This is a genomic window from Dysgonomonas gadei ATCC BAA-286, assembly GCF_000213555.1.
GTDB classification, from domain to species: domain Bacteria; phylum Bacteroidota; class Bacteroidia; order Bacteroidales; family Dysgonomonadaceae; genus Dysgonomonas; species Dysgonomonas gadei.
In genome coordinates, this window is the sequence record NZ_GL891986.1 from 238,137 (window position 1) to 291,086 (window position 52,950).

General features: G+C 37.3%; 52 protein-coding genes, 1 tRNA gene and 2 pseudogenes (1 of these 55 cut by a window edge). 31 read left to right on the forward strand and 24 right to left on the reverse strand.

What is annotated here, in order from left to right; all coding sequences use genetic code 11:
- Positions 1–386 carry the 5' portion of an ABC transporter ATP-binding protein gene (locus HMPREF9455_RS14940; RefSeq protein ID WP_006800561.1) on the reverse strand. The gene continues 448 nt to the left of window position 1, outside the view, so 386 of the gene's 834 nt are visible here — the first part of the coding sequence; it begins with the start codon at positions 384–386; its stop codon lies off the left edge, out of view.
- A gap of 662 nt (positions 387–1,048) precedes the next feature.
- Here HMPREF9455_RS14940 and HMPREF9455_RS14945 point away from each other — a divergent pair.
- Together HMPREF9455_RS14945 and HMPREF9455_RS14950 are read left to right on the forward strand one after the other, a co-directional pair.
- Entirely contained in the window at positions 1,049–1,531 is a 483-nt protein-coding gene (locus HMPREF9455_RS14945) for a surface-adhesin E family protein (RefSeq protein WP_006800562.1), read from the forward strand.
- A 49-nt stretch (positions 1,532–1,580) separates the two neighbouring features.
- A complete protein-coding gene (locus tag HMPREF9455_RS14950) occupies positions 1,581–3,338 on the forward strand; it encodes an LIC_10190 family membrane protein (protein ID WP_006800563.1) in 1,758 nt (585 codons plus the stop codon).
- Between the two features lie 35 nt (positions 3,339–3,373).
- On the opposite strand, the gene HMPREF9455_RS14955 is transcribed toward HMPREF9455_RS14950, so the two are convergent.
- On the reverse strand, positions 3,374–3,742 hold the full coding sequence (locus HMPREF9455_RS14955) for a YccF domain-containing protein (protein ID WP_006800564.1): 369 nt from the start codon (positions 3,740–3,742) through the stop codon (positions 3,374–3,376).
- A 487-nt stretch (positions 3,743–4,229) separates the two neighbouring features.
- Between HMPREF9455_RS14955 and HMPREF9455_RS21415 the strand changes: the two genes are divergently transcribed.
- Positions 4,230–4,400 (forward strand): hypothetical protein, encoded by a 171-nt coding sequence (locus HMPREF9455_RS21415; protein ID WP_157256606.1) that lies wholly within the window; start codon positions 4,230–4,232, stop codon positions 4,398–4,400.
- 234 nt (positions 4,401–4,634) lie between these two features.
- Positions 4,635–5,234 (forward strand): nitroreductase family protein, encoded by a 600-nt coding sequence (locus HMPREF9455_RS14960; RefSeq protein WP_006800566.1) that lies wholly within the window; start codon positions 4,635–4,637, stop codon positions 5,232–5,234.
- Between the two features lie 147 nt (positions 5,235–5,381).
- On the opposite strand, the gene HMPREF9455_RS14965 is transcribed toward HMPREF9455_RS14960, so the two are convergent.
- The 3 genes from HMPREF9455_RS14965 to HMPREF9455_RS14975 all read right to left on the reverse strand — a co-directional run bounded on the left by HMPREF9455_RS14965 (position 5,382) and on the right by HMPREF9455_RS14975 (position 7,639).
- Positions 5,382–6,764 carry a tyrosine phenol-lyase gene (locus HMPREF9455_RS14965; RefSeq protein ID WP_006800567.1) on the reverse strand — a complete coding sequence of 461 codons (1,383 nt, stop codon included), beginning with the start codon at positions 6,762–6,764 and terminating at the stop codon, positions 5,382–5,384.
- A gap of 192 nt (positions 6,765–6,956) precedes the next feature.
- Positions 6,957–7,475 (reverse strand): thermonuclease family protein, encoded by a 519-nt coding sequence (locus tag HMPREF9455_RS21115; protein WP_083820973.1) that lies wholly within the window; start codon positions 7,473–7,475, stop codon positions 6,957–6,959.
- A 76-nt stretch (positions 7,476–7,551) separates the two neighbouring features.
- Positions 7,552–7,639: transfer RNA gene (locus tag HMPREF9455_RS14975), tRNA-Ser, on the reverse strand.
- Positions 7,640–7,751: 112 nt separating this feature from the next.
- On the opposite strand from HMPREF9455_RS14975, the gene HMPREF9455_RS14980 reads away from it, so the two are divergent.
- On the forward strand, positions 7,752–8,867 hold the full coding sequence (locus HMPREF9455_RS14980; protein WP_006800568.1) for a site-specific integrase: 1,116 nt from the start codon (positions 7,752–7,754) through the stop codon (positions 8,865–8,867).
- Between the two features lie 704 nt (positions 8,868–9,571).
- On the opposite strand, the gene HMPREF9455_RS14990 is transcribed toward HMPREF9455_RS14980, so the two are convergent.
- The 3 genes from HMPREF9455_RS14990 to HMPREF9455_RS15000 form a co-directional block, all read right to left on the reverse strand.
- The gene (locus HMPREF9455_RS14990) at positions 9,572–10,765 is read right to left on the reverse strand and encodes an MFS transporter (protein ID WP_148401909.1); all 1,194 of its coding nucleotides are present in this window, start codon (positions 10,763–10,765) and stop codon (positions 9,572–9,574) included.
- A 67-nt stretch (positions 10,766–10,832) separates the two neighbouring features.
- Positions 10,833–11,798 (reverse strand): helix-turn-helix domain-containing protein, encoded by a 966-nt coding sequence (locus HMPREF9455_RS14995; RefSeq protein WP_221408053.1) that lies wholly within the window; start codon positions 11,796–11,798, stop codon positions 10,833–10,835.
- Between the two features lie 469 nt (positions 11,799–12,267).
- Positions 12,268–13,041 carry an SDR family NAD(P)-dependent oxidoreductase gene (locus tag HMPREF9455_RS15000; protein WP_006800572.1) on the reverse strand — a complete coding sequence of 258 codons (774 nt, stop codon included), beginning with the start codon at positions 13,039–13,041 and terminating at the stop codon, positions 12,268–12,270.
- 126 nt (positions 13,042–13,167) lie between these two features.
- On the opposite strand from HMPREF9455_RS15000, the gene HMPREF9455_RS15005 reads away from it, so the two are divergent.
- The 4 genes from HMPREF9455_RS15005 to HMPREF9455_RS15020 all read left to right on the forward strand — a co-directional run bounded on the left by HMPREF9455_RS15005 (position 13,168) and on the right by HMPREF9455_RS15020 (position 16,978).
- Positions 13,168–13,491 carry a MerR family transcriptional regulator gene (locus HMPREF9455_RS15005; RefSeq protein ID WP_006800573.1) on the forward strand — a complete coding sequence of 108 codons (324 nt, stop codon included), beginning with the start codon at positions 13,168–13,170 and terminating at the stop codon, positions 13,489–13,491.
- Between the two features lie 182 nt (positions 13,492–13,673).
- The gene (locus HMPREF9455_RS15010) at positions 13,674–14,243 is read left to right on the forward strand and encodes a Crp/Fnr family transcriptional regulator (RefSeq protein WP_006800574.1); all 570 of its coding nucleotides are present in this window, start codon (positions 13,674–13,676) and stop codon (positions 14,241–14,243) included.
- Between the two features lie 78 nt (positions 14,244–14,321).
- A complete protein-coding gene (locus tag HMPREF9455_RS15015) occupies positions 14,322–15,059 on the forward strand; it encodes an SDR family oxidoreductase (protein WP_006800575.1) in 738 nt (245 codons plus the stop codon).
- 557 nt (positions 15,060–15,616) lie between these two features.
- Positions 15,617–16,978 (forward strand): site-specific integrase, encoded by a 1,362-nt coding sequence (locus HMPREF9455_RS15020; RefSeq protein WP_006800576.1) that lies wholly within the window; start codon positions 15,617–15,619, stop codon positions 16,976–16,978.
- Between the two features lie 312 nt (positions 16,979–17,290).
- On the opposite strand, the gene HMPREF9455_RS15025 is transcribed toward HMPREF9455_RS15020, so the two are convergent.
- The 4 genes from HMPREF9455_RS15025 to HMPREF9455_RS15040 all read right to left on the reverse strand — a co-directional run bounded on the left by HMPREF9455_RS15025 (position 17,291) and on the right by HMPREF9455_RS15040 (position 19,664).
- Positions 17,291–17,590, reverse strand: coding sequence for a helix-turn-helix domain-containing protein (locus HMPREF9455_RS15025; protein WP_006800577.1), 300 nt, complete (start codon positions 17,588–17,590; stop codon positions 17,291–17,293).
- A 3-nt stretch (positions 17,591–17,593) separates the two neighbouring features.
- On the reverse strand, positions 17,594–17,761 hold the full coding sequence (locus HMPREF9455_RS21125; RefSeq protein ID WP_083820975.1) for a helix-turn-helix domain-containing protein: 168 nt from the start codon (positions 17,759–17,761) through the stop codon (positions 17,594–17,596).
- A 151-nt stretch (positions 17,762–17,912) separates the two neighbouring features.
- Entirely contained in the window at positions 17,913–18,215 is a 303-nt protein-coding gene (locus tag HMPREF9455_RS15030) for a DUF3408 domain-containing protein (RefSeq protein ID WP_006800580.1), read from the reverse strand.
- 501 nt (positions 18,216–18,716) lie between these two features.
- On the reverse strand, positions 18,717–19,664 hold the full coding sequence (locus tag HMPREF9455_RS15040) for a hypothetical protein (protein WP_006800582.1): 948 nt from the start codon (positions 19,662–19,664) through the stop codon (positions 18,717–18,719).
- Between the two features lie 643 nt (positions 19,665–20,307).
- On the opposite strand from HMPREF9455_RS15040, the gene HMPREF9455_RS15045 reads away from it, so the two are divergent.
- Positions 20,308–20,646: a plasmid mobilization protein gene (locus tag HMPREF9455_RS15045; protein WP_044216445.1), complete on the forward strand. Its 339-nt coding sequence runs from the start codon at positions 20,308–20,310 to the stop codon at positions 20,644–20,646.
- A complete protein-coding gene (locus HMPREF9455_RS20790; protein ID WP_006800584.1) occupies positions 20,636–21,949 on the forward strand; it encodes a relaxase/mobilization nuclease domain-containing protein in 1,314 nt (437 codons plus the stop codon). Before HMPREF9455_RS15045 ends, HMPREF9455_RS20790 begins: the two co-directional genes overlap by 11 nt.
- Before the next feature lie 175 nt (positions 21,950–22,124).
- Here the strand turns inward: HMPREF9455_RS20790 and HMPREF9455_RS21420 are convergent, their stop codons facing one another.
- From HMPREF9455_RS21420 to HMPREF9455_RS15095, 10 genes are all read right to left on the reverse strand, one after another.
- Positions 22,125–22,301, reverse strand: coding sequence for a hypothetical protein (locus tag HMPREF9455_RS21420; protein ID WP_157256607.1), 177 nt, complete (start codon positions 22,299–22,301; stop codon positions 22,125–22,127).
- A gap of 89 nt (positions 22,302–22,390) precedes the next feature.
- Positions 22,391–22,582 (reverse strand): hypothetical protein, encoded by a 192-nt coding sequence (locus tag HMPREF9455_RS21255; protein ID WP_006800585.1) that lies wholly within the window; start codon positions 22,580–22,582, stop codon positions 22,391–22,393.
- 80 nt (positions 22,583–22,662) lie between these two features.
- Positions 22,663–23,199, reverse strand: a complete 537-nt coding sequence (locus HMPREF9455_RS15060) for a Crp/Fnr family transcriptional regulator (protein WP_006800586.1) — start codon at positions 23,197–23,199, stop codon at positions 22,663–22,665.
- 251 nt (positions 23,200–23,450) lie between these two features.
- Positions 23,451–23,786 (reverse strand): hypothetical protein, encoded by a 336-nt coding sequence (locus tag HMPREF9455_RS15065; protein WP_148401910.1) that lies wholly within the window; start codon positions 23,784–23,786, stop codon positions 23,451–23,453.
- 71 nt (positions 23,787–23,857) lie between these two features.
- Complete coding sequence (locus HMPREF9455_RS15070) at positions 23,858–24,994, reverse strand: efflux RND transporter periplasmic adaptor subunit (RefSeq protein ID WP_221408054.1); 1,137 nt, start codon at positions 24,992–24,994, stop codon at positions 23,858–23,860.
- The gene (locus HMPREF9455_RS21665) at positions 24,991–26,196 is read right to left on the reverse strand and encodes a TolC family protein (protein ID WP_006800590.1); all 1,206 of its coding nucleotides are present in this window, start codon (positions 26,194–26,196) and stop codon (positions 24,991–24,993) included. Before HMPREF9455_RS21665 ends, HMPREF9455_RS15070 begins: the two co-directional genes overlap by 4 nt.
- Positions 26,180–29,323 carry an efflux RND transporter permease subunit gene (locus HMPREF9455_RS15080; RefSeq protein WP_006800591.1) on the reverse strand — a complete coding sequence of 1,048 codons (3,144 nt, stop codon included), beginning with the start codon at positions 29,321–29,323 and terminating at the stop codon, positions 26,180–26,182. Before HMPREF9455_RS15080 ends, HMPREF9455_RS21665 begins: the two co-directional genes overlap by 17 nt.
- 154 nt (positions 29,324–29,477) lie before the next feature.
- Positions 29,478–30,863 carry a HAMP domain-containing sensor histidine kinase gene (locus HMPREF9455_RS15085; RefSeq protein ID WP_006800592.1) on the reverse strand — a complete coding sequence of 462 codons (1,386 nt, stop codon included), beginning with the start codon at positions 30,861–30,863 and terminating at the stop codon, positions 29,478–29,480.
- A 2-nt stretch (positions 30,864–30,865) separates the two neighbouring features.
- Positions 30,866–31,531: a response regulator transcription factor gene (locus HMPREF9455_RS15090; RefSeq protein ID WP_006800593.1), complete on the reverse strand. Its 666-nt coding sequence runs from the start codon at positions 31,529–31,531 to the stop codon at positions 30,866–30,868.
- A gap of 251 nt (positions 31,532–31,782) precedes the next feature.
- Entirely contained in the window at positions 31,783–32,472 is a 690-nt protein-coding gene (locus tag HMPREF9455_RS15095) for a VIT1/CCC1 transporter family protein (RefSeq protein ID WP_006800594.1), read from the reverse strand.
- A 126-nt stretch (positions 32,473–32,598) separates the two neighbouring features.
- On the opposite strand from HMPREF9455_RS15095, the gene HMPREF9455_RS21140 reads away from it, so the two are divergent.
- The 6 genes from HMPREF9455_RS21140 (at position 32,599) to arsM (ending at position 36,555) form a co-directional block, all read left to right on the forward strand.
- A complete protein-coding gene (locus HMPREF9455_RS21140) occupies positions 32,599–32,694 on the forward strand; it encodes an AraC family transcriptional regulator (RefSeq protein WP_395858108.1) in 96 nt (31 codons plus the stop codon).
- 722 nt (positions 32,695–33,416) lie between these two features.
- Positions 33,417–33,737 (forward strand): ArsR/SmtB family transcription factor, encoded by a 321-nt coding sequence (locus HMPREF9455_RS15100; protein ID WP_006800595.1) that lies wholly within the window; start codon positions 33,417–33,419, stop codon positions 33,735–33,737.
- 1 nt (position 33,738) lies between these two features.
- Positions 33,739–34,203: a GNAT family N-acetyltransferase gene (locus HMPREF9455_RS15105; protein WP_006800596.1), complete on the forward strand. Its 465-nt coding sequence runs from the start codon at positions 33,739–33,741 to the stop codon at positions 34,201–34,203.
- A 74-nt stretch (positions 34,204–34,277) separates the two neighbouring features.
- Complete coding sequence (locus HMPREF9455_RS15110; protein WP_044216449.1) at positions 34,278–34,703, forward strand: arsenate reductase ArsC; 426 nt, start codon at positions 34,278–34,280, stop codon at positions 34,701–34,703.
- Complete coding sequence (arsB, locus tag HMPREF9455_RS15115; protein WP_044216401.1) at positions 34,696–35,730, forward strand: ACR3 family arsenite efflux transporter; 1,035 nt, start codon at positions 34,696–34,698, stop codon at positions 35,728–35,730. The genes HMPREF9455_RS15110 and arsB overlap by 8 nt, the downstream gene beginning before the upstream one ends.
- Before the next feature lie 15 nt (positions 35,731–35,745).
- Entirely contained in the window at positions 35,746–36,555 is an 810-nt protein-coding gene (arsM, locus tag HMPREF9455_RS15120; protein WP_006800599.1) for an arsenite methyltransferase, read from the forward strand.
- Positions 36,556–36,652: 97 nt separating this feature from the next.
- Here the strand turns inward: arsM and HMPREF9455_RS15125 are convergent, their stop codons facing one another.
- Both HMPREF9455_RS15125 and HMPREF9455_RS15130 read right to left on the reverse strand, forming a co-directional pair.
- Positions 36,653–38,650 (reverse strand): BCCT family transporter, encoded by a 1,998-nt coding sequence (locus HMPREF9455_RS15125; RefSeq protein ID WP_006800600.1) that lies wholly within the window; start codon positions 38,648–38,650, stop codon positions 36,653–36,655.
- A gap of 42 nt (positions 38,651–38,692) precedes the next feature.
- The gene (locus HMPREF9455_RS15130; protein ID WP_006800601.1) at positions 38,693–39,805 is read right to left on the reverse strand and encodes a hypothetical protein; all 1,113 of its coding nucleotides are present in this window, start codon (positions 39,803–39,805) and stop codon (positions 38,693–38,695) included.
- A gap of 465 nt (positions 39,806–40,270) precedes the next feature.
- On the opposite strand from HMPREF9455_RS15130, the gene nhaA reads away from it, so the two are divergent.
- The 14 genes and pseudogenes from nhaA to HMPREF9455_RS15200 form a co-directional block, all read left to right on the forward strand.
- Positions 40,271–41,599 carry a Na+/H+ antiporter NhaA gene (gene nhaA / locus HMPREF9455_RS15135; protein WP_006800602.1) on the forward strand — a complete coding sequence of 443 codons (1,329 nt, stop codon included), beginning with the start codon at positions 40,271–40,273 and terminating at the stop codon, positions 41,597–41,599.
- Positions 41,599–42,993: a TrkH family potassium uptake protein gene (locus tag HMPREF9455_RS15140; RefSeq protein WP_006800603.1), complete on the forward strand. Its 1,395-nt coding sequence runs from the start codon at positions 41,599–41,601 to the stop codon at positions 42,991–42,993. The genes nhaA and HMPREF9455_RS15140 overlap by 1 nt, the downstream gene beginning before the upstream one ends.
- A 12-nt stretch (positions 42,994–43,005) precedes the next feature.
- The gene (locus tag HMPREF9455_RS15145) at positions 43,006–43,704 is read left to right on the forward strand and encodes a potassium channel family protein (protein ID WP_006800604.1); all 699 of its coding nucleotides are present in this window, start codon (positions 43,006–43,008) and stop codon (positions 43,702–43,704) included.
- A 99-nt stretch (positions 43,705–43,803) separates the two neighbouring features.
- Positions 43,804–45,147: a TIGR00341 family protein gene (locus tag HMPREF9455_RS15150; RefSeq protein WP_006800605.1), complete on the forward strand. Its 1,344-nt coding sequence runs from the start codon at positions 43,804–43,806 to the stop codon at positions 45,145–45,147.
- Positions 45,148–45,593: 446 nt separating this feature from the next.
- Positions 45,594–45,953 carry a MarR family winged helix-turn-helix transcriptional regulator gene (locus HMPREF9455_RS15155; RefSeq protein WP_006800607.1) on the forward strand — a complete coding sequence of 120 codons (360 nt, stop codon included), beginning with the start codon at positions 45,594–45,596 and terminating at the stop codon, positions 45,951–45,953.
- 50 nt (positions 45,954–46,003) lie between these two features.
- Positions 46,004–47,653 (forward strand): annotated as a pseudogene (locus HMPREF9455_RS15160) (CoA-disulfide reductase); the annotation flags it as partial.
- 138 nt (positions 47,654–47,791) lie between these two features.
- On the forward strand, positions 47,792–47,995 hold the full coding sequence (locus HMPREF9455_RS15165; protein WP_006800610.1) for a DUF6132 family protein: 204 nt from the start codon (positions 47,792–47,794) through the stop codon (positions 47,993–47,995).
- A gap of 13 nt (positions 47,996–48,008) precedes the next feature.
- Positions 48,009–48,314 (forward strand): rhodanese-like domain-containing protein, encoded by a 306-nt coding sequence (locus tag HMPREF9455_RS15170; protein WP_006800611.1) that lies wholly within the window; start codon positions 48,009–48,011, stop codon positions 48,312–48,314.
- A 4-nt stretch (positions 48,315–48,318) separates the two neighbouring features.
- A complete protein-coding gene (locus tag HMPREF9455_RS15175; protein WP_006800612.1) occupies positions 48,319–48,555 on the forward strand; it encodes a hypothetical protein in 237 nt (78 codons plus the stop codon).
- Between the two features lie 2 nt (positions 48,556–48,557).
- Positions 48,558–49,028, forward strand: coding sequence for a thioredoxin (trxA, locus tag HMPREF9455_RS15180; RefSeq protein ID WP_006800613.1), 471 nt, complete (start codon positions 48,558–48,560; stop codon positions 49,026–49,028).
- A gap of 24 nt (positions 49,029–49,052) precedes the next feature.
- Positions 49,053–49,430 (forward strand): MarR family transcriptional regulator, encoded by a 378-nt coding sequence (locus HMPREF9455_RS15185; RefSeq protein WP_006800614.1) that lies wholly within the window; start codon positions 49,053–49,055, stop codon positions 49,428–49,430.
- Positions 49,431–49,858: 428 nt separating this feature from the next.
- Entirely contained in the window at positions 49,859–52,024 is a 2,166-nt protein-coding gene (locus tag HMPREF9455_RS15190; protein WP_006800615.1) for a bifunctional alpha,alpha-trehalose-phosphate synthase (UDP-forming)/trehalose-phosphatase, read from the forward strand.
- A gap of 11 nt (positions 52,025–52,035) precedes the next feature.
- Positions 52,036–52,404, forward strand: a pseudogene (locus HMPREF9455_RS15195) (trehalase-like domain-containing protein); the annotation flags it as partial.
- Between the two features lie 170 nt (positions 52,405–52,574).
- On the forward strand, positions 52,575–52,950 hold a 376-nt coding region (locus HMPREF9455_RS15200), incomplete at its 3' end, for a helix-turn-helix domain-containing protein (protein WP_006800617.1).

Sequence of the window (52,950 nt, forward strand, 5' to 3'; positions counted from 1 at the left end):
AAAGATAATTCTGCCATCTTTCTGTCCTTATCCACATGAAAGTCGTTCAGATAAACATCGAACTGCGTCTCACTGAAATTGGGATAGAATGAAGAATTATACTTTATAAAATCTTTTATAAGCATATTCTGTACATGAAACTCCTCCGGCAAGAAGAAAAGCTGTTTCAACATCTCCGGGTTCCTGTATGCAGACTCATACTCAAAAACTTTACAACTACCATTCTTTGGAAAACACAATCCGCTGATTAAATGCAGCAAAGTAGTTTTACCCACCCCATTTTCACCTAACAGACCATATATCCCTCCTTGCATATCAAAAGAAACATGCTCGAATACAGGCCGTTTCTTATTATAATAGAAGCTTAAGTCATTTATCTTTATCATACATTTTAGTGTATTAGTTTATTAGTACACTGCAAATATATTGCATATTTTTATATATCCAATAGAAAATGAAAACTTTTTTTGAAAAATCTATATAGACTTTCAATAAATACGGATAAACAATTGATAAACAGAAATATGATTAACACAAACTTATTAGACACGCCTAAAAAGGTAACAAAAGTAACAGAGAAAACAATTAATAATTAAGAATGAAAAATTAATAATTAGCTTATCGTGTTGAGAAGAGCGGGGTATCCTGTTTATAAAAAACTCCGTGTTACTCCTTTTACTCTGTGTTTAAATAAAAAGTAACAAAGGTAACACATGTATCAGCTTTTAGCTGATAGCTATTAGCCGTTAGCTTAGGCTATCACACAAGAGACTTTAGGGTAAACATAAATATAGTTCTTTCAACTTTGTACTCATTACTTAAAACTTATTACTTGTTAAAAGGTTACAAAGGTTACATTATTTCACTCATTTGCTAATATGCTAATCTACAGGTTTACGAATCAATCTTTCAAAGAGCCATAAGCTAACAGCTAAAGGCTATCAGCTACATACATAGATAAACTTCCTGAAAAATATCACGACTTTAACCTATATATAATCTTTTGATAGCTTATCTTTGTTTTTAACTATAAACAATAATAGAATATATGAAACATATCTTTTTCCTCTCAAGCCTTATCCTCCTTCTATCAGGGTGTAAATCAACTACAAGTAGTGTACAAGCAAAGCCTGAAGGATGGTTCAACATCGCAGTAGCCGAAGATGTGGAAATATATACGGATACAGCCAGTATAAAACACGAAGGGGCGGTAGCCTATGCCCGTGAGAAAAGGGTCTATATAACACCTGAAAGCAAAAAGCTGTATGTAGACAAAATCAGAGCAGAATATACTAAAATGGGAAAAGCAGAGAAAGCCGATAAATGGAACGATTTCAGTTACTGTATCTACAATTGCCTGTATGAGTGTACCAACAAAAGATTCAGAATATTATCGGTCGAGGACTATGACTCTGCAGGAAAACGAATAGCCAAAACTACTCCGGCCAAAAATAATATCAGATGGCTGAACGTAGACAGTGAAACTGTTGGGGACTATACCTTCTTCTTTGTCTGTGATTATCAGCAATAAAGAATATGTGAGAGAAAATTCGTATCTTTGTAGTCAAATTTAGTCGAAGATGCTCGCTATAACCATATCATGGATTGCTATTTCGGTAGTATTCCTTTCCATGGGAGACATTCTTGTCTCCTTATACAACAGACTTTGCAAACAAAATGAACAATATGGACTTACAGATACATTCCTGCTCGGGATGTGCTTTACTCTGATCCCTCTATCCATTACTTCATTCTGGTTGCCTTCCAATCATTACGTATTATTGGCGCTTCTTGTAACATGTGTTGTATATTGGATTATAAGGAAAAACCATTTTCTGGTTATCATCCGGAAAGTCAGATCGAGCTTTACTCACCTATCCCCCTTACAATCAGCAATTTTTATTATACCTATAATCAGCCTGATGATAGCAATCATTTGGCAGGTAGGCGTATTCGACTCTTTGCTTTATCATCAACAGAATATACGATGGAATGAGGAATTCGCAGTCGTACCCGGACTCGGGAATATAGAACACAGGTATAGTTTCAATTCCAATTACCTTCTGCTATCAGCTATTTTCAGTCTGAGAGCCATATTCGGCGAAGGTGTGTATAGTTTGCAGGTACTGGTATTGATAGCTGTAATATGCTGGACAATAAAAGAGATCATACAATCGGGCTATGAGATAAAGCGCATATTACTGTTATTGATAATAACAGGATATATCTTTACATTCGGATATTCATTAGCTGCCACCTCTACTGATGCCATACCCAATATAGTATCTTTATACCTGATAGCAAAACTGCTATTATATCCGGATTCTCCGGGATACAAGAAATTATTTTTTGTTATTATCCCCATAGCCTTATTTACATTCAAACTTACCATAATTCCGCTTGGCCTTATCTCCTTATATATACTTGTCCGGTTGGTTCGAAACAAAGAATACAGGACAGCTTTATTGCTTGCTTTCATCCCTGCGGTAATACTGGGGCTTTGGTTTATCAGGAATGTTATTACTTCGGGCTATCTGATTTTCCCAGTTCACGAAATAGATATTTTTACTGTCGACTGGAAACTTCCTGCCTTTGTAGCCATAGAAGAAAAAGATTTCATTTTTTCGTGCGGAATACGTGCTCTGAATGATGTTATCTGGCAAATTGTCCATCCTGAATTAAACAGCTTCGATGGGATATACCGGTGGGGTATGAATCTTATTTTCATTGCTCCTACCCTACTTTCTCCTCTTGTAGTCGTTTATTCCCTGATAAAGAAGAAGTATTTACATAAGAACATATACTTCGTGTATATCATATTGTTAGCAGTGATAGGGTTATGGTATTGGGGAGGCCCTGATCCCCGTTTTATAGGAGGGATATTGTTTGCTGTTATATACTATATCTGCTATCTTTTATTCTCTACCAGAGAAGAAAAGATATATCCTAAAACGGGTACGATACTTACTGCCGCCTTTGCCCTTCTTATGGGATACTGGGCTGTAAGCCGTTCCATTAAGTTTTACAATATGTTTGATTTAAAAACGCCAAAAACAAATAGCAGACCTGTATCCGACATCCTCATAAGACAATACCCTTACAGGGAGTTGCTCAAATCACTCACTCTATATACTGATGAATTTCTTCCTTACAAATTGGATAATGGGGCAACCATTTACATAAGTAAGTCTCCGGAAATACCTGACGGACGCTTTGTATGCTTCGAAAGTCCTTTTCCGTGCACAGTATTACAGGCCGATGCTCCGGGAAAGTATCAGGATATAAGCTCTGTTACCACACGGGGGAAAAGTTTACAAGACGGATTCAGACCGAAATAAGAGTAAACTGATTTTTGATCAAGTCTTTTAGATACCTATTCTATCTTTTTCCCGAAAGGAAACAGTGCCAGATGAATCAGCTTGAAGTGTTGTTTTCCAAAAGGAATTCCGATTATTGTAATACAGAATATAATTCCCCAAAACAAATGGGTAAGGGCAATCCAGAACCCTCCGATAATAATCCAGATAATATTCATTACCAAACTAAGGCAACCGATAGAACTTTCATCATCTACAACTTTGCTGCCAAAAGGCCATAGGGCAAGAATCCCCAACTTGAAAGACTGTATGCCGAATGGGATGCCTATAATTGTAATCATCATCAGAAAGCTCGCAATAAAGTATTCGAGAGCTATCATAAAACCGCCAAATAATACCCAGATAATATTTCCTATCGTTTTCATATCAATTATACATTATGTTTTAAGCAAATATAGCAGGAAAAATGACATGTTATTCATTACCCGTTTTTTTTCTATCAGATATATATAATATTAATGCCAATCAGTAGTTAAAGTAATTATTGTAGTATAATATTGTTCTATTTTTTTATGCTCCACTTCGTTCCACCTAAACGTTCATTTTGGCATTGCCCAAAACGAACCAAAAGGCTAGCGCTCCGCTCCTCGGCGACCCAAAACCGTTTTGCCGGCTGAATCAAACACACGGGCTATCGCCCCGTTTGATTCTACGCCGTCTGCAACGGATTGGGTACCCCGCCTGCGTCACTAATGCGCAAGGGCTGACGCACATGGGGCTAAAGCATGAAGAGCCTCTGTCCTGTCGCCGCATCGCGGTAACGGCCTCGTCCCACAGGCGGGGTACCCAATCCGTAAAGCGGAGGTGTAGGGCAAAATAGGGTAGCTGCTATACACGACTGATAATCCGGCTATGGATGATTCCGTATTATTTTGCCCCACCGAAGCTGCGGTTTTGGGTCGCCAAAGGGATGCAGCCTTGATTTTTTGTTTCGTTTTGCATCAAGGCAAAATGAAAAACAAGCCGATAGGCGCGTTAGATAAAATAGAATATATAAATTCAACTACTGATTCGAATTATTAATTAATAGTTGAAATCTTTCCAGTTGTATGAAAAATGACTAATAGAATAGAGTGTTTCATTTACAAACACTTCATTACCGTGATTACTGATTCTAATACAGGCTTGCATTAATTATATAAATATATATAAGAATATCTATTATTATTTTTATACTTTTAATTAAAACTTTTACGCTTACTTCAATGTTAAATAGTGAAATAAACTATAATAGTAATACACAAAAACAGACACATTATGAAAAATCTGAAAAAAGCAATCGAAGGACGCCGGACTTATTACAGTATCAGTGACAAAAGCCCTGTATCGAATGAAAAAATAAAAGAAATTATCGATTTTGCTGTATTAAATGTTCCGTCAGCATTCAACTCCCAATCGACAAGAGTAGTTCTTTTACTGAATGACAATCATAAAAAACTGTGGAATATCGTAAAGGAAGTATTGAAAAAAATGGTTCCTGCCGATGCATTTCCATCGACAGAAGCAAAAATAGACAATGCTTTTGCTGCTGGTTACGGCACAGTGCTATTCTATGAAGACCAACGTGTAGTAGAAGGCTTGCAAAAGGCATTCCCTTCATATAGCGATAACTTCCCTGTATGGTCGCAACATACATCGGCTATGCATCAGTTCACCATCTGGACAATGCTTGAAGAGGTGGGATTCGGAGCATCGCTGCAACATTACAACCCTATAATAGATGAAGAAGTAGCTAAGTCTTTTTCTATCGATGCTAAATGGAAATTGATCGCTCAAATGCCATTCGGCACTCCTACCAGCGAACCTGCACCAAAAGAATTTCAACCGCTCGAAGAAAGGGTTGTGGTTTTTAAATAAGCAGGTGATTACATATAATTCAAAAGCGGATGAATATTGATTTCATCCGCTTTTTCTGTTTAATCTCTCACTACTAATCTACAAGTAAGGTCGCAGACCTTTTGTTTGTTATAATCAAATACTATTACGTCAAATCCTTTCTGAGTCTCATAGTTCTTCGAAACGTGCCTGGAAGAAACGAAGATATTTCGGTTCATACACCATTTTCAAGCCTCTTGCTTTCTCCCTGTTTTTATACATTTCTATAATACTCCATGCTGCCACGTCGAAATGCGCCTGCGTATATACACGCCGGGGAATAGTAAGGCGTACCAGTTCCAACGCAGGATAATAATGGTCGCCTGTATCCTTATTCCTTCCAGCAGAAACGATTCCGCGTTCCATACCTCTCACTCCTGATTCTACAAATAGATCGGCCGCTAATTTCTGCGCAGGAAACTGGTCCTGTGGAATATGTGAATAAAACTTTTTAGCATCCAAAAATACCCCATGACCACCTATTGGTAAAACAATAGGAATCCCCGCATCTTTAAGCAAATTACCGAAATATTCTACCTGCCTTACACGTGAAGCGATCATATCATCCTGAACGGCTTCTATCAAACCCTGTGCCATTGCTTCCATATCGCGACCTGCTAATCCACCATAGGTAGGCATACCTTCGTAGACCACAATCAGGCTGCGGAGTTCATCAAACAGATCGGGGTCATTGCACATTACCAGCCCTCCTATATTCACATACAGGTCTTTCTTGGCACTTACTGTCGCCGCATCGCTATACGAACAAAATTCATGGTTAATATCCTCTACCGTTCTATTTTTGTATCCCTCTTCACGCTGCTGGATAAAGTAAGCATTTTCAATATTACGGGTTGCATCCAGCACAACCTTAATGCCGTGTTTATGTGCAAGTTCAGACACAGCTTTCATATTGGCCATACTTACAGGCTGCCCTCCGGCCATATTTACGGGAGCGCCTACTGTGATATACGCTATATTTTTTGCCCCTTTATCATTTATCAGTTTTTCGAACTTATCCAGATCTATATTCCCTTTGAACGGATGATCGGACTGGCTTTTGTGAGCTTCGTCTATGATCACATCCACGAATGTACCTCCGGCAATTTCCTGATGTTGACGTGTAGTGGTAAAATACATATTTCCGGCAACAAACTGTCCGGGTGTGATGGTACATTTACTCAACAGGTTTTCGGCTCCCCGTCCCTGATGGGTAGGTAAGATATATTTATATCCGTAATATTTCCGGCAAACTTCTTCCAGGTAATAATAGCTGCGGCTACCCGCATACGCTTCGTCACCTATCATCATACGCGACCATTGCATATCGCTCATAGCATTTGTACCACTGTCGGTGAGCAAGTCGATATATACGTCATCGGCATGGAGCAGAAACGTATTCCATCCGGCCTCTTTCATTGCTTTTAAACGATGTTCACGTGTTGTTGTTTTCAATGGTTCTACAACCTTGATGCGGTAGGGCTCTGCCCATGGTTTCTTAGAGAATGCCATACTGTAGTATTTTAGGGTTAAACTTCTATGTTGAGAATATACTAACCAAGGCTAACAGCTATCTATTTGACTACAAAGACAGCGACATTCAACAAATATAAGACATTTAGATGAGAAAAGAAGCGATAAATATATTTATTTTTCTATCATTTTATCACAAAGCAATTCACTTAATATATAAACTCTCCATGTTTATTTATCTTTATTCTTTTTGTTCTTTCTGAATTCGTGAGGATGAACCGGATTTTTCATACTCCATATATTTAACCTCTGACGACGGGCGAATTGCTCCAAAGCCTCAAGTTTCGGATCATTGGCATAATGGCTGTAATACCACGCCAGACCGTTGCGTACCATTTCTTCATTCAGATTCACGCCATCCGCAAATGCAATGCCCAGGGTACGGCCATATTGGTCTGTATCCTTTTTTTCTATAGTAACCATCTTCCCGTAACATAAATCATTCAGGAATTCGCGCGATTTGGTTCCGAAATCCTGTCCTCGCTCGGGCGCATCTATGGCGTATAAGCGAATTTTAACCCGTTCATTATTGTTCGTCAGCAGGGTAAACGTATCTCCATCGGCAACGCTCACAACTTTACCTGTCAATGATCCCGTTGAAGCATCACTCTCACCCTCTCCTGTATAGGCTGTATAAATAATCAGTGCTGTGCTTAGCAGAAGAGATAATATAGATAGTATTTTTTTCATCAGAAGAGTATTGTTTAAAAAGAAAAAGGACCAAAATAGGGTAATACCCCGTTTTACTCCTTTTATTTTTCCTATGCGGAGAGGAAGAGATTCGAACTCTCGATACCCTTTAGGGGTATACACGCTTTCCAGGCGTGCCTCTTCAACCACTCGAGCACCTCTCCTTTTGATTGTGGGACAAAGATACAAGATATTTTTGAATATGCAAGAGGCAGGATAAAACAGGTTAGGTAACATAAAAGAGAACACTTGGTGTTACCTAAAATGTTACCCAAAATGAGAACCTCAATCAATGTAATGTTGTACACCTACAAAGTATTATCAAATGGAGAAAGTCCTCTTGTAATAAGGCTTACACAGAACAAAAAGAGAAAATATGTAAGATTAAATATAACTCTTAGTCCAGAATATTGGGATAGTAAAAGGGATAAATTAAAATCTAGTTGCCCCAATAAAGAATATGTGGAAAACATTATCACAGAAAAGCTATCCAAATATCAAAAACAAGTCTTAGAATATCAATCTATAGGAAAAGAATACTCATTGAATCAACTTATAGAAGCAGTCGAAGGTAAACCTCAAAAAAACATTACAGTTTGTGATTACCTAAATTCAGTCATAGAGAACCTAACAAAAGAAAATAGAATAGGCAATGCAACCCATTATCAAGCATTGTATAATTCTTTAGAAAGATTTACAAAAATTAATCAACTACAATTTGTAGATATAGATGTACCCTTCCTGAATAAATATGAAACTCATTTGAGAAGCATAGGAAATAAAAACAATAGTATCAGCATAAAAATGAGGACTCTTAAAGCAGTCTATAATAAGGCTGTGAAGGATAACATTGTAAAGAAAGACTATTATCCATTTAATGAATATAATGTATCTAAACTGAAAGATTCTACGCCAAAGAGGTCTATTCTTAAAGAAGATATTCAGAAAATTATATCTCTGGATGTACAGATAATCAGCAAAAGACCTCAATCTTTATTACAGTTCAGTAAAGACTTGTTCCTATTCAGTTATTTAGGATGTGGTATAAATATGGTGGATATGGCACATTTAAAAAGGAGTAATATAGTTTCAACCAGAATAGTCTATAAAAGGCACAAGACTGGAAAGCAAATAAGTTTCTTATTACAACCTTATGCTTTAGAAATTATACAGAGATATGAGAATGGTAATAATGACTATATATTTCCTATTCTGGATGATTCTATACATACTACAGCAGAACAGCAGTTCAGAAGGATAAAGAAAGTAACTTATGTAGCTAATAAGAATCTAAAGAAGATTGGGGAAAGTATTAATCTTTCTATACCTCTGACTACATATTGTGCAAGACAGAATCTATTTTATTACAGTCTGGAATACAGTCTATTATAAGATGTTCTCATCTCATAGGTAACGATTTAGAAACGAGCGAACTTCTGTTTTTCTCTCCTTTTTGCTTATAATAAAAGAGCTACTTATTTTTTTAACGAAAATACAAAAAAATATTTATATCGAGGTAATCGCTATTGTTTATTTTATGAGTTTATCAACTATTATATTAAGATTATACTTTGTATTTCTTAAATTGTAAGTTCATAATAATAGACTATTGTAGGATCAATTTATACCCAATATCTCTTATGTTCAACATTTTAATCCGAATATCCATTGATATCCGTTTCCTTAGCTAATATATAAATACATGTAAACTATTCCTGTTATAGTAGCTATCATCATTCCACAAATTATATAATATATCTTTAATTCCAACAGCCTGATTTTGATTAATACACAAGTGTTTGAGTATTTCATTTTCCAAATAGGACAATTCTTGACTTTGTTTTTCATGAATCAGAGTTTGCGTTGTAATATTTGCATCCAATATTTCAAATGATTGATGTTCGTTCAAAGTGCCCATCCAAATACGTTTCCGCCTAAGTTGATGCGGCTTACTTTTAAATATGTGTTTTTTATTTTTATACGGTTCTTTATAAAATTTATCCATTATGCTGTAGTCATATTTATATGCTGGAATAAATAAATAGAATGCGTATATCTTAGGCATCATCAAAGGTTTTTGAACGAAGAAAGTTATATCACTTTTCTTTCCCGAAAACAAATATCGAACAAACCGCCGCCACCAACATACCAACCCCAAATAGCAGGAATGCCCTGTCCAGACCGATATTGACAATCAGGCTCAATACCAGGCTTCCGAGGCCATAGCCTGAGTAAAGGAAAAAAGCGAGAAGCCCTGTAGCAGCGCCTTTTTTGGAACTGAATGTGGAGGCAATAGCAGCAAACAAAGGATGGGACAAGTCAAACCCAAAAGACAGCAATGCTACCAAAATACAGGAAGCGGCAAGACTGAAATTTTGGCTTAACAGCAGCACGGTGATTGCGCCCAGGGATAGGCCTATAGGTATGATCTTGTTTCGTCCGTAGCGGTCGGCGAGCCTACCTAACAATGGCCCAAACAATAGCCCCGGAATACCATAACCTAATAAGGCAAGTCCGATATGAAGTTGGTTCAACCCGTAGTTACTGTAGAAGAAATAACCGAGCCAAGCGAAAATGCCACTATGGAACATACTGTTGAGCATTACATAAAAATAGGTACGCCTCGCCCGTCCGGTCGACAGGATACTACGGAAAGACACAAAAATATTATCCCCGGTTTTTGCCACAGCCTCCCTTTCTCCGAAGATTTTCTTCTGCTGCATCCATATCAGGGCAAAAATCACCAACCCGATAATGGCAACTCCTACAAATAGCCACTGCCAGCCTATCACAGAAGTAACTAATGACCCGGTGCTGGCTCCCAACGCCGTACCACCTGCCACGTTGCCGAAAAAAATACCAAGGGCGTGACCCCGCTTTTCGTAAGGATACGTATCACCGATCCAACTAATGGTTGTAGGGGCAATACCGGCAGCACCGATGCCTGTCAATAATCTTAGTAAAATCATCTGGTTAATACCGTTAACAAAAGCTGTCAACAGCGTCAACAGGGAAAACATAACGAGGCAAAAAGCAACAATCCGAAACCGCCCGATGCGGTCGCTAAGTGGTGCGTATACCAATGTGAACAACCCATACCCGAGCAGGTAGGCAGGTTCGATAAAACTGACGTGCCGGACAGTAGTACCGAATTGCTCGGAAAGCGTTGGCAGCAAGGGTGCTACCATGAATGCCTGGAACATCATAATGAAAGTCGCCAGTGATACGATATAGACTGGCCACATAGATAGTTGTACGGCCATTCCGCCGTCCTTATTTAATTTGTTCATAATGTCACAAATTTCGGGAAGGTGAAAAGAATACGGCTTATACCTATTCAGGTATTGATTGGACTTTTTATCGATTTTGGGTATCGAGCGGCCTTCGCATGAGTTGAAGCGCATCATTGCGGTAAGCTGTGGGGGTCATACTAGTCATTTTTTTAAAGAATCGGTTGAAATAAGCTGTTTCATTGAATTGCAACAGGTCAGCTATTTCATACACCTGTAGATCAGTATGTGTCAACAAGCTTTTTGCCTCCAGCAATACCTGTTCATGGATGTGGTACAAAGCAGTGTGCCCGGTATATTTCTTGACAAGAAAGTTAAAATGACTGGGCGTAAGGTGCAATTCATTTGCAATATTTTTTACAGTTGGCTTTCGTTCTTTTCTTTTGTTTGGGGCATCGATTGAATAAGTATCCAACACTTTCCTGAATCTGATCATAAGGGATGCCTGTTTTAACTGAAAATTGGTTTTAGCGTTTTTATCTTGATCATACAGGCGTCTGATTTTAATCAGCAACACCTTTAATAAAGATTGTATCATTTCAAAACTATCTGTATGACCCGATTTCATTTCGCTAAGCAATGTTTCGGCCGTATCCGCTATGGTATCCATACCATCCTGAGACAGTCGCAAAACTGGGTTTGCGCCATTAATAAAGAATGGAAAATCTTTTTCAAAATTTGGTTTCAGCGGATCTATTCCCGCAAATTCAGGTGTAAAACAAACGAGATAGCCATGTAAAGTTTCCACACGTTGCCAACTTTCGATTTTTCCTGGAAAGGTAAAGTAAATACAATTTGAACCCGTACTGACGGTTTCGCTAGGCAATAGAAGCCGAACGCCTGCTGTTTTGCAAATGACAAGTCGGAAAAAATTCCCACGAAAGAGTGGCATGAACAACTCCTTTCCCTTGGGCTGGTCTTCCAGCCTCATAGTCGTAAAAAAATCATTCTCTGCCTTTCCGATGCGGAAGGTATCGTAGAAGTCGCTGATTTTATCAAACCAAGGAATATAGACTTTCGATTTTGTCATCATATTAATAATAAGATACCGTAAATTTAAGCAATAATGTTTCTAAACATTAAATACGTTTTACCTTATTGATGTAGGATATAAATTTTTGCTACCTATCGTGTTAGGATAGTTGAATTATATTTATTAGCCCCGTTGCACCAAATGTTGCAAATTCGGATCGTTCTTAATCCGCTCCATTTTGCTTAACGTTGTTTTGCAAAAGAGCGGGTTAAGTGCATAATTCAACATTAGTAATTCTATTTCCGCTCCTTCGCAAAGCCGTTTTCCGTTGTACTTTTTTTGCCGCAAAAGCTGTTTGCATTGGCTTTTTTATTAACAAAAGCATTAGCGGTAACCCTATTTGAAAACTCGTCAAAGATTGAAAAAGTTTTCAAAACCGAAACTAAAAGCCAGACTGTTTACTAAACAAAGCGGAGTGGCTATCAAAACCACAAACCGCAATGTAACTCTAAAAACTTTATTCATAAGACTAATTCGTCGTCAACCCTCCATCAACAGCAAGTATAGTTCCGGTTATCCAATCTGCCTGATCAGATGCTAAAAATACTGAGGCTTTACCAATGCTTTCCGGACTTCCAATTTTTCCTAAAGGATAGATGTTTTTTACCATTTCGTGAAATGCCGCTTGGTTGTCATCGGTCATATTCGCCAGGTTTCTTTTGAACTGGGGAGTAATGATGCTACCCGGTGCAATTGCGTTTACCCTCACGCCTAAATGCCCGATTTCAAAAGCTAAAGATTTTGTAAAGGAATTTATAGCTCCTTTGGTGATGGAATACGCCGTAGAATCACGTCCCGACAACATTCTGTGAGCGAAATACGATGAAATATTGATAATATTCCCTTTATTTTCAATGAGGGAAGGCAACAGTTGCTGCGTTAAAAGATAAGGTGTTTTTACATTGAGGTTGAGGTGTAAATCAAACAATGCAACATCCGTTTCAGAAAAAGGACAAAACTTTCCGATCCCGGCATTATTAACCAAAACATCAATAAAGGGAAAAATGCTTAAAACTTTTCTGGACAAATCTGCAATTCTATCCGTATCTGATAAGTCTTCAGAAATAACATGGATTTGAGTTTCATACTTCGAAAGCTCAGCCTTAACCTGTTCGAGCTTTTCTAATTCACGTCCAACTAAGATAAGATTGGCCCCGTTTTCAGCAAAAGACTTTGCTATTCCCAATCCAATTCCATCACTTCCTCCGGTGATGACAGCGTTCTTGTTTACTAATAATTTCATTTTGAAAATGTTTATTTTCTTCTTTTTATGAATATAAAATATATTTATTGTAGATAAACTACAAGTTGTAAAGTAAATATATTAATTATATATTTGCAACATAAAATGTAGATAAAGTACAAAAAAATGGACGATACAAATAAAGATAAGGAACTACTGTTTGATTTTGAATTCTTGAATAAACTCGTTGTAGGCATAGGTGAAGTAGCACAGATAACAGGTATTCCCGTACGTCAAATACGCTACTGGGAAGAGAAAGGAATTATAGTAAGTCTGACCGAAGAAGAAGGTAAGAACAGACGGTACGACTACAAGAATATCAAAAAAATCTTACTTATAAAAGAACTCTTGGACGAAGGCTATACTTTAGATGCCTCTGCCAAAAAAGTTAAAACCCGTCATGAAATGATTGAGAATACTTTGAATAAATTAAAAAAGGACAACGGCTAATTTGATATTCCAATGTGCAGATGAAATTCTGAACTGCAAAGCAGAAAAATGCTTTTCAATTCTGCGAAAAGTTGTTAACTATCATAATCCCTTAATGTTCGGGCGAGAATTTAAATGATGGTCATTGAACTTTTTATCAGAACGACAAATATCTCAGAAACAACTATTTTATCTTTGTTAAGATGAACCAATTTATTAAATTTTTATTGCAATTTGGAAATCTAAGTACACAACAAACTGACCTGATTCTAAGTAAAGCAATAGATTTAGAACTTCACAAAGGAGAGTGTTTTTGGGAAGTGGGGAAAAAATCGAAATATGTTGGTTTTCTAACCAACGGAATTCTTCGTGTTTATTATTACAATGATAAGGGAGAAGAAACTACAAATTACTTTGTTGAAGAAAAGCATTGGCTTTCGGACTGGGATAATCCTGATAAAAGTGTCGTTCCGATTGCAAATTTACAGGCAATTACCGATTGTTCATTTATTGCTTTTTCCAAAAAAGATTGGAATGAATTATCGAAATCTATTGCTGGTCTAAATGACATCATTCAAAAAGTAATCATAAAACACAAATCGAAAAAACTCGAAAGAAGAAGCCCGTTAATTTCAGAAGATGCAACTGAACGGTATTTGTCTTTTCTGGAACAATATCCGAACATTGTCAATCGAATTCCTTTGTCTTATGTTGCGTCATATTTGGGTATGAAACAACAATCATTAAGCAGAGTGAGAAAAACTATTCGCTAATCACTTTTTCACAAATGTGAAAAGATTTCATTTTTTGTTGATGCAACTTTGCAACGTTAAAATTCAAATCAATAAAAAATGAAGACAGCATTAATTACAGGAGCCAATAAAGGCATTGGCTTTGAGACAGCCAAACTGCTTTTGCAAAACGGATTATTTGTTTATATCGGAAGTCGTGACCTTGAAAAAGGGAATAAAGCCGTAGAAGAATTAAATAACAAAGGTTTTCAAAATGTAAAAGCAATTGTATTGGATGTTACCAATTCAGAAACAATTTCGAGTGCGAAAAGCATCATTGAAAAAGAACAAGGTAAATTAGACATACTGATAAACAACGCAGGAATTTTAGGAAATTTTCCGCAATCGGCAACAGAAGTAGCGATCGAAACTTTCAGGGAAGTATATGAAACAAATGTTTATGGCGTAATAAGGGTTACCCACACTTTTCTTGATTTGCTGAAAAAATCTGATGAACCACGCATTGTAAACGTTAGTTCAAGTTTAGGCTCTTTGACATTGCATAGCGATCCCGCATACCAATTTTATGATGTAAAGGCCGTCGCGTACAACTCTTCAAAAACGGCATTGAATATGTTCACAATCCATTTAGCTTACGAACTACGAGAAACAGCATTCAAAGTAAATGCAGTTTGTCCCGGCTACACCAATACTGATTTTGGTAATCACATCGGAACAGGCAAAGTTGAAGATGCAGGAAAAAGAATAGTGAAATACGCTTTGATTGATAACAACAAACCCACAGGAAAATTTTTCAGCGAAGAAATCAATCCTGATACAGAAGAAATCTCTTGGTAACATACGCCATTGACAGCCAGTTTTCACCAAATAGAATATTCCATTACTGATTTCTTTTAAGTCATGTTTTCATTTACGGTTTTCAAATAATAAAGTTTTTTCTATATATTGGCATTGGTGTCGATGGTGAACGTTGGATCTTTATTAACCGTACCAAAACCGACACCAGGTCCAATATACCGATACTGCCGATTGCTTCGGCAATTTTGGAAAGATACGCCGACCACCCGCAGGTCGTCAATCGGGAGAAACTATTGCCAATATTGAGTAATCAAAAGATGAATGGATATTTGAAGGAAACAGCAGTCATTTAGAAAAGGGAGAGCAAATGACGGTAATTAAAACTTAATCAGCGGATTAAGCAAAACGGTTCTTTTGACCAAAAGAGAATAAATGCACAAAAAAGCAAAGTTGGCGGTGAGTTCAGTTACCAAATCGTTACCTGAGTAACTTTGTTGAATTGGAGTTTATTCGTCACTTATTCAATAGTTTGCGTAATTTTGCATAGCACTGGATAACTCTAAGTAAACTAAATTTGTAATTAAAAAATTAGAGTTATGGCAAGAAGTACATTTAAGGTTTTGTTCTATCTTAAAAAGAACAATTTAAAAGATGGTAAAGCCCCTGTGATGGGAAGAATCACTGTAAACAGTACCATCTCACAGTTTAGCTGTAAGCTAAACATCAAGCCCGAGCTTTGGGATACCAAAGCAAACCGAGCATCAGGCAAAAGTCTTGAAGCACAGAAAATCAATCAGAAGCTAGACAACATCAAAACCCAAATCGGCAAGCAATACCAAAGTATCTGTGACAAGGATAATTTTGTTTCTGCTGAAAAAGTTAAAAACGCATATTTGGGTTTCGGTGATGAGTTCCGAACATTCTTTTCCATTGCTGATGAGTTCTACGAAAGCTATGCTAAACGTGTAGGCAAAGATCGCACCGAAGGCTCTTACGAACAGCTGATTATCAATCGCAGGAGAGTAGAGATGTTTCTTCGGGACAGATATAATCTTTCCGATATTCCAATCAAGGAAATAGAGCCTCAATTTATTGAGGACTATTATGCCTATTTGTTGGAAGAACGCAAGCTGGCAGGCAGTACTTTGCTTACTGCTGTAACCAAGCTGAAACAAATCATGTTGATTGCTCAACGCAAGGGCTATATCCATGTCAATCCTTTTGCCAGCTTTCGATTCAAAGCCCAGACTCGGGATAGAGGTTATTTGACCGAAGATGAACTTCGAAGGTTTATGACTGTGGAACTCAGAAGATACAAGCAACGTCAGATTCGAGATATTTTCGTCTTTCAGTCATTTACGGGTTTGGCTTACGCAGATGTCAAGAAATTGACCTTTGATGATATTCAAACCTCTTTCGATGGCGAATTGTGGCTGATAGCTAAACGCAAGAAAACTAACGCTACGTTCTATGTCAAATTATTGCCAATAGCCAAACAACTCATTGAACAATATCGCCTTGTAGCTAAAAATAATTTTGTATTTCCTGTACCAAGCCACAGCGATAATATGAATCGTTGCCTTCAACGTATAGCCAAATTATGCGGTGTAAATAAGCGAGTTACGTCACATATGGGGCGCCATACAATGGCTACAACAGTGTGCCTCTCGCAAGGTGTACCCATCGAAACAGTCTCTCAGATGCTTGGGCACAGCTGCATAACTACGACTCAAATTTATGCCAAAATCACCAACGACAAGATAAGTAAAGATATGGCGGTATTGACAGATAAAATCGGGGATAAGTATAAATTGGAAACAGATCGACCTCAATCCGATTTCAGAAACATCAAACGAATCACTAAAAAGCAAAAAGAAATGTTGCCCCGAAAAAAGAGAGAAAATAACCCCGTTAATCCATCAACTTATATCATCCCCAAATGGGCTAAGGTGGAATAGAATAAGAACAATGATGGTCAGCTCAGCCCTTTTGTTGCAGGAGAAGGTCACTTCTTACAAGGCAAACAAGTCAAGCCCGAAGCCCTACGGGTCGAAAACGAAAATCTCCATCCTCTGGGATAGTATTTTCGCCCCGAGGCTTGCTTGTTTCCTTGCTCGAAGTGTATAGAAATATCCTGCAACGAAAATGACTGACCCGACGATGACGCATATCTTCAAACTAAAACAAGCATCCCTGATTAACATCAAGAATGCTTGTTTTCATTTTATGCGTAAGTGGCAACTCAACTCCCTCTCCTTAGAATCTGCATATCAAAAGGGCAATTCTGGCGATTGGTAGTTATTATGCAATACCTCTTGAAGTTCTTTCTCGGGATAAAGTATTTTCCCACCAATCGTTGTATAACAGATCATTCGCTTATCTCGCAGAGTTTGAAGCGTTCGAGGTGAGATATGGAGATACTCCATTACTTCCTCTCCACTCAGATACCGTTCGTCTGCCAATGTTGGGCGATGCTTGTCTCTAACATCCTGCACATCTTCAATGGATTGCTCTATCTGCTCCAAAAGTTCCTTGAACTCTTCAGACTCGTAATTGATAAATTTATCCATAAGTTACTTTTTGGCTGGTTTAATTTCTGTTTGGAGTAGGCAATGAGTATCCTCTTCCTTGTAATAGACCTTACCACCTAACATTGCAAATGGTATCTTACCATTATTCCGCCAAGTCTGCAAAGTACGTTTCGAGATTCCCAAAGCACGGCAGACATCTGCCGAATCCATTCATCCGTCTCTGGGATTGGAACAATAGACGGCTCTTAATGCAGCCATATCAGAGGTTAATCTACTAATCTGTCGTTTTAACAGTTCCCATGTATGTAAATCGATACAAACAATCTCCATAATGATTCTATTTAGTTGTTATTTTTTCGTTTTACTCTTTATCATTATTAAATGTACTTGCCAAAGAACGTTTTAACCCTTCATTAGCAGCACGAGTTATCAACTCTTTGTTTTGCAACAAGTGATCCGCAAGAATATTCGATAACAGCATAGTCGGAGTGATCTCGGGTACAATATGTTGCAGCGAGGCAACAAGCATCTGGAGTTTCTCTTTCATCCGAACATCTATATAGACCGGAGTATAATCCTTGATCTTTCGTGTTGTCAAAAATCGGTTGGTATATTCTTCCTCGTCTTTTTTACGAGAGGGTTTTGCCTTGGTGGAATTTGGCATTCATGTGCTATTGCCAAACATATCGGATATATTTGGTTTCTCATCTACTGTTTTATCTTTTTCAATATCTTCACTCATAAGTTATTTGTTTTAAATGTTATAACTATTCCTGATAATACTTATATCTGTATTAGGCTTGTTTGTTTAGAATAATCAAATAACTCAAACATCTCTGATACGATTGGTCTTGCCCATGATTCTACATTTTCCGAAAGAATAAGCAGTATACAACTTTGTATATCGCTGTTTCCGAACTCAGGTGCAAGTATAGCACATTCCGGGGCTCTGCGCTGTGAGCATAACAGCATTACCTAACAGGTTATGTTTGTATGGCATTGATTATAAGAATGATTCAATTAGAGTCTATACTCAGAAAGGAGTAATTTGGGAATAGTGGTCAATCGACTGTTTTATGTTAATGTTCTCTATATAAGCAGATAGTGTAAGTTTGGGGAGAAGCGTAAATATTTATAGGAAATATAGCCTGATAATGTTTTTTAACTATTCGAGGTTAGATTTGTTTAGCTCATCTATCAGGGTATCTATATTTTCAAGCCCAAATATCTGTTCCCGTTTGTTACGGTTACGGCAGTTGAGTAGTTGTTGCATACCGATATAGTGTTTATTATCACCATACCGCTCTTTGTTACCCTCTGTACGAAAAGATATAAAGTCTTTATTGCCATCGCCAACCGATACCCATTTATCTTTGATGTATTTGTGCTCACTTAGTTGGTCAAGGAGATAGACCAATGTCTTTTGGTTGGTTACCTGTAGCGGTTCGGGGAGTTTCCCCGAAAGAAGTTTCTTCAGTTCAGATATTTTTATTTTTGAGCGAAACAATTTGAGAGCTTCTATGCAATCGGCTAATAATAGATATTGTTTTTTGCTAAGTTTGGGTTGGTAAGAACGCTTGGTAGATTTAGGCTTAACAATTGCTTTGGTCTCTTTGGCAATAGTAGTTTCCTGTATAGGTGTCTTTTCTTGAATAGCCTCTACTTTAGGCTTTGGAAGAAGCTTCTCATATTTGATGCACAAGCATTCCAAACTTACGAGGTCTACCAATTCTTGGAAATAGGGCAAATCAATTTTACTTAACTCTGTAGTATAGTTGCTTGGAGTTATCGTAGCTATTGGTTTGACAAACGTGCGATACCGATGATAAACATCTTTGCTTGTCTCATCATAAAAGTCACTATACCAGAGATAATCCTCTCTGCCATTACGAAGATATTTGGGTAAGCTCGCCAAAGGAGGATTGTTGCGGATGATATCCAGCACTTTGCTTTTATAATGGAGTATCTCTGCCTCTGTGAGTTGTGGCTGTGAGACCAAGCCAAGTGCTGTTTCATAGTTGATTGCCACAAAGTCATTGAGACTCTGCTGTACAACCCGAAATACTTCGGGAACATTGCTATCATAATCTATGTCTTGCTCTCCATTATACATGTACTAAAGATAGTAATATTACCAATAGGAGCAACAAGAGTGACTCTTTTTTGTCAGGCAACATGGCAAATAAAAGCATCCCCAAGCAAAGCTATACACATCATATTGTCAGTGATATAACTATCAAATATACGTTTTATATTTGCCAAAGTATCCATGTCGGATACATCTAATTTATACAACGATATGAGAAATTTAATCCACTTTCTACCATTTATTTGCTCCGGCTACCCTTGAAGAGCAATAGGCAATACATTGACAGTATTGCAACATCGGAAGTATCCGATAATACACTCCCTTCGGAGTGAAAATGTTGCCACCGATTCAAAAAACAAAGAGACCATCGCCTCTTTATTTTTTTCTCGTTGTCAAAGGAGCAAGGTAATCTTTCGGGTAACCCAAAAAGCTCTCCGAGACTTTTTGAATTACTACCGAAAAAACCTTGCTCTGCGAGGCAGTGACCACGCGAAACATAAATCCGGCGTTCCTTGAATTTATCCTCCGCTTGAAAATACGCTCACGTTGGTCGCCTATTTTAAGGTCACTTTACAGCCCTTTCGTTTCTCTCCCGATGGTCGCAAAACTGTCGGACTGTCCTGTACTTTGAGGTACAGGGAAGTTCATAACCTCAAATATAATGGTTATGGAGAATAGGAAGAAAAAGGGAAGACCGTCTAAAGGAGAAAACAAATTGACAGTCTCAATCAATCTGAAATTGACCCAAAAAGAATATAATTCCGTGAAAGGAAAATCAGATATATTGGGAATAAAACCGACACAATATGCTCGGGAGATGACTATTAATGGAGGTATCAAATCTCGCTTTACGTTGGAGGAACTCGACCTGATGCGGAAGCTGGCTGGTATGGCAAATAACCTGAACCAAGTAGCTAAGCGAGTGAACAGAAATGAGTTTCTGCAAGTAGGTTTAGACTTGGTTATACTGGCAGGTAAGATTAAAGAATTAGTAGATGATCGCTAAAAATATTAAAGGGAAATCGTTCAAGGGCTGTGTCAATTATGTGATAAATGACACAGCGGAATTACTCGAAGTCGAAGGTGTATTTGCGGATAGTACCAAAAGTATGATCCGCAGTTTTGCTATGCAACGCTCCGGCAGAAAGGAGATAAAACAGCCTGTCGGGCATATTCCGATATCCTTTGCTCCCGAAGATAGAGCAAGAATGACCAACGGTTTTATGCTCCAATTAGCCAAAGGATATATGCAAGAAATGGGAATCAAGAATACGCAATATATTATAGTCCGGCATCACAATACCGATAATGAGCACCTGCATATTGTATATAATCGAATCGATAATAACCTGAAGTTGATCTCTGTTAATCAGGATTATAAACGGAATATCAAGGTCTGTAAGAAACTAAAGGATAAGTATAATCTGACTTACGGTAAGGGAAGAGAAAATGTAAAACGAGAGAAATTAGATAATCCCGATAGGGTAAAGTATTATATTTACGATGCGATAAAATCAGTTTTACCGACTTGTAAGAATCCGGCTGCTCTACGATTTGCCCTTCAAGATTTGGGTATTGAGCTTATCTATAAACATAAAAGGACAACTGAAAATCAGGGGATTGGAATGGGCATAAATGAGATCGAGGGTGTATCGTTCAAATACGATAATGTCTGTTTCAAAGGCTCGGAGATTGATCGAAAATTTAGCTTTGGAAATCTGCGAAAGGAATTTGATAAGAATGTTTTGGAGGCAAGAAAACGAGGTCGGGAAGAACTTCTGCAACAACAAGCAGAGCAAAAAGCGAAACAGGAAGCAGAACTGAAAGCCCAAAAAGAGGCTGAATATAAAGCAAGAAAAGAAGCCGAAGCCACTCCGAAAAACACAAAGATTGGAGGGGTCGAGCTAACTACTGAACAGTGGAAAATATTGAAAGAGGGTGGATTTATCTATCTCGAAAACATGAAAAGTTCGAACGGACAAGTAGTATCGGCTTATGTTTTTACGGATGATAAACAGGAAAAAGTCTTTGTCTCCAAAGAACAGCCCGACAGTTTCGTTAAATATGGAAAGTACGAAATGCGTGTTCAGGATAAGATTTTGGTGGAAAATGGCTATATGACAAAGGCTAAAGTTAAGTGGTATGGCATCGGAACTTTTGCATATCCGTATTTGTGGAAAGAGAATAAAGATGACGTTGAATATAAGGAGTCATTTGGTGATCCGAGAGTGCCGAAGGAGAAAAAAGAAGAAGCGAAAAGACAGATTGTGATTCCGAAAGTGAAGAAAAATAGGGGCCCGAAATGGTAAGAAAGTCCTCTTGCAATTTTATTTGATATTTTTAATATCCTATACTCTCGTAGTTAGAATAGCATATTTTAAGAGAATAGAATCAACTGTATTCTAATGATAAAGCCTACAATGGCTAATAAAGCTATCAGCCTACTAAAGAAGAAAATATATTTGGCACTGTCCATTTATATAATTAACTTATGTCTTTTTTCTTCCATCCTAATCCTTTCATCATCAATGAAAATCGGGTAGTAATATGAATCAATATAAATACTATCATTACAAGACCAAGCCTATAATGCCACATCCCGATAGAGGAATTTCCACCTTCAAGAAATAAAATAAGAATAATCCCCGTAATCGTCTCCATTAAAAATAATACAGACAAGACTATTGTAACTTTGCTTTTTTTCCCTATCCCACTTTTTATAAAGTTTCTATACCATGCCCAATGTGCCTTTATGTGGAATCCTCCGACAGTAAGCGATAAAAATCCTGTAATAATGCCCAATACTCCCAGAGATCGTGATTGCTGGTATGTCCTGCTACATGTAGTTTCACCCCACTGTATATCAAGAGTAGAAATACAGGTATTAGAATTAAATCAATAATAAATATAGATTTTCCTTTTGTTAATGATATTTTTCTCATTCAGCCGATCTTTAAGTATTATAAATACAAAGGTCGGTAAGTGAAAAGGATTAAGACGATAACAATTGTAAAGAAATGAATTAAGTTCGCCTGTTTCTGATTCTGCTTAACGAAACGGGAGTTATGCCAAGATAGGATGCAATGTAATGTTGAGGAACTCTTTGCAATATATGTGGGTATTCTTTTAACAATTCCTCATATCTCTGTTGGGGAGTATTCTTTATACGTGACAGAAAGAGTTTTTGATAGGTGTGAAATCTATCTATTATTTTGTGTTCGTACTCTTGTTTGGCTTCCGGTCTTTTATTTACCAGGTCATAGAAATCTTTCTTACTGACAGTCCGAATTGTAGTAGGTTCTATACTCTCAAGAGAAAATAAACTAGGTTGTCCTGCGTACATACTATCAAATGAAGCAACGATACTTTCTTCAAAAAAGAATTGAAAAGTAATGTCTTTTCCCTCATTATAGAAGTATAGTCGTAAGCAACCTTTCTCAATATAATAGAGATTCTTGGCAACCTCTCCTTCGTTTAATAAAACCGTTTTTGAAGGTATTGTCCGTTGCTCGAAAGAATCTTTTATTCCGCTCCAAAATGATAACGTTATATGAGGCATAGATTTATATACATCTTTAAATCAAAAGATATAAAGTTAGTAAATATTTTTGTAATTCATGCTAAAACAGGGAATTGCCTCCCTGTCTTCAATTTATGTTACAGTCACTCAAAATAAGTTTCGTCTAATCTGCCAATACTTTACAATTAAAGAAGAACTCAAAATAAAAATCTCATACACTATAAATAGCGATATGCCTCTCTAAGATATCTTACCTAAGCTCTTCTACGAGCTTTATTTATAAGCTTTCTCTATCTTCCCAACCCTTTTTGTTGTTTTGGCTCTTTGATCTTTACCCCAATACTCTGTAAAAACTTCTTTTTCTGCTCCCTGAACCAATCCACATAATATATATCGTCAATCGCCAAACACTGCTTTTTCTCCTTATCCCGAGCAATAGAAACTACCGCCTCTTTCGCTTCAACGTTTTGCTTATGTTCTGGTGAATACAACTCTCCCGAATATGCGGCTTTCTGTCCCGACAATATCTGTTTCACAATTTGAAGTGGAATTTTTATTGTTTCGCATAGGCGTACAATAAACTCAAAATCCTTTAGAGCAGGCATACTTTCAAATAATCTATCCATTTTAGTTCGCTGGCTATCATTCATTCATCATCTTCTACCGATGCTTCAGTTACTATAAGACTTCCTTCTATTTACATCACATCATACACCCCCTTAACCAAAACTTTACTGTCAGAACTTATTTTATTGTCAGAAGTAATTTCGATCCAATCCCCATTCCGTTCGCCTATTTGAACTAAGGTCTTTCGGAAAGTATAATTTCCCTCTTTTTCTGATTCCAACATTAACAAGAAATGACTCCCCTCTTCTATTGCAACCGCATCGAATGGAACGCTCAAAGCATTTCGAGAATCGGCTACAATTCGGGCTTCTACAAACATTCCCGTCATCAGCTTTTCTTTTGCGTTATCATCTAATGTGGCATATACATTTATAATCCGGTCTTTTCCTTCTATCGATTTACCTATCTGAGATATACGGGCTTCAAACTCATCTGTCGAAACCTGTGGTATTACAAACTTTATCCTTTGTCCTGTTTTCAGATTGAATATATCTTTCTCAAATACAGCCAATTCTAAGTGCATTGCTTTTGTATCCACAATTTCCATCAGTACATCGGTAGGAGATATTGCCATGCCAACATTGATATTAATCAGTGTTACATCGCCCGAAACAGGAGCATATACCGTGATTGAGGAAGCTAACTTTCCTTGCTCTACCTGTGAAGGATTGATACGGAGCATATTCAATTTCTGCCGAAGGCTTTCGTGGGTCGCTTTGGCACGTTTATATTCACTCTCTGCTTCCAGATATTTCTTTTGAGACGATATTTTTTCTTCAAACAAGGTCTTCTGCCTTTCGTATTCCGATTTTAGATAGCTCAATCGGCTGCTTATTTCCATATACGATTGCTGCATATCGATATACTCAGGACTTTCTAAGGTCAGCAGAGCTTGCCCTTTCGTTACTTTACTACCTACTAATAATGAGGTAGATTTAACGAAGCCAGCTACGAACGAAGTCACCTTTGCTCGTTTCTGAGGAGGAACATCTATTTTCCCCGATGCTCGTACTACAGCATCAAACTCATGTTCTTGCAATGGGGCTATTTCCATATTCATAGAGCTAAACTGCTCTTTTGTAATCTCTATTAAAGAATTATCTTCCGACGAAACAGACTCTTCTCCAGTCGATTTCTTTTCTCCTTCGCACGAACCTAAAATGCCAATTGCCAACGCAAATAATATATAGGAATATTTTTTCATCATTCATTAAAATTAAAATAGTGTAACTCCAGATAAGATGTATTGTAAGCAAGGACATTATTCAGATAATCGACCTCTATACTAATCGCATTTTCCATACTTTGAATGTACTGAAAAAAGTCAATCTCGCCATTTTTGTAGCTCATATTAGCGGTCTTGATGATTTCTTTCGATAGCGATTGTCCATTCTCGGTATAATATTTAATCATTTCTCGGTGTTGGTTCAATTCGGCTTGCTTTTGCATATAAAAACTCTCCATCTTTATTTCACGGTTGTTACGCATGGCTTCCCAACTTTGTTGCTCCAACTTGGCCGTTTTACGTTTCGATAGGTTTCCATTGAAAAATAAAGGGATGGCTATGCCAATCTGGAAACCATTTTGTCGGTATCCCAAATTCTTATTTGTTCCTGTAAATAATTCAATGCTCAGGTCGGGTAGCCAATTCTGGTTCTGCAACTTCAATTGTGACGAATAGGTATTGCTTGTCGTTTCCAAATATTTCTTATGCAACTCTTTCCCAATGCTTGCATTTTCGAGATACAATAAACTCAGCCGGTCGTTAACTACCTGAAAATTCTCTTCACTTTGTACCAACGATTTCAGTTGTTCATAAAATGCCTGTTTCTGGCTTTTCAACTGAATCAGAGTCGTATATATTTGCTTCGACTTAGCTTCTGCCGTAATCTTTTCCAGATAATTACTCTCTCCCAATTCGAATTTTCGGCTGCCTGCTTTCGAGAAGGCTGAATACAAACTGTCGAGTTCCGTATACATCTTTTCCTTATTCTGCGTATAAACAATTTGCTCATATACAAGAGAAATATCCAATATCAGTTTATTCTTTTGTATTTCGTACAAAGCCTTATTCTGTTCCCATTGCGATTTGTAGACGCTACGTTTTGCTCCATATACTGTAGGGAAAGAAAAGGTTTGCTCAACGCCGAATACCTTCAATGCTTTATCATTCGGAGCCATATTATTTTCATCGTATCCATAATAAACAGTCGTCTTATCTATATCGAAAGCCGTTCCGATATTGGCCTTTGACGATTCGGACTGCAACTGATACGAACTTAATTCTTTATTATTGGCAAGTGCCGTTTCAATCAGCTTATTCAACTCGGAATTATTATCTTGCGAATAAACCATTGAGCTAAATGCCAATAAGCAACCAAGCACTATATTTTTAAATATCTTCTTCATCTTTCGTCAGATTTTTGTCAAACATTTTGAAAAGAATAGGCAGGACTATCATTGTAAGTAGCGTAGCCGTAAACAATCCGCCAATAACTACCGTTGCTAACGGACGCTGTACTTCTGCCCCTGCTGAAGATGAAATAGCCATCGGGAGAAAGCCAAGTGCTGCCGCTGCTGCTGTGAGGGTAACAGGGCGAAGCCTGTCGACAGTTCCTTTTAGTATCAATTCGTCTACATTTTTCATCCCTTTGTGTTTCAGATCTTTTAAGTGTTCTACCAATACAATTCCATTGAGTACAGCTATACCGAATAGGGCAATAAAGCCAACTCCTGCCGAAATGCTGAATGGCATTCCCCTTATCCATAACAATAATATACCACCTACTACCGACAGGGGTATGGCAGTAAAGACAAGCATGGTTTCCCGCATCGATCCAAAAGCAAAATACAAAAGAACAAAGATGAGACACAAAGCCACAGGCACGGCTATCTTCAGTCGGGTAAGGGCATTCTGCATATTTTCGAACTGTCCGCCATAGGTCACGGTATATCCGGGAGGAAGATTAATCTCAGTATCAATAATTGCCGAAATATCCTTTACTACACTTTCCATATCACGATTACGCACATTGACGCCAATTACCACACGGCGTTTGGTATCGTCACGCGATATTTTGGCAGGACCTTCGGTATATTCCACTTTCGCCAGCTCTCGCAATGGAATCTGTCCACCATCAGGGAGCGGTACATACAAGTTTTTTAAGTCTTCAATATCATTACGCAGATTTTCTTCCAAACGTATTACCAAGTCGAAACGGCGTTCTCCTTCAAATACATTCCCTACGGTTGTTCCGGCAAAAGACAGGGATACAATATTGTTTATGTCCGAAATATTTAAGCCGTATTGGGCTATGCGTGTGCGGTTGTATTCTACTGTCATTTGTGGCAGACCGTCTATCTTTTCCACAATAATATCGGCAGCACCTTCTACGTTGGATATAGCTTGTTTTATCTGTTCTGCTTTTTCAGCTAGTATTCCTAAATCCTCTCCGAAAATCTTAATCGCTACATCGGAGCGTGTACCCGAAATAAGTTCATTGAAACGCATCTCGATAGGCTGTGTAAATTCGATTTCCATATTTGGGATGGTAGCTTCCAGCTCGTCTTTTATTTTATCGGCCAATTCATCTTTCGATTTGGCTGATACCCATTCGCTTTTTGGCTTCATTTTCACTATAATGTCGCTTTCTTCCATCGACATCGGGTCGGTAGGCACTTCGGCAGCACCGATACGGCTTACTATTTGGTCTACTTCGGGGAATTTATTCAGTATTGTTTTTTCTATTAAGGTAGTGGTTTCGATGGTTTTGGCAAGGGATGTCCCTGTTTTCAAGACAGGCTGAATTACAAAATCGCCCTCGTCCAACTGTGGTATAAATTCGCCACCCATGCGAGTGAATATTACAATAGCCAAAACAAGCAAGGCAACTGCTCCGGCTAACGTTTTTTTTGTATGCCTCAATGCCCAAGTAATGACGGGCAAGTAGCATCTTGTTAATAGTCTGATAATGCTAACAGATATTCCGTTTCTCTTTTGTTGTTGTGGTTTTATAAGCAGAGAAGAAGCTACCGGAACATAGGTCAAACATAACAACATAGCTCCCACAAGGGCAAAGCTAAATGTTAAAGCCATCGGTCTGAACATTTTCCCCTCTACTCCCGATAGCGAAAGAATAGGAATGAAAACAATAAGGATTATCAATTGCCCGAAGATGGCGGAATTCATCATGGTAGACGAACTCCCTAAGGTGATTCTGTCTATTTCTTTTTTTCTATCAGCTGCAGACAGATGAGCTAATTTGGAAGCGTTTGCCGTCATTTGTGCCGACACAAATTCGACTATAATAACAGCTCCATCTATGATGATACCGAAGTCGATTGCTCCCAGACTCATCAGATTAGCATCAATGCCGAATATTCGCATCAGTGAAATAGCAAATAACAGAGAGAGAGGTATAACAGATGCAACAACAAGCCCTGAACGGAAATTGCCTAATAACAGAACGACTACAAATATTACAATCAGACATCCCAAAATTAGATTTTCGGCAACTGTGAAAGTAGTTTTGGCAACAAGTTCGCTTCGTTCTAAAAAAGCATTGATGTACACGCCTTCGGGCAAGGCTTTCTGCACTTCATCCACCCGTTCTTTTATAGCATTGATGGTTTCTTTGGAGTCCGCTCCTTTGAGCATCATTATCTGACCAAGCACTTTTTCGCCCTCTCCGTTACCGGTAATAGCTCCGAAACGATTGGCACTACCAAATTGTACAGTTGCAATATCTTTTACGAGAACAGAGATTCCGTCTACATTCTTCACAACGATGTTTTCGATGTCCTCTATGGAGTTTATTTTTCCCTCTCCACGAATGAAATAACTTTGATTGACTTTTTCGATATAAGCCCCTCCCGCCACACTATTGTTTTTTTCCAATGCGGTTACTATTTCTCCTGTGGTAATATTCATTGCCTTCAATCGGGATGGATTGATAGCTACTTCGTATTGTTTGAGATAACCTCCCCATGTATTGATTTCGACTACTCCGGGAATGCCCGATAGTTGCCGCTTTACAATCCAATCCTGTATGGTACGCAAATCGGCAACCGAATATCTGTCCTTAAATTCAGGTTTTACGTCTAATACATATTGATAGACCTCTCCCAAGCCGGTGGATATGGGTCCCATTTCGGGAGAGCCAAAGCCTTCGGGAATAAGTTCGGATGCTGTCTTTATCTTTTCGGCTATCAATTGGCGGGGAAGATAAGTCCCCATGTCTTCGTTGAAAACAATAGTTACAACAGACAGACCAAACTTAGATATAGAACGTATTTCCTGCACTCCGGGCAGATTAGCCATTTCCATCTCGATGGGATAGGTAATAAACTGCTCAATATCTTCAGTCGACAGATTGGTAGAGGTGGTAATGACCTGTACCTGATTGTTTGTAATATCGGGAACGGCTCCGATGGGTATATGGAATACGGAATAAATGCCATATAGAAATATGACTGCCGTAAAAAGTAAAACAATAAGTTTGCGGTTAAGACTAAACCGTATAATTTTTTCTAACATCTACCTTTATTTTTTAAGGTCTCAGACCTATTTATTATCCACCTAAGCATAACATTCACTGCTTGTTATGACTTAAAATATGATATTAAATCCTTTCTTTTACTTATAACAAGCAAAGGTAGAGATATGTTAAAGGAGTTTCCTTAAGATTTGCTTAAGATTGAGGTATTTGTAGTTTGACAGTAGTTCCTACACCTTCTTTACTATTTATTTGGATCTTGATATTTAACAGAGAACAGAATCTTTTTACGATAGGTAATCCCAAACCAAAACCCTTGATATCGGCATGGTCTGTAGAACGATAGAATTTATCAAAAACCTTCTCCAAATCTTCTTCGGAAATACCTATTCCCTTATCTGCTATTTCGAGGAGTATGGTATTGTCTTCCGCTTGCACATTTATGTCTATCTCGCTGTCCCGGTGCGAATATTTGATGGCATTGGAAAGGATATTATGGATGATGGTAGAAAGTAAATATATATCCGTTCTGAAAGGAATATCTGTGGATGAAATATTTGTTAGAATACGCATGTTTTTTTGCTGCATATTTCTTTCAAGGTATTTCAGGCTTTCATCAACAATCATTTTAATGTCAGTGTTCTCCCATTTCAGCGATTGTTTCAGATTCTCATATCGGGTAAGGATAAGAAGTTCATCGACCAAATGGTTCAAACGATCTACTTCCTTAATGCAATAGTTCACTTTCTCTTCGTATTCTTCTTGTTGGCGTGGCTTCCTGATAAGGACTTCGAGTGTTCCTTTCAGCACAGCCAAAGGTGTCCGAAATTCGTGAGAAGCATAGGATGTAAAAGACTTTTCCCGTTCGATGGTCTTTTCTATACGGTCGAGGAGTTGGTTTATCGTATCGGAAAGGACATAAAGTTCGTCTTTGTTATGGGGTAAAGGAATACGGGAAGTGAGATTATCTTTGGTAATACGGTTCGATGTGTCAATAATTTCATTGATGGGTTTGATACTCCTACCTGCTATAAATCGAGCGACAAAGAACAAGATTATCAAAATAAAGGGATAGGTAGTGAGTAGTATACGACCTAATGTCTCCAATACAACTTCAGAGCCTTCCCGTGCCACTGCAACTAACAGATGCCCGACTCTTTCTCCTCTTTCATTCAGAATAGGAACTTGCACCTGCCTGATTCTTTTTTCAGCAAGTTCGCCATCGAAAAAAACATTATCATTTTGCTTCAGATCGTATAAGAGATGGCTTTCTTTCAGATTGGGAGATTTGTCGATCAGGTTTCCATCAATATCGAGAAACTCGATAAACACCGGATCAACGCCCACCGTATTGTGTTCGCGTTCCATCCACTCTTTGTGTCTTTTCAGAGCAATCGTTCCATTTTTCACTTCTACTTCCTGCGAGTGGCGATCGACTTCTGTTTGCAGGTCATCATTCAGATGATTGGATACACCGATTTCTACCACTATAAATATAGTAACAAATACAATCCCAATCAGTAGTGCTGTTGTGATTATATAATTGAGTGCTATCCTGTTTCTGAAAGAAAAATTCTTCATATTTATTCGTTGGCAATGTATCCTACACCTCTCACCGTCTTGATATATCCGTTGTCCTTATCCAAATTTAGTTTTTTGCGTATAGCGTTGATAAACACGTCAATTACCCCTGTGTCGTACTCGAAGTTTATTCCCCATACTTTTTCTATTATTTCATCTCTCTTGCAAACATTTCCTTTGTTCTTTATCAGAAATTCGAGTAGTTCGAACTCACGATGAGTAAGAGCAATATCAGATGCTTCTATTTGTACTTCGTAGGTTTGTGAGTTTAGAGAAATATTACCCAATGTAAGAATGCCTTGCTCTATTGAGTTACGAAAATGGATTTTTATGCGTTCCAACAGTTCTTCGAAACTAAAAGGCTTTTTGATATAATCATTTGCTCCGCATTGTAGTCCCTCGATAGTATCTTGCACCGTATCCCTTGCTGTTAAAAACAGAATAGGGATGTTTATATCTTCCTGCCGAATAGCCTTGCAAACATCTATACCATCCATCTTGGGCAATACCCAATCGAGCAGAATCAGGTCGGGCTTTTCCGTTCGGAAAAGCTCTACTCCCTGTTCTCCATCAACGGCAATGGAGATACTATACCCTTCCTCTTCTAATCCTTGTTTGAGAAAGGTATAGATTCCGGGCTCGTCTTCTATGATGAGGATATGTTGCATAATGACGTAAAGATAGAAAAAAATAGACTAAAATGACTCCATTGTATTATCTCTGGTATTGCTTGGTTATTTTAGACTCAAATACCTGCTTGTTATTTTTTATAAAATCCGAAGTAGAGACAACGAGATATTCGTTTAGAGCAATACTATCTATTGGTTATGAATTTGATACAATCTTTGGGAGCCCCCAATATTATACTATTTCATTGCGAAGAATTAATATGTAGTTATTTGTAGTACAGTTGTTAAATTCACGATGTTTGAACCCCGAAAATATAACCCACTAAAGCGGTCATAAACATTGCTACAGTTCCCCAAAAACAAATTCTCCAAATTGACTTATAGATGCTGGAACCTCCCATTTTTGCAGCTATTGCACCCGATAAAGCCAAGAACATTATAGCAAATCCATACTGATAAAAAACCATTCCTTGTATTGGGGCTAAGGCAGCAACAAGAAAAGGAAGTATCCCTCCCGAAATAAAAGAAGCTGCAGAAGCCACTGCAGCTTGCAGTGGATTTGGCTTAGTCATATCATTAATGCCCAATTCATCCCGTGCATGGGCTTCCAATGCATTATACTTCATTAATTGCTTAGCAACATCGAATGCTAAATCTTTATCTAACCCTCGTTTTTCATAAATGCCTGCCAATTCTTGCAACTCTTGTTTTGGCGTGGCTTCCAACTCCATCCTCTCCCTATTGAGATCAGCTGTCTCCACATCAGTTTGCGAACTTACGGATACATATTCTCCGGCAGCCATAGAGCAGGCTCCTGCAACCAATCCAGCTAAAGCGGCCAAAATAACAGAATGTCTCGAAGCATTAGCTGCAGCAACCCCGATAACAAGACTAGTAGTGGATAAAATGCCATCGTTTGCCCCCAGAACAGCAGCTCTTAACCAGTTGGTGCGGTTTGTATAATGACCTTCGTGATGCATTAGATTTTATTTGAATCAACATCTATAATAAACAGTTCAAATACAGATATTGTTTTGCTTAATGATTAAATCTATATATCATGTCTATAATCTCTGATATTAACTATCATAGGGAAAAGGCGGCAGATATCAGAAGAACTTAACTTTCCCAACCCCTCGTTTTTCAGACGGTTCTTCAAACAGTATGTGGGCATGACTCCTCTACAATATAAGAATAGCTGAGTTTCGGCTCAGCTATTTTCTTTTTAGTCTTTCAACAATAATGCCTGAATATGGAATGATCCAATATTCTCAGTCCCTATTTTTTGCATGAAAGATCAATTAGATATTTTTTTATACAAAAGTCTTTATTACTTTTGCAATATGAGTTATCTGACTAGTAAATGATCGCAAACCTCAGTCAGAAGAACCGTTACTAAATCGTTACCTCTATAAATTTTGCTATTTGTAATTGATTGATAAAGAGTAGATAAAATCAATAAAACTGCTATTTGAAAGAAATTACCGATTTATGAGGCATTAACAGTGAGCTGACATTTCCGTAGCAAGACATAAGGAAGTATTTTATCAGCTACTAATCAGTAGATTACATACTGAAAGTTTTGGGATGGGTAACGATTTAGAAACGAGCTTGCCTCTTCGATTTGCTTAATTTCCTAACTATATTAAAGAGCAACTTATCTTTTGTAAAGATATAAAATTTTCGTTTTAGAGAACTGAATTTCTTAGATTTTCATCTTCAAATAGAATTTATGTAGTAGTAAAAAAATGATACTATATAGTCAAAGTTAAGATACTAAAAAACTTTTCCTCTTTCGTTACTCTTTGAAAACTTTAGATTAATATCTGGATATTTCTCTCTAAGATAATTTACAAAATAAACATTCGCAATATTACGAATTTAAATTATATTCGTATATTTACGAACAATAAATATCGAGTCTATGTCAAAGAAAGAATTAACAGCGGATCAGGAACAATTAGCCCGTTTTGCGAAAGCATTGGGACATCCCATTCGTATTGCCATACTTGAAATGCTTGCCAATCAATCATGCTGCTATCATGGTGATATGTCAGAGGTGTTACCGATTGCTAAAAGCACGTTGTCACAGCATTTGAACGAATTGAAAGATGCAGGATTAATTCAGGGGACAATTACATTGCCTACTGTAAAATATTGTATCAACAGCGAAAACTGGAATAAGGCCAAAGAACTGTTTGGTGGCTTTTTTACTCAATTACAGAAAACAGACGATATTTTCTGATATGATGAACATCAGGTTTGCAACAAAAAAAGATATTCCTGCCATTAAGGAATTATTTCGTTCAACTATCCTTTCAGTCAATTTAAAAGACTATACACCTGAACAGGTCGAATGCTGGGCTGCAAGAGGAAAAGACACTAGTGTATGGGAAGAACGGATAAATGAGCAATACTTTATACTTGCTGAGGAAAACGATACAATATTAGGGTTTGCAGCCTTAAAATTGTCAGGGTATTTAAATTCTATGTTTGTTCATAAGGACTATCAGGGCAAAGGTGTTGCATCATTCTTACTTAAAAAGGTTGAAGAATATGCACGGATGAAAGATATTTCAGAAATAACTGCTGATGTCAGTATTACGGCCCAACCTTTCTTCTCAAAAAAAGGCTATGTTATTCTGGAACAACAGACCGTTTGCATTGGTATTTCCATGACAAACTATAAAATGTCAAAAGTTTTATCCTGATATTTTTTTTAAGACACATATTCGTTATTCGACGAAATAGGAACTGTTAGTGTAAATACGAAATCATGAACAATATGAGAATTTTAATTCTATGTACAGGAAATAGTTGCCGCAGCCAGATGGCTCATGGATTTTTACAATCATTCGATCCTTCATTGTCTGTTTATTCCGCAGGGACAAAAGCAAGCGGAAAAGTAAATCCAAAGGCAATAGAAGTCATGCAGGATGCAGGCGTAGATATTTCACATCATACATCCGATAGTGTAGAGCAATATATGAATGACGAATGGGATTATGTGATTACTGTTTGCGGAGGTGCAAATGAAAGCTGTCCTGCATTCTCGGGAAAAGTAAGGAACCGTCTGCATATAGGCTTTGACGACCCTTCCGGAGCTACGGGAACAGCCGAATTTATTCAATCCGAGTATATCAGGGTAAGGGATGAAATCAAAACAGCATTTTACGAACTATATACAAGCAAGATAAAAGGTCATGAGTAAAAAGAAGATGAGTTTCTTAGATAAGAACTTAACCCTTTGGATATTCCTTGCAATGGCTATCGGTATAGGGTTGGGATATTTTATACCGTCTTTCAGTGGTTATATAGATTCCATGTCGAGAGGGACAACAAATATTCCTCTGGCAATCGGACTTATTCTGATGATGTACCCGCCATTGGCAAAAGTAGATTACAAACAACTACCTAAAGTTTTCAAGAATGTCAGAATACTGACTGTCTCATTAGTCCTGAATTGGATTATCGGACCTACCCTAATGTTCTTACTTGCCATTCTCTTTTTGCATGACTATCCCGAATACATGGTTGGGGTTATTCTGATAGGTCTTGCACGGTGTATTGCAATGGTGCTTGTTTGGAACGATTTGGCAGAAGGCAATACGGAATACGGTGCGGGATTAGTTGCCCTGAATAGTATTTTTCAGGTATTTTTTTACAGTTTTTATGCGTGGATATTTGTAACTAAGTTACCGCCGTTATTTGGCTTTGAGGGTGCAATTGTGGATATCTCCATAGGAACAATTGCCGAAACAGTTGCTATCTATTTGGGAATACCTTTCCTGATGGGTATTTTAAGCCGTTTGATATTGGTAAAATTAAAAGGGGAACAATGGTATAAGGATAAGTTTATCCCTGCAATTTCACCAATTACCCTGATAGCGTTATTATTTACCATAGTGTTAATGTTTAGCTTCAAAGGGGAACTGATTGTACAAATACCGTTGGATGTCGTGCGTATAGCCATACCGTTACTAATCTATTTTGTAGTCATGTTCTTCCTCTGCTTCTTTGCAGGTAAAATGATGGGTGCATCTTATGATAAAAATGCTTCAATCGCATTTACAGCCACAGGCAATAACTTTGAACTGGCTATTGCAGTTGCAATAGGAGTCTTCGGCTTGCATAGTGGACAGGCTTTTGCAGGCGTAGTAGGCCCATTGGTTGAAGTGCCTGTACTTATCCTGTTGGTAAACATTGCCTTTTGGTCCAAAAAGAAATATTATAAATAAAATAACACTTTTAATATGAACTCGAACGAAGAAAAGAAAGCTTTAGTAAAGCAGAGATATAGCGAACTAGCATTGAATAGCGATGCTCTAAAGTCAGGTTGCTGTTGTGGAACGAGTCCTGCTACTCCTTCAAAAAAGGTCTTTACGATCATGAGCGAAGATTACAGCGGGCTTAAAGGATATGAAGCCGATGCTGATTTGGGTGTAGGCTGTGGATTGCCTACTAAGTATGCAGGTATTAAAGAAGGTAATACAGTTTTAGACTTAGGCTCAGGTGCGGGTAACGACTGTTTTATAGCCAGGGCAGAAGTCGGAGAAACAGGAAGAGTAATCGGCATCGACTTTTCGCTACAAATGATAGAAAAGGCACGAAAGAATGCGACTAAAAGAGGATATACCAATGTCGAATTTATCGAAGGAGATATTGAGAATATGCCTTTGCCCGATAGTTCCATAGATGTTGTAGTAAGTAATTGTGTGTTGAATTTATTACCCGAAAAAAATAAAATCTTTAAAGAAATATATCGGGTACTGAAAGAAGGCGGCCATTTCTGTATTTCTGATGTTGTCCTGAATGGTGTATTTCCAAAAGAATTTACGGATAATGCTTCCATGTATGCGGGTTGTATAGCCAGTGCCATACAAAGAGAGGATTATTTGGGTGAGATAGAGAAAGCTGATTTTTCCGATATTAAGATTGAACGGACAAAAACTATTGTCATTCCTGATGAAGTCTTACAGGAGCATTTGGATGAATCGACAATAGCCAAATACAAAGCAGGTAATGTCGGCATTTATTCGATTACTGTGACAGGAATAAAATAGCAAAGTTTAAAGAAAGAGATTGCAAATAAATAGATTCAGGACGATCATTCCTTCCTGAATCTATCAATTTATTCACAGCCTTCTTTTTCAGGTTTATCTACTTGTCAATAATAAGCAATTCGTTTTTATCATCAGAGATGAGACTTATAAATCTTTCATATTCTCTGAGGACATCAGCTATCACTTCCTCTTTTGTCATATACTGTATATCATTTCCTTTACGCCCATCATTAAAATAGGTAATCGGGATATAAGGCGTTTCCATATCAACATTCGGAGTATTCTCTTCTTCTATCATATACTCCGAGATCGTTTGAGGTTCAGCAACGACACCATATCGGAAATTTCGTATTTTATCATGCCTTATGAATAACTCTATGGATAGAGGAGTGTTTTTACCAGTTATTATTTCAGCTTCAATATCATTTTCGGATAACTCTTGCTGAAGTTCGCCGAATGCTTCTTTTACCGTACCATTCAAAAAGTCCTTGACATCCCTCTTATGGGAAAATGTAAGAATTCTGTTCAGCCGATCCTTCCATCTGCTCCCGTCCCATGCAATACTACCATAGGGCAGTTTGGTATTATGAAATAAATGATCGATTTGCAAAGCTTTCCATAAAGAAAAACATAAGAGTAGCATACTCAAACCAAAGGGTAATGCGGAAATGAGAGTCATCGTCTGCAGTGAGGCCAGACCTCCTGCCCGAAGCAGTGTAAGAGAGAGAATGATGAGCAGTACACCCCAAAATATATTTTGCCACTTCGGCGAGTTCTTTTTATCACCGGATGCTATACTGTTCATAACCAATATACCGGAGTCTGCCGAAGTAACAAAGAAAACCCCAATCATCAAGATTGCTATTATATTCAATAAGCCTGTAAATGGAAAATATTCAAAAAAGCGAAACAGGAGAGTATCCGGATCGTTCGCCAATAGGCTCAATTCTCCATTTGCTACGAATTTATCCAGCCAAACACCACTACTGCCAAATATAGTCATCCATAAGAAATTGAATAAGGAAGGAATCAGTAGTACAGCTATAATAAACTCACGTATGGTACGCCCTTTCGATATACGTGCAATAAACAACCCAACAAACGGAGACCATGATATCCACCAGGCCCAATACATAATTGTCCAGCCCGAGAACCAGCCCTGAGCTTCTGTTTCATAGGCAAAAGTATTGAAGGTCAGATTTGTTAAATTACTGATATAATAACCGATACCTTCACTAAAGGTGCTAAGTATATATATTGTTGGTCCTGCAATCAAAATAAATACCATCAGAATAAAAGCGAGAGACAGATTCAGTTCACTTAATCGCTTCACACCTTTATCTACGCCTGTAAAAGCTGAAAAGATAGCGATACCCATGACTACAATAACGATAATAGCCTGAAATGTAAAACTGTTCTCTGACACCAATCCTATACTTTGCAATCCTGCATTTAGCTGTACAACACCAAATCCCAAAGTTGTCGCAATTCCGAAAAATGTACTGCACAGCGCAAAAGTATCTACAATATTTCCGATTGGACCATATATTTTATCTTTCAACAAAGGATATAAACCGCTTCGTATTGCCAACGGCAATTTATAACGATAGGCAAAATAAGCCAGTACTAATCCCACCACAGCATATATGGCCCAGGCATGTATTCCCCAATGGAAAAAAGTGTATAATTGGGCTTCTTTTGCTCGTTGAAGCGTATCGTCTATAGCCGGATTTGCATAATGAGACATTGTTTCTGCCACACCGAAATACATAAGCCCGATTCCCATACCGGCTGCAAACAGCATTGCTATCCATGAAAAGAAGCTATACTTAGGCCGGGAATTATCCGAACCTAAGCGAATATTGCCAAGTTTACTTAAAGCTATAATAATAAGAAACAGAACGAACAAAGTTACCATCAATACATAAACCCAACTCAGGTTGTTAAAAAAATAGGTTTTCACAACCGACAGAGATTTATTGGCTTGTTCAGGGAAGAAGCCACAATAAAGGGATACAAAAAGTATAACAATTAGCCCTGGTAGAGCAACTGATTTGGTTAATGTCGTTCGAAAAGGTAATTTGCTTTTTATCATATTATATATTGTTTTATTTTTACTTGTTGTAATGTGTTGATTTTAAAAATAATATCCGATATTTATATTAAAACGGCTATTCCATCTGGCATTATCGCTACCTTGTGCAAGTCCTTCTCCAAAGTTGCTCGTAAGCCATGGGTGATTCTTTCCTATAGCCATATCTATGTATGTGTAAATAGGTCCCGAAGCAATGGATACTCCGGGTATTAAATGATGAGTATTGTTATATCCGGCTCTACTTTTGTCAGCTATTGAGTAATCTACATATGCTTCTATACTTTTTATGAATTTCCTTTTTATAGGAATAGTATATGATATTCCTGCCAGGTATACAAATCCTTTGCTTGCCACATCATAAGGAGAGCCATAAGCAGCCATTTGTACGGCATCTAAAAGTTCTCCTTTGTCATTTTGAGATTTATAATTATACCCAATAATTTCAGCCTTTAAATTCCATCTTCGATAATTGAATACTGAGTGTATCGCCCAGGACAAGTTCCATTTCCTTTTATTCAAGGTCTCATTATAGATACTACCCAACTGTCCGGATAAGCCAACTTCTGCGATCTCTGTCAATTGATAACATATACGCATGTTAAATTGGTCTAGTTCGCGGATGGAAGCTTTACTTCTGTTAGCTCCAGTAAGCCCTGTTGTGGGAACAACAGCATATGAAAAACGGCTGTTTCCTACAGTATTATCTTCATACTCTGAACTTAAGAAACCTTTTGGTGCAGCCTGTCTGAAATATGCCATATCAACAGATAGCTTCTCGATCTTGTATTCAGCACCTATGCCGGTTGCGTAAGTATCTTCCAGTCCCATATAATATGGAAGTTGGAACCACCAAGAATGAGATGCAGACGGCGCTATCCCAAATGGTTTTTGAAAAACTCCTAATTTTGCATACCAACTATCATTTAACCTGTATCCAACATAGGCATGATGTATAAAATGTGCTTTTGATCCGGGATAAAGCCTATATTGAAAACTTAAATCAAAATCCTCATATCCTGCATCTACTGACAAAAACCATGTATCTAATTTAATATAAGAATCTAAAGGCCTAGCAGCAGATTCATAGTTTTCTGAAGCAATATTAAACCGTACAGCTCCACCTATTTTTATAGTTTTTTTTTTGAGGCTCCCCATCCGATGCCCCAATATTAAGATTGGAAGAAAAAAAGATATAAATAATAACGGGAACAAATCTTGACATGTTTTTCTAAATAAGACTATTTAATTCATTATGGTAGAGAAATAAAAATATATGCTAAATAAAGCATCTAAAATATACCTCAATAGCAGAACTCATCATTACAAATGATATAAATAGTTCCTCGGTCATATAAGATTAAAAAAAGAGTTCAGGATATAGAAAGAAAGGTAATAGACTAATAATAAAACCACTCCTGAACAGTACCGGATTTTCCGGTATTAGGAACAAAAGTAGTAAAATTAGAGCTTGGTTAAAAGTTAATTTATGTTTAATGGCTCATTATAAGTATGCTATGCCTATTAAAATAGAGTTAATCGGTAATATTTTTTCTAGTCGAAAAAAATAAATTATTTTTGATGTTTATTAAAATATTCAACATTTCCATAAAATCCAGATAGATGACAGGAGAAAAAAAAGAAGCTATCGATAAGGTGGTTCAACCCATTCAGCGATTTATATTACAGGAAAAGGCCGGAGGTATAGTCCTCGGGCTGAGTGTTATCATTGCTATGATCTTAGCTAATTCCCCATGGTCGGAAGACTATTTTCATGTATTGGAGCATAAACTGGGATTTATATTTGATGGCATTCCATTCTTTGAATATAGCATTCATCACTGGATCAATGATGGGCTGATGGCTGTTTTCTTCTTTGTAGTGGGCTTAGAACTCAAAAGGGAGATTGTAGGAGGAGAATTATCCAATCCGCGTAAAGCCCTTTTGCCTATCGGTGCAGCAATCGGCGGTATGCTCGTACCCGCACTTATCTATATTATCCTGAATCCATCCGGAGAAGTTCATCACGGATGGGGAATACCGATGGCAACCGATATTGCTTTTGCTTTAGGTGTTTTGTACCTATTGGGGAGCAAGATACCATTATCGCTGAAAGTATTTCTTACAGCACTGGCTATTGTTGATGATCTGGGAGCTGTCTTGGTTATTGCATTTTTCTATACATCCGATATTTCATTCATGAGCCTTGCTATTGGTTTTGGCTTTGTTCTTATTATGTTCGTTGGCAATAAAATGGGTGTGCGGAGTATTGTGTTCTACGCCATATTTGGTATTCTCGGAGTGTGGACATCTTTTCTCTTATCAGGAGTACATGCTACAATAGCTTCTGTTATTGCCGCCTTTATGATTCCTGCGGATGTGAAAATAAGAGAGAATCTATTTGTGGAACGGATAAAGAACTATCTGAATAAATTCAGGGAGGTTGATCCTAAAAACGAAATTCCGACACTTACAAATGACCAGTTGCATTTGTTGGAAGAAATAAAAATAGATACCAATAAGGCGATCCCGCCATTGCAACGTTTAGAACACCGAATGCACCCTTTAGTCACATTTGTTATCATACCGATATTTGCTTTGGCTAATGCTGGAGTCTCTCTTAATATTGATTTTGATCAACTATTCAGTACGAATATAGCTTTAGGAGTAGCTTTGGGATTACTGCTAGGTAAAGTGTTAGGTGTCGTTGGTTTCACTCTTTTATTGATAAAGCTGAAAGTAGCACCCTTCCCTCAGGGAATGAATGTACGTAACCTGTTTGGTTTAGGTTTGCTGGCATCTATCGGCTTTACTATGTCGTTATTTATCACATCGCTGGCCTTTTCTCATCCCGAATATATGGTACAGGCTAAGATCGGTATTTTTGCAGCTTCTATCATTGGCGGAGTATTAGGATATATCACATTAAGCCGTTCCGTAAAGCATAAATAATGTTATCCCGAATAAAATATATAGGATTAAACCCGGCTCGCTTATTTGTTCTCAGTTTTTTAGGACTGATTCTTATCGGGACAATTCTACTGTTATTACCGGTATCCACAACAGGGAGCATCAGCCTGATAGATGCTCTTTTTACAACAACGAGTGCAGTTTGTGTAACAGGTCTGGTAGCAGTGGATACAAGTAAAGATTTTACATTGTTCGGACAAACAGTCATCATGGTCATGATTCAGGCCGGCGGTTTAGGTATATTGACTTTTGCCAGTTATTTCAGCTACTTCTTTAAGGGAGGCTCGTCTTATGAGGATCAATTAACGATGGGTAATATCTCTAACATAGAGAAGATTGATGAAATTTTTAAGACGTTAAAGCGGATATTAATTATAACAGTTGGTATTGAAGCTGTCGGGGCTTTCTTTATTTTTACTAGTTTAAACCCTGATTTAATTCCATTATTAGGTGACCGGATTTATTTTTCAGTATTCCACTCCATATCTGCTTTTTGTAATGCAGGATTTTCCACATTGCCGCATGGTATCATGGAAAACGGATATGTGGATAATTACAGATTACAATTGAGCCTGATATTTCTTTTCGTTCTCGGAGGATTAGGATTCCCTATTGTAATCAATTTGTTGAAATACCTGAAACATTTAATCCGCAGAACATTCTTACAGATTTTCAATCATAAAAAAGATGTTTACAAGCCTTGGGTGATGAAACTGGGAAGTAAGATAAATCTGGTTACAACTATCTCTTTAATTGTTATCGGAACCATCCTTATTTTTATCAACGAGTATAATAATATACTGGCTTCTCATCAAGGAATCGGAAAATTCGTTACGGCATTGTTTACAGCGACAACACCTCGTACAGCCGGATTTAATTCAATCGACTTTAATCAGTTGCATTTATCCTCCTTGATTATTATAATCATCTTGATGTGGATCGGTGCTTCTCCTGCATCAACGGGGGGAGGTATAAAAACCAGTACATTTGCAATAGCCGTTCTGAACTTTATCAGTTTAGCCAAAGGGCGAAAGAATATTGAGGTATATAGTCGGGAGGTTTCCGAAACATCCATAAGACGTGCTTTTGCGGTGATGACACTTTCTGTTGTTGTTTTAGGGATAGGCTCATTACTTATTTCATATTTTGATGAAGGCTTACGGTTATTAGATATTATATTTGAATCGGTTTCGGCGTATAGTACAGTCGGGCTGAGTCTGGGGATAACTCCCGGTTTAAGTTCTGCCAGTAAACTGGTGCTGATAATACTGATGTTTATAGGACGTGTAACAACACTCACGCTGCTTATTGCTTTCTTTAAGCAAGTGAGGATGTCTAATTATACTTATCCATCGGAGGAGATACTGATTAATTAAAAAGAAGAAAGAATGAAATATATTATTGTCGGACTCGGTGTATTCGGTTCTTCACTTGCTGAGAAGTTAGCATCACAGGGCAATGAGGTAATCGGAGTAGATACAAAGATGCAACGGGTAAATGAACTGAAAGATAAAATAACGCATGTTGCATGTTTGAATGTAACAGATGCTGCTGCAGTAGAAACATTACCCTTGAAGAATACAGATGTGGTCATTGTCTGTATAGGAGAAGATCAGGGTGCTAATATAATGGCGACAGCCATGTTTAAAAACCTGAATGTAAAACGGCTTATAGGAAGATCCCTGAATCCTTTGCAAGAGAATGTGTTACAGGCAATCGGCGTACATGAGATTGTCCGGCCGGAAGAAGAAACCGCAGAAAGATGGGCGAAGAAACTAACGCTTCGGGGCATGGTAGATTCTTTTGAGTTGAATGAGAATTACAGCATGGTAGAAATTGTAGTTCCGGATATTCTTATTGGAAAGACAATCGAAGAAATCGGTTTTCGTAAGGAATATAATATGCTCGTGTTGACTGTTATCAAAAATGTAGAAAAGAAGAGCATAATAGGGAAAACCAGAGTTGTTGCCGACGTTCAAGGTATACCAACACCCGATACCATGTTAGAAAAGAATGACATTTTAGTTGTTTATGGATCTAACAAAGATATTAAACAGTTTATAAGCAAGAACAAAAATCATAAATAGAAAAAGTGTGATTGGTAAATATATAATTGATAAAAAAGAAGTATCTTTTCCATGGTTATTCAAATCAGGTGTATAGTCTGAATACTAATAATATATAGCATGTATAACTTCATACGAAAAGTAGTCACTTACGTTAGTCTGCAAAAGCAAACCGAAGACTTTGAAGAAATCCATAATTCGATAACACAGGGTATTTCGTTCAAGGGGACGAATATATGGATATTAGTTTGCGCGATAATCATAGCATCCGTAGGGCTTAATACCAATTCAACCGCTGTGATAATAGGAGCCATGCTTATTTCTCCACTGATGGGGCCAATCAATGGAATGGGTTATAGTATTGCTATTCATGATTTTGGATTGCTTCGTCAGTCATTAAAGAACTTTGGTTTTGCGGTGCTGGCCAGCCTTATAGCATCCACTGTTTATTTTTCGATAACCCCCCTTCATACAGCCCATTCAGAGCTTTTAGCCCGAACCAGTCCGACGATTTATGATGTTTTAATTGCTCTATTTGGTGGATTTGCAGGTATTATAGCAATCAGCAGTAAGCAGAAAGGAAATGTTATTCCCGGTGTTGCTATTGCTACAGCCTTGATGCCACCTCTCTGTACAGCCGGCTACGGTTTAGCTACGCTCCAATTTTCTTTTTTCTATGGAGCATTCTATCTGTTTACCATCAACACTGTTTGTATTGCTTATGCTTCGGTTTTAATTTCTCAAATGTTGAAGTTTCCGATCAGAGATGCTAACATAAGTGAGACAAGAAAAAAACGTATCAATCAGGGGTTGTCCATCGTGCTTATTATAATCATATTGCCCAGTATATATTTGGGTTACCGGATGTCCCAGAATGAGAAATTCAGAGTAAATGCCGAAAAATATACACGTTATGTAGGCATATATAAAGGGAATTATTTATTAAACAATGAGGTTGCTGCAAACAGGAAAGAAATTAATTTGGTATACGGCGGATCTTCGCTGACAGAAGAAGACAAAGATGCAATTGTCGGTCAGGCAAGCTTATTCTCTTTAGATGATGCGAAGATAACAATAGAACAAGGGTTGGCCATAGATAATGATATAGCTAAGGATAGACTAAAAGCTCAGTCTGAAGAAGAGAAGTCTCGGCAACAAATAGCCCGCTTAAATGTAGAGGTTGCGGGTTATAAACAAAAAATAGACAGTATACAGAGCCAATACCAGATAGGGAAGCAATTACTGTCAGAGTTGACTCCTTTATACCCTCATATAGAGAGTTGTTCGTATGCTCAATCATATATCTATACCCAGAATGATACTTTGCATAGAGAGAAAACTGGTGTATTTATGATCACATCTAAACGCATTCTGCCAAAGAACGATCAGGAGAAAATAAAGAATTGGCTAATGAAAAGATTAAATGAAAAAGAAATTAGGGTCTATTTTGACAGAATTAATTGATTGATCAAGACCGAACTTGTAGAAATATTTTAATGGAATAATCAAGGGTCTTTTAAATTATTCCTCTACCTGTGTTAAATTATATTGTAGAAATGCCAAATATCAGAACGTGCTATTTCTTTTGATGCATTAGTTTTACTCCATTTATCTTATCTGAAATAAATCTCCCCCGGCTGTCTAAATAACTGTTTTAGAAATAAAGGGTGTATACTTCGTCATAATCATAGAAATTACTCTGATTAGATAAGCTCCCGAACTTCTATCCTCTGGTATTTGAGTAGTGTCTATTAGTAGTCTATATAGACGAACTAATAGAATGGTATAACCTATGTTGTAAATTTCTATTTTTCACAAAACGTATATGATCAAACATTTCATGAAAGAAAGTTTGCTAATCTTAAAATATTTATTTCCTTTGTTTATTATTTCCATTGGAATTATAATATATGTGCATAATTACAAAAATAAAGAATATACAGAAAATACTTTATAGACTCGAAAAAGTGTTTTTAGAAAACAATGGCATCACATTAAATGAAGCTATTATTATATATTCTTTGCCCGAAACAAGAAGCTCCTGTGCGGGTTATCTGTCCGGCCAGCTTGACGTATCGAACTCCCGGACATCTAAAATTCTGAGTAGCTTAGAGCAGCAGGAATATATTATAAGGACAATGGGACAAGCCGATAAAAGGCAGATGCTTTTTTCATTAACGGAAAAGGGACTGGAGAAAAAGAAAGAAATACAGAGATCTGAAGGTGAATATAGAGAACTTATTAAGTCATTGGCTAAGTTTATAGATTAACCAAAATTTTAGACAGATCTTATAAACCATTTTATTAAAAAAATAAATATATGAAAATATTAATTGTAGGAGGAGTTGCGGGGGGAGCATCTGTTGCAGCCCGTTTAAGGAGAATGGATGAACAGGCTGAAATTATTTTATTTGAAAGAGGCGAATATATTTCTTATGCCAATTGTGGATTACCATATTATATCGGAGGTACAATATCGGACAGAGATAATCTTTTCATTCAAACTGTAGATGGATTTTCTAAGCGATTCAAGATAGACATCAGGGTATTGCAGGAAGTAATCTGTATCAATAGGGAAAATAAAAGTATAACCATACAAAACCTTATCACAAATAAAGAATATACTGAATCTTATGACAAACTTATTCTATCTACCGGATCAGAACCGGTGAAACCTCCAATCAAAGGCATCGATAGCAGAAAGATATTTACACTTCGTAATGTACCTGATACCGATAAAATCAAAAACTTTCTTATAACTCATAAACCCCAAAAAGCAGTTGTCATCGGCGGAGGATTTATCGGACTGGAAATGGTAGAAAATTTACATGATGCAGGACTTGAAGTACAGTTAGTGGAGAAGGCGGATCAGGTTATGGCTCCAATTGATTTTTCCATGGCCGCAATAGTTCATCAGCAACTTAGGCAGAAAGGAGTAGAGCTTTATCTGAAAGAAGGAGTGACTTCTTTCCTCGAAGAAGAAAACGGCGTTAGAATAGTATTGGAAAGCGGTAGAGAACTTATCTCCGATATGGTTATTTTCAGTATTGGTGTTCGGCCCGATATTAAAATTGTAAAAGATGCAGGGCTGGAACTTGGAACGACAGGAGGGATTAAAGTTAATAGTTATATGCAGACGAGTGATAACAATATCTATGCCTTAGGTGATGCTGTGGAAGTACTGAATCCCATAATAACTAAGCAGATGTTGATTCCTTTGGCGGGTCCGGCCAATAAACAAGCACGTATTGTTGCAGATAACATACTGGAGGATAACAAATATATCTACCCGGGAACTATCGGCACATCTATAGCTAAGGTATTTGACCTAACCGTTGCGGCGACAGGCCTTTCATCCAAAGTGCTGAACAGGGAGTGTATCGAGCATATATCATCTTTTACTCATGGAAGTTCACACGCGGGATACTATCCCGGAGCATCTCAATTGTCAGTAAAGGTTAATTTCTCTCCTTTGACTGGAAAGCTTTTGGGAGCTCAGGTTGTAGGAAAAGAAGGAGCCGACAAAAGAATTGAGTTGTTTTCTGAGGTTATAAAAAAAGGAGGTACAATTTACGATCTGATGGATCTTGAGCATGCATATGCCCCGCCTTATTCATCGGCTAAAGACCCTGTCAATATGGCTGGTTTTGTAGCTGATAATATTCTTAAAGGAAAGATGAAAATAGCCCAATGGCGGGATATTGAAAAAATAAGTCTCGCCAAAACGACCCTTTTAGATGTCCGTACTTCAGAAGAATGCAGCGAAGGATATATCAAGGGTGCGATGAACATCCCCCTAGATGAACTGCGTTCCCGGATTAAAGAAATACCAAAAGAGAAGGACGTTTTAATCTATTGTGCTGTTGGCTTACGCGGGTATATTGCTTCCCGGATATTAGCACAATATGGATTTTCTAATGTTCTAAATCTGTCAGGAGGTTATATAACCTATGCAACAGCAATAGCAGAGTGCTCTTTATAATAGAAAAATTCAGCTATCACTCCGTATTTAAGCAAAATTAGAGTTTTAAATATATTGTTTCTCATAGAATTATATTCCTATAGAAATAATGTGTTATCTTTGTAAGAAATATAAACGCAAATAAATATGCAAATTATAAAAAACAATTGGACATATCTCTTAGGAGCACTTATCGGAGCAATAGGCGGATATATGTATTGGAGGTACATCGGATGCAGTACCGGTACTTGCCCCATAACTTCATCTCCTACAGTTAGTACTCTATACGGAGTATTGCTGGGCGGCTTATTCGGAGGTATTTTTAAAAGGAGTAAAGTTAATAAACAGTAATAAAATAAATAATATGGCGGGATTTTTTAGCAGATTATTCGGATTGGAGGATAAAATTGATTTTAAAGCTCTTTTAGAAAATGGGGCTATACTCCTGGATGTCCGCACAAAGGAGGAGTACAGGCAGGGAGCGACAACAAACTCAATCAATATTCCTTTGGATAGCTTGAATAGTAATTTATCGAAATTGAAAAAAGATAAACCGATTATTGCTGTATGCGCCAGTGGTATGCGTAGTCGCAGTGCGGTGACTCTCTTAAAGAATAAAGGTTTTCAGAAAGTATATAATGGCGGAAGCTGGTTTAATTTTAATGAGTAACAGAATGAAACGCATATTAAAGAAATGGGATGCAGCCCGGATAATTCGTTTATTGTTGGGAGTGTTGATAGCTATCTATTCAATATCTACGAAGGATTATATGTTTTTAGTTTTAGGTGGATTGCTACTTTCTCAGGCAATTATGAATATTTCCTGTTGTGGCTCCGCAGGGTGCTATACAGACAATAAGTACAAAGAAAATATTTATGGAGATCAGATAAAAAAATATAAACCGGATTAAAAATGAAGTATACAATACTATTTCCACTTGTGGCATTATTGCTTATTTCTTGTAATAACACAGCTGAGACAAAAAGTCAAACAAAAGAAACAATTAAAAAAGAAGATAAAATGACAACAATACATTTAACAAAAGCAGAATTCTTGTCAAAAGTTGCTAATTTTGAAACAAATCCTACTGAATGGAAATATTTAGGGGATAAACCGGCATTGATTGATTTCTATGCTGATTGGTGTGGCCCTTGTAAAGCTATAGCTCCGGTGCTGGATGAATTGGCCGCAGAATACGGAGGTCGTATATATATTTATAAGATAAATACGGAAACTGAACCTGAACTAGCGTCTGCGTTTGGGATAAGAAGCATACCTTCTTTACTGTTTGTTCCGATGACCGGACAACCTCAAATGGCTGCAGGAGCATTACCAAAACAGCAACTGAAGGAGGCTATTGATAATCTTTTATTAAAAGAGTAACAGTAAATATAAATTTAGACTAAAATGGCAGACAATACAAATAATTCGCAAGTAAGAACATTATGCCAGATCAGAGATGTGTATCGGGCTATTTATGACTTTGAGTTAAACTTTCAGCAATTATATGATCTTGGACTGAACGAAGGGATGCTGCTATGTTCGCTGAATGCTCAGAAATATTCATCCAATGAATTGGCTAGTGTATTGGGATTGAGCAATTCGAATACATCGAAAGTGATAAAATCGGTCGAAAAGAAAGGGCTTATCAGACGTATTGTAGGTAAGGAGGATAAGCGCCAGATGTATTTTGCTTTGACTGATCTGGGCAAGAAGAAACTTGAATCGATAAAATGTGCTGAGTTTGATATACCTCAAACACTAGAATCTATTATAAAAAGATAAAATTTTTATCTATTGACGATTTGTTCTCTCTTTTTTCTACTATAAAACAAGTTGCAAATACGCAACAAGAACCACTACGTATTAGTAAGTTAGATTTTGGATAAAAGATCTAACTTCCGTGTAATTTCATAGGTTAGGCAAATTTTATTATCTTTGTAAAAGTCTTGAATACATTGAAAACAATATTGTTTTTTCTTCTTTAAAATCTACTTATTCGGTAGATACCTTATTTAAGCGGAGTTGATCCGAAATATAGCCAATATATAATTCAGTTTTCTTAAAGGAATTTAGGTTACTCTTTTGGGCTTCATATGATAATTAATCTGAGGATAATAAAGTTTCTATAGATTCACTACATCCTTCTGTGTTCAAGCGAATTATTCTATTTTTAATAATCGGACTGCCCTGCCCGATACAAAATACGTATTATGAAGTTGATTATTATATCCAATAGATTACCACTGAAAGTAGTGGAGGAGGGAAATGAGTACAAGGTTGTTCCTAGCATAGGTGGCCTTTCAACCGGACTGAACTCATTAGAGACAAATATGGAAATGCATTGGATCGGTTGGACAGGAATGTATCTTGATGATTTGCAAAAACAAGAAAAAATAGACAGACAGCTGGCTGATCTAAACTTTCATTCGGTAAATCTGACCCCTTCACAAATAGAAAATTATTATGAAGGGTACAGTAACAGCGTCATCTGGCCGCTTTCTCATTATTTTTTTAGCAATGTAAGATACAATAATGACTACTGGTCTGTATATAAGGAAGTGAATGCTTTATTCTGTGAAAAAGCAGTGCAAATAATAGAACCGAATGATATTGTTTGGATTCAGGACTATCAATTGATGCTTTTACCTCGAATGATAAGAGACCGAATACCTGGAGTCAGTATTGGTTATTTCCATCATATACCATTTCCTTCTTATGAATTATTTAGGTGCTTGCCCGAAAGAAGTGATATTTTAAACGGTCTGTTAGGAGCCGATCTTGTTGCTTTCCATACGCATGGATATATGAGACATTTCATTAGTGCTGTTTACCGGGTACTGAAATTAGATTGTAACCTCGATGAAATTCATTTAGATGACAGAATCGTAGATGTGGATGCTTTTCCTATGGGAATAAACTATGATATGTATCACAATGCTTTACTAAATCCGGATATAAAGAAGCAAGCTGATAAACTACGAGGTGAGTTTGGTAACAGCAAGCTTATATTATCTGTAGATAGGCTCGACTATAGTAAAGGTATTCTTATGCGTTTAAGGTGTTTTGAAGACTTTCTGGCGAACCAACCCCAATACAGGGGAAAGGTTAGCCTCATTATGATTGTCGCTCCATCAAGAAACAATGTTGATATTTATGCAAAACTGAAAGAAGATATAGACCAGAAGGTGGGAGCTATCAATGGTAAGTATGCGACAGCAGCATGGCAACCAATCAATTATTTTTATAGGTCATTCGTCTTCGAAGAGATCGCCGCTTTATATCATATATCGGATATCTGTTTAGTTAACCCTTTTAGGGATGGAATGAATCTTGTTGCGAAAGAGTATATTGCAACAAAACGAGATGGGAAAGGAGTGCTCATTTTAAGTGAAATGGCCGGAGCATCTATTGAGCTATCCGATGCACTGATAGTGAATCCAACTAATATAAAGGAAATAGAAAATGCTCTTCTTCAAGCACTGGAAATGCCGGAAGAGGAACAAAAAACAATCATATCAAATATGCAAGAGATTATTTCTTCTCAACATGTTGGACAATGGGCCAAAGATTTTATAGATGAATTGGTCTTAGTAAAAAAGAAAAATAAAGAATTACAAAAGAAAATAATTGTACAAAAAAACTTCAATGAAATAAAAGATGCATATCAAAAAGCACAAAAACGTCTGGTTATTTTAGACTATGATGGCACATTGGTTTCATTTCACCGCAATCCGATGAAAGCATCACCAACGATTGAAGTTTTTGATCTTTTAGAAAAAATGTGTGCCGATAGCCATAATAGAATGATAATAAGTAGTGGTAGGGATAAACAGACACTTGAAGATTGGTTAGGACATTTACCTTTGGACATGGCTGCCGAACATGGTATGTTTTATAAAGAACATGGTATATGGAAAAGTAAAGTGCAGAAAATTGAATGGGATCAAGAGATAATAGACATAATTAAACATACAGTTAAAAAGACTCCTCGTTCGAAACTGGAAATAAAAGAGACAGCCTTGGTCTTTCATTATAGGGATGTTGATGTCTGGCTAGCAGATCTACGTGTAACACAACTGATAAATGCCTTGATAAATCCAACCTCGAGACAGAACTTGCAGATAATGAAAGGAAATAAAATAGTAGAAGTTAAGTCTGGTGAATTTAATAAAGGTTCAGAAGCTTTAAGGTTAATGAGTCAAAGTGAATACGATTTTGTAATGGCTATAGGAGATGATACAACTGATGAAGAAATGTTTATGGCATTGCCGGATACGGCTATTACTATAAAAGTAGGAGACCCCTCAAATGCAGCGCGGTATAATATTCCAAAACAAGCTTTAAACATTGATTTTTTGAAAAAACTAATAAAATAATTTGATTGCTTATGGATAATCTAGATTACGGTGTAGTTGGAAATTGTAAAACGGCTGCTTTAATATCAAAAGAGGGAAGCATCGATTGGCTTTGTTTTCCGGTATTCGATTCTCCATCTGTATTTTCTAAATTGTTAGATAATGATAAAGGTGGGAGTTTTTCATTCATTGTTTCTGATGGCTATCGTATTACACAAAATTACTTTAAAGAAACAAATATACTTGGTACTCGCTTTGCTTCTGATGAGGGTGTATTTGAAGTACTTGATTTTATGCCAAGATATAAGACTCGTGAAGACGAGTATTATATACCTTCCGAGATCTATCGTTATGTAAGGCTTATTGAAGGTAAACCGCGTTTCAGGATAAATTATACTCCTGTAATGTGTATAATATAATTGAAAAGTAGTCCACTAAAATAATTTAAAAGTATACCACCAGTTAAGTAAAATGTGTGAGAGCATCTAATAAAGCTCTACATTTTACTAACAAATATTAACATTATAAATTCCTTTGTGTATTAACCAACACAGAGGCTAAAATGATAACAATGGTGGAAAAACAAACAATTATTCACATGTACCGCACGGTTGGGTACAGTAAACGGGCTATAGCCAGGGAGTTGGATGTCAGCCGTAAGACCGTTCATAAAGTCATAGCCGAGTATGAAGCCGCATTAAACTGTGATGATCCTGAATCCTCTCTGGAATCGGTATTAACAATCCCCCCCCATTATAACAGTTCCCGGCGAGGCCGCCGTGTTATTGTCGGTAGCCTGAAAGATTTAATAGACGACTGTTTAGAGAAGAACGCTCGTAAACGTGCTATGGGCCTGAAGAAGCAGTGTATGCGGGGTAAGGATATCTACGAACTGTTAATAGATAAAGGCTTCCAGGTCAGCTATACGGGAGTTTGTAAATACATCG

What these genes read in the sequence shown, in the direction of transcription:
- HMPREF9455_RS15150 (WP_006800605.1), top strand. Translation starts at nt 43,804, where the DNA reads ATGTATAACTTCATACGAAAAGTAGTCACTTACGTTAGTCTGCAAAAG.
- HMPREF9455_RS15185 (WP_006800614.1), top strand. Translation starts at nt 49,053, where the DNA reads ATGGCAGACAATACAAATAATTCGCAAGTAAGAACATTATGCCAGATC.
- HMPREF9455_RS21125 (WP_083820975.1), bottom strand. Translation starts at nt 17,761, where the DNA reads ATGGATTCGGCAGATGTCTGCCGTGCTTTGGGAATCTCGAAACGTACT.
- HMPREF9455_RS15145 (WP_006800604.1), top strand. Translation starts at nt 43,006, where the DNA reads ATGAAATATATTATTGTCGGACTCGGTGTATTCGGTTCTTCACTTGCT.
- arsB (WP_044216401.1), top strand. Translation starts at nt 34,696, where the DNA reads ATGAGTAAAAAGAAGATGAGTTTCTTAGATAAGAACTTAACCCTTTGG.
- HMPREF9455_RS15060 (WP_006800586.1), bottom strand. Translation starts at nt 23,199, where the DNA reads ATGCCTCATATAACGTTATCATTTTGGAGCGGAATAAAAGATTCTTTC.
- HMPREF9455_RS21115 (WP_083820973.1), bottom strand. Translation starts at nt 7,475, where the DNA reads ATGAAAAAAATACTATCTATATTATCTCTTCTGCTAAGCACAGCACTG.
- HMPREF9455_RS15190 (WP_006800615.1), top strand. Translation starts at nt 49,859, where the DNA reads ATGAAGTTGATTATTATATCCAATAGATTACCACTGAAAGTAGTGGAG.
- HMPREF9455_RS14990 (WP_148401909.1), bottom strand. Translation starts at nt 10,765, where the DNA reads ATGAACAAATTAAATAAGGACGGCGGAATGGCCGTACAACTATCTATG.
- HMPREF9455_RS15090 (WP_006800593.1), bottom strand. Translation starts at nt 31,531, where the DNA reads ATGCAACATATCCTCATCATAGAAGACGAGCCCGGAATCTATACCTTT.
- HMPREF9455_RS15065 (WP_148401910.1), bottom strand. Translation starts at nt 23,786, where the DNA reads ATGGATAGATTATTTGAAAGTATGCCTGCTCTAAAGGATTTTGAGTTT.
- HMPREF9455_RS15125 (WP_006800600.1), bottom strand. Translation starts at nt 38,650, where the DNA reads ATGATAAAAAGCAAATTACCTTTTCGAACGACATTAACCAAATCAGTT.
- HMPREF9455_RS15100 (WP_006800595.1), top strand. Translation starts at nt 33,417, where the DNA reads ATGTCAAAGAAAGAATTAACAGCGGATCAGGAACAATTAGCCCGTTTT.
- HMPREF9455_RS14955 (WP_006800564.1), bottom strand. Translation starts at nt 3,742, where the DNA reads ATGAAAACGATAGGAAATATTATCTGGGTATTATTTGGCGGTTTTATG.
- HMPREF9455_RS15165 (WP_006800610.1), top strand. Translation starts at nt 47,792, where the DNA reads ATGCAAATTATAAAAAACAATTGGACATATCTCTTAGGAGCACTTATC.
- HMPREF9455_RS14995 (WP_221408053.1), bottom strand. Translation starts at nt 11,798, where the DNA reads ATGATGACAAAATCGAAAGTCTATATTCCTTGGTTTGATAAAATCAGC.
- HMPREF9455_RS15005 (WP_006800573.1), top strand. Translation starts at nt 13,168, where the DNA reads ATGGACGATACAAATAAAGATAAGGAACTACTGTTTGATTTTGAATTC.
- HMPREF9455_RS15080 (WP_006800591.1), bottom strand. Translation starts at nt 29,323, where the DNA reads ATGTTAGAAAAAATTATACGGTTTAGTCTTAACCGCAAACTTATTGTT.
- arsM (WP_006800599.1), top strand. Translation starts at nt 35,746, where the DNA reads ATGAACTCGAACGAAGAAAAGAAAGCTTTAGTAAAGCAGAGATATAGC.
- HMPREF9455_RS15025 (WP_006800577.1), bottom strand. Translation starts at nt 17,590, where the DNA reads ATGGATAAATTTATCAATTACGAGTCTGAAGAGTTCAAGGAACTTTTG.
- HMPREF9455_RS15155 (WP_006800607.1), top strand. Translation starts at nt 45,594, where the DNA reads ATGTGCATAATTACAAAAATAAAGAATATACAGAAAATACTTTATAGA.
- HMPREF9455_RS15110 (WP_044216449.1), top strand. Translation starts at nt 34,278, where the DNA reads ATGAGAATTTTAATTCTATGTACAGGAAATAGTTGCCGCAGCCAGATG.
- HMPREF9455_RS15085 (WP_006800592.1), bottom strand. Translation starts at nt 30,863, where the DNA reads ATGAAGAATTTTTCTTTCAGAAACAGGATAGCACTCAATTATATAATC.
- HMPREF9455_RS15020 (WP_006800576.1), top strand. Translation starts at nt 15,617, where the DNA reads ATGGCAAGAAGTACATTTAAGGTTTTGTTCTATCTTAAAAAGAACAAT.
- HMPREF9455_RS15045 (WP_044216445.1), top strand. Translation starts at nt 20,308, where the DNA reads ATGGAGAATAGGAAGAAAAAGGGAAGACCGTCTAAAGGAGAAAACAAA.
- HMPREF9455_RS15070 (WP_221408054.1), bottom strand. Translation starts at nt 24,994, where the DNA reads ATGATGAAAAAATATTCCTATATATTATTTGCGTTGGCAATTGGCATT.
- HMPREF9455_RS15000 (WP_006800572.1), bottom strand. Translation starts at nt 13,041, where the DNA reads ATGAAATTATTAGTAAACAAGAACGCTGTCATCACCGGAGGAAGTGAT.
- HMPREF9455_RS14945 (WP_006800562.1), top strand. Translation starts at nt 1,049, where the DNA reads ATGAAACATATCTTTTTCCTCTCAAGCCTTATCCTCCTTCTATCAGGG.
- HMPREF9455_RS14960 (WP_006800566.1), top strand. Translation starts at nt 4,635, where the DNA reads ATGAAAAATCTGAAAAAAGCAATCGAAGGACGCCGGACTTATTACAGT.
- HMPREF9455_RS15030 (WP_006800580.1), bottom strand. Translation starts at nt 18,215, where the DNA reads ATGCCAAATTCCACCAAGGCAAAACCCTCTCGTAAAAAAGACGAGGAA.
- HMPREF9455_RS21255 (WP_006800585.1), bottom strand. Translation starts at nt 22,582, where the DNA reads ATGAGAAAAATATCATTAACAAAAGGAAAATCTATATTTATTATTGAT.
- HMPREF9455_RS15140 (WP_006800603.1), top strand. Translation starts at nt 41,599, where the DNA reads ATGTTATCCCGAATAAAATATATAGGATTAAACCCGGCTCGCTTATTT.
- HMPREF9455_RS14965 (WP_006800567.1), bottom strand. Translation starts at nt 6,764, where the DNA reads ATGGCATTCTCTAAGAAACCATGGGCAGAGCCCTACCGCATCAAGGTT.
- HMPREF9455_RS15130 (WP_006800601.1), bottom strand. Translation starts at nt 39,805, where the DNA reads ATGGGGAGCCTCAAAAAAAAAACTATAAAAATAGGTGGAGCTGTACGG.
- HMPREF9455_RS15095 (WP_006800594.1), bottom strand. Translation starts at nt 32,472, where the DNA reads ATGCATCACGAAGGTCATTATACAAACCGCACCAACTGGTTAAGAGCT.
- trxA (WP_006800613.1), top strand. Translation starts at nt 48,558, where the DNA reads ATGAAGTATACAATACTATTTCCACTTGTGGCATTATTGCTTATTTCT.
- HMPREF9455_RS14980 (WP_006800568.1), top strand. Translation starts at nt 7,752, where the DNA reads ATGAGAACCTCAATCAATGTAATGTTGTACACCTACAAAGTATTATCA.
- HMPREF9455_RS15175 (WP_006800612.1), top strand. Translation starts at nt 48,319, where the DNA reads ATGAAACGCATATTAAAGAAATGGGATGCAGCCCGGATAATTCGTTTA.
- HMPREF9455_RS15015 (WP_006800575.1), top strand. Translation starts at nt 14,322, where the DNA reads ATGAAGACAGCATTAATTACAGGAGCCAATAAAGGCATTGGCTTTGAG.
- HMPREF9455_RS21415 (WP_157256606.1), top strand. Translation starts at nt 4,230, where the DNA reads ATGGATGATTCCGTATTATTTTGCCCCACCGAAGCTGCGGTTTTGGGT.
- HMPREF9455_RS14950 (WP_006800563.1), top strand. Translation starts at nt 1,581, where the DNA reads ATGCTCGCTATAACCATATCATGGATTGCTATTTCGGTAGTATTCCTT.
- HMPREF9455_RS15170 (WP_006800611.1), top strand. Translation starts at nt 48,009, where the DNA reads ATGGCGGGATTTTTTAGCAGATTATTCGGATTGGAGGATAAAATTGAT.
- HMPREF9455_RS15040 (WP_006800582.1), bottom strand. Translation starts at nt 19,664, where the DNA reads ATGTATAATGGAGAGCAAGACATAGATTATGATAGCAATGTTCCCGAA.
- nhaA (WP_006800602.1), top strand. Translation starts at nt 40,271, where the DNA reads ATGACAGGAGAAAAAAAAGAAGCTATCGATAAGGTGGTTCAACCCATT.
- HMPREF9455_RS15105 (WP_006800596.1), top strand. Translation starts at nt 33,739, where the DNA reads ATGATGAACATCAGGTTTGCAACAAAAAAAGATATTCCTGCCATTAAG.
- HMPREF9455_RS20790 (WP_006800584.1), top strand. Translation starts at nt 20,636, where the DNA reads ATGATCGCTAAAAATATTAAAGGGAAATCGTTCAAGGGCTGTGTCAAT.
- HMPREF9455_RS15010 (WP_006800574.1), top strand. Translation starts at nt 13,674, where the DNA reads ATGAACCAATTTATTAAATTTTTATTGCAATTTGGAAATCTAAGTACA.
- HMPREF9455_RS21420 (WP_157256607.1), bottom strand. Translation starts at nt 22,301, where the DNA reads ATGGAGACGATTACGGGGATTATTCTTATTTTATTTCTTGAAGGTGGA.
- HMPREF9455_RS21665 (WP_006800590.1), bottom strand. Translation starts at nt 26,196, where the DNA reads ATGAAGAAGATATTTAAAAATATAGTGCTTGGTTGCTTATTGGCATTT.